Source organism: Rahnella sp. Larv3_ips (assembly GCF_003697865.1).
Lineage (GTDB): Bacteria > Pseudomonadota > Gammaproteobacteria > Enterobacterales > Enterobacteriaceae > Rahnella > Rahnella rivi.
The window spans coordinates 79,622-123,012 of sequence record NZ_MJIB01000021.1 but is presented as its reverse complement, the minus strand read 5'-3'; the positions used below and the strand labels follow the sequence as shown (position 1 = coordinate 123,012).

Below are 43,391 nucleotides of genomic sequence, written 5' to 3'. Positions count from 1 at the left end.
ACGTTGAGTGATCCGCACTACAAAACAAAGGAGCCAAAAGGCTCCTTTGTTACATCAGGACATTGTTCAGGCTTTCCGGCAGCGCAACCAATATCCTGTCGCTGAACGGTGCGCAGGGCGTGATGGCTAACAACATCACCGGCAGCGGCGATCTGCATAAAAACGGCGCGGGTCTGGTGGCGCTGACCAGGGCTTCTGCGCAGTACACCGGCCACACGGACATCACCGGCGGCGGCCTGCAACTGGGCGACAGCGCGACGAACGTCCTGCTCGCCTCGGATACCGTCAATGTGGCGCAGGGTGCCGCCTTCGGTGGCTTCGGCGGTACCGCCGGGGATGTGAACAACGCGGGCGCCTTCAGCCTGGGCGATCTCTCTTCCCCGCTGACAGGCGATCCTCAGACCTTCACGGTCGGCAACAACCTGACCAACAGCGGTTTCATCACTCTCAGCCAGCCGGGCACATCGACTGCGGGCAATATCCTGCAGGTGAAAGGCGACTACACCGGCAACGGCGGCACGCTGCGCCTCAACACTCAGCTGGGCGATGACGATTCTCTGACCGACAAAATGGTGATAGAGGGAAGCACGCGCGGAACAACAGCGGTGTCAGTGAGCAATGCGGGCGGCCACGGGGCCTCTGCGATTAACGGCATCGAAATCATCTCCGTGGGCGGCAGTTCTGACGGTGAGTTCACCAAACAGGGCCGCATTGTGGCGGGCGCTTACGACTACGATCTGGTGAAAAAAGGCGGTAACTGGTATCTGACCAACAACGGGGAAGTGCCGGATAACGCTGACAATGCCGCAGGCGGCGATACCCCGTTCAGCGGGGGCGACGCGGCAGATAACGCAGCAAGCCTTCAGCCGGCCGCGAATATCCGCCCGGAAGCCAAAGCCTACGCCAGCAATCTGGCCGCCGCCAACAACATGTTCAGCATGACGCTGCACGATCGTCTTGGCGAAACCCATTACGTCGATCCTTTCACCGGAGAGGAAAAAGTCACCAGCCTGTGGCTGCGCCAGGTCGGTGGGCATCAGCGATCCCACGACGACAGTGGCCAGAACAACACCCAGGCAAACCGTTATGTCGCGCAACTGGGCGGGGATATCGCTCAGTGGAGCCGCAGCGGCGAAGATCGTTATCACTTTGGGGTGATGGGCGGCTATGCCAGCCAGCACAGTAACACCCGAAACCATCGCACCGGTTACAGCGCGGATGGCTCGGTTCACGGCTACAGCGCGGGTATCTACGGCACCTGGTTTGAAAACAACGACGAGAAGACCGGTGGCTATGTCGACAGCTGGGCGTTGTACAACCGGTTTGATAATGGCGTATCGACGAAAGACGTCGGTTCGGAAAGCTACCGCTCCGGCGGTGTTACGGCGTCCGTCGAGAGCGGTTACACCTGGAAAACCGGTGAAAAGAACGACCACGAAAGCTACTACTTACAGCCGCAGGCACAACTGACGTGGATGGGAGTGAAAGCAGACGATCATCAGGAAGCCAACGGCACCCACGTGCAATCAACCGGCGACGGTAATCTCCAGCTTCGTCTGGGTATGCGTGCCTTTATCAAAAGCATGGATGCAAAGAGTCAGGACGGAAAGGATCGGGTCTTCGAGCCTTTTGTGGAAGTGAACTGGCTGCATAACACCCATGATTTTGGCGCAAGCCTCGACGGCGTGAACGTGAAAGAGGCGGGCGCGCGTAACGTCGGTGAGCTCAAAACCGGTGTGGAAGCAAAACTGAACGACACCGTGAATTTGTGGGTGGATGTGGCCCAGCAGATCGGTGACGAAGGCTACAGCGACACGCGGGCCATCGTCGGTGTTAAAGCCAACTTTAAATAATGTGTGCCCTTCAATTTCAGCGAAGGGTGAATCTGAGAATACAAAAATGAAACAACAAACGTTACTGATTATCGCTGCCACCCTCGCGGTCAGCAGCCTGGCGGGATGCGATCAAAAAGAGGCACCTGCCAACGATATTGCCGTGGTGAATATTGCGCAGGTCCTGAGGGATTCCCAGGCAGGCAAACAGGAAGCCGAACATGATAAGCAGGTGCAGGCATTGCTGCTTAACGTGTATGACGATGCCAGTTCAAAATATGCGCGCCTTCCCGCTGCCGGGCAGCAAAAAAGTCGGGATGCCGATGCCGATACGCTGAACAACCAGTGGCGGGCTGAAAAGAATGCGGCACGACAGGTCAGCCTGAACGCCATAACCAAGGTGGTCGATGCCTACAGACAGGAGAAAAAACTGCGGCTGGTGATTGACAGCCAGACGGTGATCTCCCGGGATGATAACGCGGACATCACGGCAGAGATCATTTCCCGCCTTGATCAAACCGAAGTGGATTACGGGCCGTTGCCGGTCATCTCGGTGAAAACCCCGGCGCAAGCACCGGTGAAACCGGAGACACCGAAAACACGCAAAACGCACAAATAACGGCCATTATCCTTTTCAGATAATTATCACGGGCACTGTTATAAATGCCGGAAAATTAACGCGTTCTTTTATTATTAAAAATAATCATCGTCTAAATGAATAACGAATTATTGAGTGGTCAGGATTATTATATATAATTCAGGCCATTTCTTTCGCAACGTGCCAATTAATTTGTATGAATATCAAATTATATATTCATCAAGTGTATTGTTGTTTTTCACAGGCGTGAATAACAGGCACGGCAGATAAACTTTCATTATGGTGAAACTTATAGCGGAGGATTATTAATAGTAAAAGGATTGAGTTGAAATGGATAAGAAGTTTGAAAAGGCGTTAATGCCTCATTTATTAGCCGCTGTGAAGTATGCACGTTCAAGATTACCCCTTAAGGCCACCAATAAAATTTACACCGATAAACGGATGGTGAGCCAGATGATGCCTAAAGATCCTAAGCGCTGGAGTTTGCATACGGCAGAAGCGGATGAAATAAGAAAGAAGAATATTAATGCCTTGCGCGCGCTGAAATTAGCGCCAAGGGAAACCGCGAACAAGCTTGAGCATGATTACATCAACAGAATCCCCCATGCCGGTAACTGCGGTGAAAACGCCATCCTTGCTTATTATTATCTGTTAGACAGGGTCCAGCGCCTGGACAGCGCTGCCAAAACAGAAGTGCAAATCATGAGGGTTTTCCTGGAACCGCCAGTCGATCATGCCTTCGTGCTGATTGGTACCCGGCCAGCAGGGCACTCCAGGCTGATACTGGAAAATACGCTGATCTGCGACCCCTGGACTAAAATTGTCTGCCGGCTGGAGGATTTCGACAAACTCTGGCGATTAAAAATGGAAAAGTGGTCATCCAGGGGATTAGCGGGACTTTGTCCTGGAGGATATTACAGTCACCACGGAGACAGTTGTTCTCTTAATACGGTAAGGGTAGGGAAATTACAGGTAGATCAGGAGCGGAATCAATCAAGATATTCCGCGGGGCAGCATTCACTGGTCGATGGTCAGTCTTTCCGCTAAATACATTATTATTATTTATCAGTTTATGGCTGTTTGAAAAATACCGGGCGATGGAATGGCATTAATAGATATTCACCCTGTGAATAATAATGGGGGCTGTTTTATTACTGTGCCGTGTTAATGCCCCCAGAGGTCCGTTATCCGCAATGGAAGCGCCGTGCTTCCATTGCGGGATATTTTTTCACAGCGGCAAGACATCCAGCGGTTTCACTTCCCTTAACACGAAGGATGTCTGCATTTCTTTAATCCCCGGTAAGCGCCGCACCACTTCCATCGCGAAAGTGGAAAAACTGTCGAGATCTTTTGCGACCACCTGCAACAGAAAATCGGCATCTCCGGCAATCGCATAGCAGGCAATCACCGACGGCAGCGCGCCGACCTGTTGCTCGAACCGCTGCGCATCTTCCTCACTGTGGCTGTCGATTTTTACCCGGATAAAGGCCAGCAGCCCGAGGCCGACGGCTTTACGGTCAATCTTTGCCTGATAACCGGCGATCACGCCGCTTTCTTCCAGTTGCTTCACGCGTCGCCAGCAGGGTGACGCGGCCATGCCGACTTTTTCTGCCAGCTCCTGATTGGTCATCCTCCCGCTTTGCTGAAGTTGTTTAAGAATGCGAAGGTCTGCCGGTAAAATTTCAAAGAGTGACATAATCTGCCTGTTATACGGTTATTCGGGAAAAAGTTAACCAGATTAGGGCATTTTCTGCCGATAAAAGAAAGCACCTTTCAGCGCCAGATCGTTATGCTTTGTGTTAACGCTGAAAACGAAAAGGGCTCAAAAATGACAGACACCATCCGGCTGGCGATTATCCTCAATCCTGAACTTCCGCCGGGATTACTGGCGAACACGGCGGGGGCAATCGGTATAGGGCTGGCTGCGAAATTCCCGATGCTGGCGGGCAATGCCCTGACGGATGCCAAGGGCGCGACCATCGATGTCAGCTCAAAATACCCGGTGCCGGTATTGCAGGGAACGCCGGATCACATTAAAGCGCTGATGTTTAAGGCGCTGGATGCGCAGGGTGAGCGCGGGGTGGTGGCCTTCCCGGCTTTTGCCAGGGCGCTGCATACCTTTGCCGACTACGAGAACCTTTTCCCGCTGCGCGATTTGCATGATGAAATCATCGACGGTTTAGGGCTGGTGGGGCCGGAAAAATGGATTAAATCCCTGACCGGAAATCTGAAACTGCTGCGCTAAACGGCGCGCCGCGAAAACCACTCCCCTCTGCTGACCCGTTATCGCGCGGGTCAGTCACATCAAAAATTCTTCCTTAAATTAAATCCTCTGCCTTTTACATGACACTTTCTCACCTGTTGCACTTTATATAGTTACATAAGGTGATATTTCTCCTAATCATTATAACGATCATTAATTAATTCTCCTTTCCTGCCGATAACGCAAAGGCATTGCGTAACACCTGCATATTTAAACAATAATGGAGAGTCATTTGTTATGAAAAGGTTACTAATTAGTTTTGAAAACGTCCGGGTAGGGAAGAAACTCGCACTGGGTTTCGGGCTGGTTTTGTTGCTCAGCGTCGCGGTCGCGGTGTGTGGCATTAAAAACCTTAATGATATCTCCGTTCGTGCGGAGAAAATCAGCCAGCTGAAAGCCATTACCGATCAGTTTGCTCTGGCAAGAGATGCGCGGATGCAGTACGTCAAAACGCATGACGAAAAGTTTATCGCCGCCAATGAAGAGAGCTTAAAACAGGTAGACGAAAAGATCGCCAGTTTGCAGACCTACCCGTGGCGTGGCGAACAGTTGCAGATGCTGCAAACGTTGCCGGGCGCGATGCAGGGTTATCGCGAAAAGCGTGCGGAAACGGTCAGCGAAACCCGCAAGCGTGAAAGCATTGTCGGGGCGCTGGTGCTGACCCGAGAAGAAGCTGACGTCACGCGTCTGGCGCAGTCTTACACTCAGGATCCTGCCACCGTGGGCACCGCCAATGCGCTGAATGAAATCAGTAAACACCTCACCGGGGTGGCCGTACGCGTCAAACTGCTTGAGTTGCAAAATACCGAAGAGGCCCAGCAGGCATTAGTCGGGTTCATCGCTGAATCGATTCAACTGATGGATGCCATCAAACCGCAACTCAGCGCGGCAGACGTGAATGCACTGACCGAGGTTGAGCGTTCAGTGACCGGTAAACAGGAAAGCGCGCAGGCGTATCTGGCGTCGTATCTTGCGGAAGAGCAGGCGACCAAAGAGCTGGCGAAATCGGGCGCGGTGCTGACGACGGCGAGCAGTTCGCTGTTTCAGGAAGAGCTGAAAGCCACGCATTCAGATATCAATCAGGCAATTTTATGGATGTCGCTGATCACTGTGGCTGCCATTTTGCTGAGCATGGCTACCGCGTTCATCATCACCCGTCAGATCACCACGCCGTTGTCCGCGACATTACGCGTGGCTCAGCAGATTGCCCGTGGCGATCTCAGAGCGGATCTGCATACATCGCGCCGCGATGAGCTGGGTGAGCTGATGCAGGCGGTGGGCGAGATGAACGACGATCTTCGCCGCATTATCGGGGATATTCGCAGCGGTGTGTCGCAGGTCAGCCATGCTTCGGCTGAAATCGCGGCGGGAAACAATGATTTGTCTGCGCGTACCGAAGAGCAGGCTGCGGCGCTGGAAGAAACGGCGGCCAGCATGGAGCAGTTAACCGCCACGGTGAAGCAGAACGTCGACAACATTCATCACTCCAGCCAGCTGGCGCGCGCCACGTCTGAAACGGCGAACAAGGGTGGCAAACTGGTTAATCATGTGGTGAAAACCATGAATGAGATCACCGCCAGTTCCGGCAAGATTGCGGAGATCACCACGGTTATCAACAGCATTGCCTTCCAGACCAACATTCTGGCGCTGAACGCCGCGGTAGAAGCGGCGCGTGCCGGTGAACAGGGGCGGGGTTTTGCGGTGGTTGCCAGCGAAGTGAGAAGCCTCGCGCAGCGCAGCGCACAGGCGGCGAAAGAGATTGATGAACTGATTGGCGAATCCGTCGAGCGCATCAGCGCCGGGTCTGAGCTGGTCGAGCAGGCCGGTGCCACCATGCATGACATCGTGACGTCTGTCGGCAATGTCACTGAAATCCTGAATGAAATTGCTCAGGCGTCGGATGAACAGAACCGGGGTATTTCGCAGGTGGGGGAAGCGATTGTCGAAATGGACAACGTGACTCAGCAAAACGCCGCGCTGGTGGAAGAGTCTTCTGCCGCAGCCAATGCCTTACGCGATCAGGCACAAAGCCTGGCGGGTTCCGTTTCACGTTTTGTCACTGAGTAATCACTGTGATGCTCACTGCGCCAGGGCGGCACAGTGAGCATTTTTACTTCAACGGCGGGCGATCAGCTGGTCGTTTTTAACTGCGGATAGCGCCGGAAAATCGTCAGGCACCAGACAAACGCGATACATCCCAGCACGCCACCGGCGTAACCGACGTTGCTCATTTCCAGATGCAAACTCACCTGATTGCCTAACAGCGCTCCCGCGCCGATGCCGATATTGTAGATACCCGACAGCAGGGACATCGACACGTCGGTGGCGTCGGACGCCAGCGCCAGTACGCGCACCTGCAAGGCCAGGCCGATAATCATCATGGCCAGCCCCCACACCACGCACAGCACAGAAATGCTGATCGGGTTCATCACCGCCACAAACAGCAGCAACATACTGAGCGTTACCATCAGGATCGGGCCGCTGAGCATCGCTGCCGGGAAGCGGTTGCCGAACATGCTGAAAATGATGCTGCCAAAGATACCCGCGCCACCAAAAATCAGCAGCAGGAAGGTGGTGAAGTTTTCACCCATATTGGCGACGGTCTGAATAAACGGCTCGATGTAGCTGTAGGCCGTGTAGTGAGCGGTCACTATCAATGCAGTCAGAACATACATGCCGACCAGCGCCGGGCGGCGGAACAGCATCGGCACACTTTTCAGTGAACCGGTATGTTCGCTTGGCAGCGGTGGCAGCAGTTTGATCAGGCAAATCAGCGTCAGCAACGCAACCACGCCGATGCTCATAAAGGTGGTACGCCAGCCGAGATACTGACCAATGATGCGCCCGAGCGGCAAGCCCAGCACCATCGCCAGCGCCGTACCGGTGGCTAACATACTGAGCGCCTGCGTTTTTTTACCCGGAGGGGCGACGCGAATGGCCAGCGAGGCGGTAATCGACCAGAAAATCGCGTGGGAAAGGGCGATACCGACGCGGGAGGCGACGAGGCTCCAGAAATCCCAGGCCACAACCGATAACACGTGGCTGACGATAAACAGGCTAAATATAAAGATCAGCAAGCGTTTACGCTCAACCTGCCGGGTCAGCAGCATCAGCGGCAGCGACATCAGCGCCACCACCCAGGCGTAGATAGTGAGCATCAGGCCGACCTGCGCCGTCTTCATATTGAAACTGGCGGCGATGTCGGAAAGTAATCCGACCGGCACAAATTCGGTGGTATTGAAGATAAAGGCGGCGATCGCCAGCATCACAACGCGAAGCCATGCTGTCCTGCGCGAAACGGTATCTGATTGCATTGAAATTGATAACTTATTAGAAGGTGTAAAGACCAGGCTCTCTGCAACAGGAAGCCTTTTGAACGCATAGTGTGTTTTATTTGTTCTAAAAATGGAACAGAAAACTGGCCTAACAGATAAATGTTTGAGTGACAATTTTCATGGCGGAAAGTGAGAGGCAGATCACCTGACGACGTAAAACAGCGCCATCAGGGGTGCCAGCACCAGTGCCAGGGTTCGCAGATGAATCCCCACGGATTATTCAGCGGGAAGGACATCACAAAACCGAAGCGGGCGGCATTGGCCTGTAACCAAACAAACGCGCCGGTTTCGCCAAACACGCCGGTCACTTCGTCGCAGCCGGGCGTATTGATGTCCACGGCGCGGCCGGTGTGATGCTCGCTGCATCCGGGCGGTGCCAGAGAAGTGAAGAAATCTTGCGGGGTAATGCCGGCTTGCTGTTTGGCGCGGATAAGCTCTGCCTGATACGCCAGGCTGCGGTACGCCGAGACCAGATAAATGCCCACGCCGTCAGCGGCTGCCTGCTGTTGCATGGCGCGCCATGCCTGAGCTGCGGGGGCGATCAGGCGGTAAACCTTACCGGTGTCCGCATTCATTTCTGCGTCCACCAGTAAGTGCTCACTTACCTCTTCGAAGTAGGGCAGCGTGCGGTGCGCGATCACCTGCGGGTCAATATTCAGGTCACGCAGCCTCTGCAGAGTCTGCGCTTTGAGCACCGCCTGATTCATGCCTCTTCTTTACCTTTGCGCGTCATGGCGTCGGTCATTGCCCGTGCAGAACTGCGCATGGAGTGTTTGTAGCGCGAGGCCGCCGACACCAGCGCCTTCAGCAATTGTGTATCCTGCTGATGTTGCTGATATTCAGGGTGCCACTGCACGCCGAGACAGAAATCATAGCCTTCGCATTCAATGCCTTCGATCACCCCGTCCGGCGCGTACGCGTTGACGATGCAGCCTGGCCCGACGGATTTCACGGCCTGATGATGCGAGCTGTTGACCTCATAATGTGTGCTTTCAACACAGCGGCTCAGCAGCGACCCTTCGGCGATCTGCACCGGATGACGGGCGCGTTTTTTGCCACCGGCATTTTCGGTGTCCACGGTGGTGCTGTGTTCAAGGGCGTCGGGGAGTGCGTCGGGAATGTGCTGATGCAGCGTACCGCCGGTTAATACGGCCAGCAGTTGCTGACCGCCGCAGATGCCCAGAAGGGGCAGATTGCGCTGCATGGCGCCTTTCACGATAGCTTGTTCGAACCGGGTGCGGGCCGGTTTCAGGCGCACCTGATCGCTGGTTTGCTGTTCGTTGAACAGCTCAGGGGGAACATCAAACGCGCCGCCGGTGACGACAATCCCGTCGCACAGCGCGAGATATTCATCCGCCAGATCGGCGTGATGTGGCAAGGCCAGCGGCACTGCGCCCAGCGCTGCCAGACTCTCCATGTAGTTCTGGCGCAGGGCGTACCACGGGAAATCGGCGTAACCACCGGCTTCCTCGCTGTCGAGTGTGACACCGATAACCGGTCTGGATTGAAATTTAGTATGCATGAGCTCCAGCCATGAGTATGAAGATGAATAACAACCAGAAAATTAACCATATCAAGGGGGGCGTAGCTCAAACAATATAAATTATCAATAGATGCAATTTTCAGGATTTAGCTCTGGTTTTTTAAACCCTTCGGGGGATATGAGGAGGTGTTTTTTGGGCCAAACCGGCGTTTTCCTGACAAAATTCCGGCCTTCGCTGACAGTTCCTGAAAATTTTCTGTCGTCTTCTTCAACATTCATTCTCATTTAGTCCTTAACATTACCTGCCTCAAAAGGATAAATTAGCAGGTATGATTCATCCGGTTGATTGAAATACTCATTCTTAATTACTCACAAAATCTTTACGTTGTCCTAAAAACAGCCAACCGCGTTTTTCAGGGATAATGGCTTTTTGACGAATAATAAAAAACTCTGGTTGAAGGTCATTTTTCAGCTGTTTTCTCCTCATCAATACTGCGAAATCAAGAAATTTATGCTGCCGACTGCCTCATCTCGTTCCAAAAAACGCACATTTGTGTGGGTTATCATTGCCATCATCGTTGCGGCGATCCTGGTCTGGTTCTTTGCTTTCCATCAGGGCTCCTCTGACCCGGCCGGGAAAAAAGGCGCGGGGCGTGGCGGTATGCGCGCCATGCGCGGCCAGATGATGATGGGCATGGACACGCCGGTGCAGGCGGGAAAAGCCACCCAGGCGGATGTGCCGGTCTATTTACGTGCGCTGGGTACGGTGGTGGCGAACGCCACGGTGACGGTCACCAGCCGGGTTGATGGTCAACTGATGAAGGTGTATTTCACCGAAGGGCAAAAAGTGGAGCAGGGGCAGTTGCTGGCGCAGATTGATCCGCGCAGCTATCAGGCGACCCTCGAGCAGTATCAGGGCTCGCTGGCGCAAAATCAGGCGCTGTCGAGAAGTGCCGAGCTGACGCTGGCGCGTTACCGCAAACTCTATGCGCAGGACTCCTTAGCCCGTCAGGATCTGGAAAGCCAGATTGCCACCGCCGGGCAGTACGCCGGGGCGATGAAAGCCGATCAGGCGCAAATTGACGCCGCCAAACTGAACCTCGAATTTGCCAAAATCACCGCGCCGGTCAGCGGCCACGTGGGCTTGCGTCTGGTCGATCCGGGCAACATGGTCACCAGCAGTTCCACCACCGGCATTGTGACGATCACCCAGACTCAGCCGATTGCCGTCACGTTCAGCGTGCCGCAGAGCAATCTGCAAACCCTGCTCAAAGCCTTACGCGGCGGCAATCAGTTGCCGACCACGGCCTTCAATCAGGACGGCAGCGAGGTGCTGGATCAGGGCAAACTGCAATTTATCAGTAACGAAATTGATTCCAGCACCGGCAGCATTAAGCTGAAAGCGCTGTTTAACAATGCGGATGAAAAACTGTATCCGAACCAGTTTGTGAACGCCCGCCTGCAGGTGTCCACGCTCAAAGACGCCACGGTGGTTCCTGCGGCGGCGGTGCAACTGAGCAGCGACGGCGATTTCGTTTACGTGATCAAAGCAGATAACACCATCGAACGGCGCGCTGTGAAATCCGGCCCGGACTTTGGTGACAATCAGGTCGCCATTTTATCTGGCGTGAAGCCGGGCGAGCAGGTGGTCACCACCGGGATTGACCGCCTGACCAACGGCGCGAAAGTGCAAATTGTGACCGCCAATACCGAAGACGCCGCCGCCGCCGGTTCGTCGAAAGCGCGCGAACAGGGCGCAGGCGTTGATAAAGCCACGACCGGTAAAGACAGCGGGCCGAAATGAATCCTTCACGCCTCTTTATCCAGCGGCCTGTTGCCACTATTCTGCTGATGGTCGCCGTGCTGTTGTCGGGCATTTTTGCCTACAACATGCTCTCGACCTCCGCGCTGCCGCAGGTTGATTACCCGACCATTCAGGTCACCACGCTTTATCCGGGCGCCAGCCCGGATGTGATGGCGTCCGGCATTACCGCGCCGCTGGAGCGTCAGCTCGGGCAGATGGCCGGGTTAAGCCAGATGTATTCCACCAGCGCCAGCGGCTCGTCGATCATCACGCTGAAGTTCTCGCTGGATCTGTCGCTCGACGTCGCCGAGCAGGAAGTGCAGGCCGCGATCAACGCCGCCGACAGCCTGCTGCCGAATGATTTACCGAATCCGCCAACCTATAAAAAGGTTAACCCGGCGGATGCGGCCGTGCTGACGCTGGCCGTGACCTCCGAATCACTGCCGCTGACCAAAGTGCAGGATCTGGTGAACACCCGCGTGGCGCTGAAATTGTCGCAAATCTCCGGCGTCGGCATGGTGACGCTGGCGGGCGGACATCAGCCTGCGATCCGCGTTCAGGTCGATCCGCGCAAGCTGGCCGCGCACAATCTGACGCTCGAAACCATTAACACGCTGATCGGCAACAGTAACGTCAACGGATCGAAAGGCGGTTTCGACGGCCCGCATCACTCGATCACCATTGATGCCAACGATCAGCTGCGTACGGCGGCGGAATACGCCAACCTGATTGTCACTTACGAAAACGGCGCAGCGCTGCGGTTACGTGATATCGCCACGCTGTCCGAAGCCCCGGAAAACCAGTATTTGTCGGCGTGGGCCAATAAAGAACCGGCGATCATTATCAGCGTTCAGCGCCAGCCGGGTGCCAACGTGATCCAGGTCGTGGATGCCATTAAGACCCAGTTGCCGAAGTTGCAGGCCGCGCTGCCGGAATCGGTCAAAGTCAGTATTCTCTCAGACCGTACCCAGACCATTCGCGCCTCGATAAGTGACGTGCAGTTCGAGCTGCTGCTGTCGATCGCGCTGGTGGTGATGGTCACTTTCCTGTTCCTGCGCAACGTCGCGGCGACGCTTATCCCAAGCGTGGCGGTGCCGCTGTCGCTTATCGGCACGTTCGGCGTGATGTATCTGTGTGGTTTCAGTCTGAACAACCTTTCGCTGATGGCGCTGACCATCGCCACCGGCTTTGTTATTGATGACGCCATTGTGGTGGTGGAAAACATTTCGCGACGGCTGGAAGAGGGGGAAACCCCGATGCAGGCGGCGCTGAAAGGCTCGAAGCAAATCGGTTTCACCATTATTTCCCTGACGTTCTCCCTGATCGCGGTGCTTATCCCGCTGCTGTTTATGGGCGACGTGGTCGGGCGTTTATTCCGCGAGTTTGCCATTACTCTGGCGGTGTCGATATTGGTGTCGATGGTCGTCTCGCTGACGCTCACCCCGATGCTGTGCGCCTATTTGCTGCGCCACACGCCGGAAGAAAAACAGAGCAAGTTCTACCGTAAAGGCGGTGAGTTCTTCGACAAAATGATCGCCGGTTATGACCGGATGCTGATCGTGGTGCTCAATCACCAGCGGATCACGTTACTGGTCGCCGCCGCCACGTTGGTGTTCACCGCGCTGCTGTATGTGATTGTGCCGAAAGGCTTCTTCCCGTCGCAGGACACCGGGATGATCCAGGGCATCACCCAGGCGTCGCAGGATGTTTCCTTCAGTGAAATGGGGCGTCGTCAGCAACTGCTCGCTGCCGCCATTTTGAAAGATCCGGACGTGGAAAGCGTTGCATCCACCATCGGCGTGGACGGCAATAACACCAGCCTGAACAGTGGCCGTTTGCAGATCAGCCTGAAATCTTTTGACCAGCGCAGCGAACGTGCGCCAGCGATTATCGCGCGTCTGCGGCAGGAAACCGCCGGTGTGCCGGGCATCGATCTGTATCTGCAAGCCTCGCAGGATCTGACGGTTGACGATCAGGTGACGCCGAGCCAGTACCAGTTCACGCTGGATGATTCCGACAGCGAAAATCTGGTGGAATGGACGCCGAAACTGCTGAAAAAACTCAGTCAGCAACCGGAGTTCAGCGACGCGGTCAGCAACCTGCAAAATCAGGGGCAGATCGCCTACGTCGAGCTGGATCGCGATGCCGCCGCCCGTTACGGCATCACCGCGTCGGACGTCGATACCGCGTTGTACAACGCGTTCGGCCAGCGTCTGGTGTCTACCATCTTTACCCAGGCGAACCAGTACCGCGTGGTGCTGGAAGTGGCGCCGCAGTTCCAGCAGTCTCCGGCCTCGTTTGATGACATCTATCTGGCGAGCAACGTCAGCACCTCGGCGGGAAGCACGGCGACCACCAACAGCAACGCCGCGTCCTCAACGACTACGGCGTCCGGCAGTTCAACCACCTCCACCAGCACCAGCAGTTCAACCAACGGCATGGTCAAACTGACGTCGATCGCCAAAATCCACATGCGCACCGGCGCGCTGTTGCAGGCACGCCTGAATCAGTTCCCGGCGGTGACCGTGTCGTTTAACCTCAATGACGGCTATTCGCTGGAGCAGGCGCAACAGGCGATCAAAACCACCGTGGCGGATATCGCCATGCCAGACAGTATTACGTTGCGCTATCAGGGGGCGGCGGCCTCGTTTGAAAGCGCCACCGGCAATACGCTGTGGCTGATCCTCGCCGCGCTGATGACCATGTACGTGGTGCTCGGCATTCTGTATGAGAGTTTTATTCATCCGGTGACCATTCTCTCCACGCTGCCTTCAGCGGCGGTGGGCGCGCTGCTGTCACTGATCTTTGCCGGAACGGAGTTCAGCCTGATCGCCCTGATCGGGGTGATCCTGCTGATCGGCATCGTGAAAAAGAACGCCATTATGATGATCGACTTTGCGCTGGAAGCGGAGAACAAGCAGGGATTATCGCCGCGTGAGGCGATCCACCAGGCCTGTTTACTGCGTTTTCGACCGATCATGATGACCACCATGGCGGCGCTGCTCGGTGCATTGCCGCTGATGCTGGCGAGCGGATCCGGCGCTGAACTGCGCCAGCCGCTGGGGCTGGTGATCGTCGGGGGGCTTATCTTCAGCCAGATCCTGACGCTGTTCTCCACGCCGGTGATTTATCTGATGTTCGATAATCTGTCGCACCGCTTTAATCCGCGCCACCGTCGGGCTGCGCAGCGGACGGAGCACTGATGAACATCTCGCGTTTCTTCATTTTGCGTCCGGTGGCGACCCTGCTTCTGACGCTGGCTGTCCTGCTGCTCGGTTTGCTCGGTTACCGTTTGCTGCCGGTCGCACCGCTGCCGCAGGTGGATTTCCCGACCATTCTGGTCAGTGCCAGCCTGCCGGGGGCCAGCCCTGAAACCATGGCGGCAACCGTCGCCACGCCGCTGGAAAGGGCGCTCGGGCAAATCGCCGGGGTGAGCGAAATGACCTCGCGCAGCTCGCAAAGCTCCACCAGCGTTATTTTGCAATTCGATTTAGATCGCGACATCAACGGCGCGGCGCGCGACGTGCAGGCGGCGATCAACGCGTCCCGCGCGCTGCTGCCGAGCAGCATGCCGTCGCTGCCGACCTACCGTAAAGCTAACCCGTCGGATGCGCCGATCATCATGCTGGCGCTGACGTCTGCTACCCGCAGCAAAGGCGAACTCTACGACATCGCTTCCAGCCAGCTGCAACAGAAAATCGCGCAGGTAAACGGCGTCGGGCAGGTTTCTCTGGTCGGCTCGGCATTGCCGGGCGTGCGCATTGATTTACGCCCGGAAGCCGTCACCTCCTACGGCATTTCTCTCGACACCATCCGTTCGGCGATCGCCAACAGCACCAGCAACCTGCCGAAAGGCTTACTGCAAGGCTCGAACCAGTCGTGGATGATTGAAGGCAACGGCCAGCAAAGCACCGCGGCGCAGTATAAAACGCTGATCATCACCTACATCAACGGGGCGGCGATCCGTCTCAGCGACGTGGCCAACGTTTACGATTCGGTGGAAGACAAATACAACGTCGGCTATTACAACAGCACGCCGTCGGTGATGATTGGTGTGACCCGTCAGGCTGGCGCCAACATGCTGGAAACCATCGAGGCGATTAAAGCGGCACTGCCGCTGATGAAAGAAAGTCTGCCGGGCGATGTGCAGCTCAACCTGGCGCTCGACCGCTCGCCGAACGTGTCGGCCTCCCTGCGTGATACTGAAATGACCCTGCTGGAAGCCACGCTGCTGGTGATCGCGGTGGTGTTTGTGTTCCTGCGTAACTGGCGCGCGGTGCTGATCCCCGCGCTGGCGCTGCCGGTTTCGTTGATCGGCACCTGCGCGGTGATGTATTTGCTCGGCTACAGCCTGGATAACCTCTCGCTGATGGCGCTGATTATCGCCACCGGTTTTGTGGTCGATGACGCCATTGTGGTACTCGAAAACATCACGCGGCACATCGAAGAAGGCATGGGGCCGGTGCGTGCGGCGATCAAAGGCGCGCAGGAAGTCAGTTTCACCGTGCTGTCGATGACGCTGTCGCTTATCGCCGTCTTTATTCCGATCCTGCTGATGGGCAGCATCGTCGGGCGTCTGTTCCGCGAATTCGCGGTGACGCTCAGCGTGTCGCTGATTATCTCCATGCTGGTGTCACTCAGCCTGACGCCTATGCTGTGCGCACGTTTCCTGAAACGTAAACCGCCGGTGGAAAAACGTCAGCCACGTATTTACCGCATGATCGAACGCGGGCTGAATAATCTGCTGGCTGCCTATTCGGCAGCGCTCGGCTGGATAATGCGCCATCAGCTGATCACGCTGGTCGGGCTGTTCCTGACCGTGCTGCTCAACTTTTATCTCTACACCGTGGTGGAAAAGGGCTTCTTCCCGGATCAGGACACCGGCATGCTGATGGGGATGCTGCGTGCGGATCAGAACACGTCGTTCCAGTCGATCCAGCCGCAGGTGCTGAAATACAGCAAGATCATTCAGGATGATCCGGCGGTCGAGGCGGTGATGAGCTCGGCGGGCAGCGGCGGATTTGGATCGCGTAATACCGCGACCTTCTTCGTGCGCCTGAAGGATTTCGACAAGCGCACCGCCAACGCCAATCAGGTCGCCAACCGTCTGATGATGGCGACGGCCAAAGTGCCGGGCTCGCAGCTGTTCCTGATGGCTGCACAGGATTTGCATATCGGCGGGCGCAGCGCGAATGCCCAATATCAGTACAGCTTACAGGCGGACGATCTTTCCCTGTTGCGCGAATGGGCGCCGAAAGTGAAAGCCGCGCTGGCCGCTTTACCGGAGCTGACCGGCGTGGATTCCGATTCGCAGACCGGCGGGCAGGAAGTGATGCTTAACATCGATCGCGATCGCGCCACGCAGCTTGGCGTGAACGTTAAAATGATCGACACGCTGCTCAATAATGCCTTCAGCCAGCGGCAGATCGCGACGATCTACAAAACGCTGAACCAGTATCACGTGGTGATGAATCTGACCTCGGATTACACCGGCAATCCCGATGTGCTTAATCAGCTCTATGTGGTGACCGATGCCGGTAAGCAGATCCCGCTTTCGGCGTTTACCTCTTTCAGCGGTGCCAACGCGCCGCTGTCGGTGGCGCATCAGGGACAAACGGCGACCACCACCATCGCCTTCAATCTGGCCGATGGTTACGCGCTGGAACAGGCACAGGCCGCGCTGAAAACCGCGATGGCGAAAATCGGTCTACCGGACACCATTCAGGGCAGTTATGCCGGTACCGCGCAGGCATTTGAAGCCCTGAGTAAATCGATGCCGTGGCTGATCCTCGCCGCGCTGGCCGCCGTGTATATCGTGCTCGGCGTGCTCTATGAAAGCTATATTCACCCGCTGACCATTCTCTCCACGCTGCCGTCTGCCGGGCTGGGGGCGCTGCTGCTGATGCTGATGACCGGCACGCAGCTGACGGTGATCGCCCTGATCGGGATCCTGCTGTTGATCGGCATTGTGAAGAAGAATGCGATCATGATGATCGACTTTGCCCTCGACGCCGAACGACGGCTCGGCCTCACGCCGCAGCAGGCGATCACTCAGGCCTGTCTGATGCGTTTTCGCCCGATCCTGATGACCACGCTGGCCGCGTTCTTTGGTGCGCTGCCACTGGCGCTCGGCAGCGGCGGTGATGCCGATCTGCGCAGCCCGCTGGGGCTGGCGATCGCGGGCGGGCTGGCACTGAGCCAGATCCTGACGTTATTCACCACGCCGGTGGTCTATCTGTATATGGATCGCGCCAGCCGCGCCACGCACCGTTTATGGGCTCGCCTGCGCCCGCACACAACGCCGCCGGAGGCCCGTTCACATGACTGAACATCACTCCCTTAACGTTAAAACGAATAACCCTGAAGCGAATCTGATGACTCTGCAAAAACCACGTTCTATGGCGTTCCGTCTTGTTCCACTGGCGCTGGCGATACTTGTCAGCGCCTGTACCGTCGGGCCGGATTACCAGCGGCCAGACGTTGCGATGCCCACGGCGTTTAAAGAAGCGAAAGGCTGGACGGCGGCGATCCCGAAAGATAACCAGAGCAAAGGCGACTGGTGGACGGTCTATCAGGATCCTGAGCTGTCGTCATTACTGAGCCAGGTACAGATTTCCAACCAGAACGTGGCGCAGTACGCTGCGCAGTACCGTCAGGCGCAGGCGTTAGTCACCCAGGCGCGTTCAGATCTCTATCCGTCGGTAGACGCCAGCGCAGGCAGCACCCGCAGCGGAACCTCTTCGTCCGTCACCAAAAAACAGTCGGCAGAACTGAGCGCCAGCTGGGAACTGGATTTGTGGGGCAAGCTGCGCCGCTCAGCGGAAGAACAGGATGCCAGCGCGCAGGCCAGTAAGGCCGATCTGGCCGATGCCACGCTCAGCGCGCAGTCCGAACTGGCGCAGGATTACTTCCAGCTGCGCGTGATGGATCAGCAAATCGCGCTGTACCAGCGCAGCATCGACGCCTATCAGCGTTACCTGACGGTGATTCAGAATCAATATGCCGGTGGCAACACCTCACGGGCCACGCTGGCACAGGCGCAAACGCAACTGGAAAGCACCAAAGCCTCGGCGCTCGACCTGCAATGGCAACGTGCCCAGCTGGAACACGCCATCGCCGTGCTGATCGGAAAACCGCCTGCGCAGTTCAGCCTCGCCGCGCGCGACGTCAAACTGACGCTGCCGCAGGTGCCTGATGCGCTGCCTTCGCAACTGTTGCAACGCCGCCCGGATATTGCTGCCGCCGAGCGCACCATGGCCTCGTCCAATGCCGCGGTCGGTGTCGCCACCGCCGCGTATTACCCGGATCTGACGTTAAGCGCCAGCGGCGGGTTCGCCAGCTCCGCGTTCCACAACCTGTTCTCCCTGCCAAACCGCGTCTGGTCTTTGGGCCCTGAACTGAGCCAGACCGTACTGGATTTCGGTTCCACCCGTGGCAAAGTTGCCCAGGCCGAAGCCGCGTATGACGCCGACGTGGCCGGTTATCGCCAGAGTGTGTTATCCGCGATGCAGGAAGTGGAAGATTATCTGGTGGAACTGCATACGCTGGATAACGAACTGATTGCCCGCCAGAACGCCGCCGATTCCGCCAAAGAATCCGCCCGCGTCACCTACAACCAGTATGAAGCCGGGATGATCGATTATCTCGACGTCGCCAGCACCGAAAACACCAGCCTGACTCAGCAGCAAAGCGTTTTATCGCTGGTCAGCACACAGATGGTCACCAGCGTGAAGCTGATCGCCGCCCTGGGCGGTGGATGGAACGGAGATGTGGGGAAATAGGAGAGGTTGAATTATCTCTGCATCACAGGCTGATTTATCAGGTTTCTGAGCAGAGACGTTCTCTTATTAAAGACACGGAAAACTGTGATGTGGGCGGGACAATGAATAAGCGAAACCTGTGTGGATGAAAAACAGATAGACGAATGCGCTAAAAAGCTCCTTCCTTCAGAAGGAGCTTTTCCAGTTACTTCCCAGCTTTACGCGCCTTAGCCACATCACCGGCGGTCACTTCGCTGGCCTGATTTCCCCAGCTGGCGCGCAGGGTGTTGGTTAACTCTGCGGTCTGCTGGTCGGTCAGCGTCCAGCCGTAGCCTGGCATGGTGTTGGACATGTGCGCGGCGGTAACCGGTGTCTGGCCGCCGTTCAAAATCACACGCAACAGGGTTTGCGGATTATCCGCGTTTACCGTCAGATTGCCCGCCAGCGCCGGAATCGCAGAGGCATTCCCGTCGCCCTTCACGCCGTGACAGGTCGAGCAATAACGCATAAACGTCTGCTGCCCGCCGGAAGTGACTGCCGCCAGTTTCCCCGGTTTCTCCTGTGCATCGGGCTTCAGGCTCAGCAAATACACCGCCATGCTGTTGAGATCTTCCTCCGTCATAAACTGTGTGCTGTTGGTGATCACCTCGCCCATCGGCCCGCTGACGGCGTCATGCGCGTTGCGACCGGTTTTCAGCAAGGTCACCAGCTCCGGCTGGCTGACCTTCAGGCCGCGCAATGAAGGGGCGGACCAGCCATCCAGTTCGCCGCCGCTGAGAAAAGCGGTGCTTTGCTGATCGACGGCTTTTTCCTGCTGCGCCCAGCCGCGCGGCGTGTGGCAGGCTCCGCAGTGTCCGGCGCCCTGTACCAGATAGGCGCCCCGGTTCCATTGCGCGCTCTGATCGGCCTGAGGTTTATATTCGCCTTCTTCCAGAAAAATGCTGTTCCATACGTGTAGCGGCCAGCGGATCGACATCGGCCAGCTGATGTCGTTATCGCGATTGGCAACCGCCTGCGGCTTCACCTCTTTCATCAGGTAGTCATACAGCGCGCGCATATCCTTGTCGCTCATTTTGACGTAAGAGGTGTATGGCATTGCCGGGTACAGCGGGTGACCGTCTTTGGCAATCCCCTCGCGCATCGCTTTGTCGAACGCTTCAAAGCTGTAGCCGCCGATGCCATTTTTCACATCCGGGGTGATATTGGTTGAGTAAATCTCTCCCAGCGGCGTCGCGAAACGCACGCCACCGGCGAGATCCGCGCCCTGCGACGAGGTGTGGCAGGCCGCACAATCGGCTGATTTAGCAACATATTCTCCCTCGGACATCGCCATGGCAGAGCCCGCCGTTGCCATCAGTGTGGCGAAAATCATCAGCTGTTTCATGCATTCACCTTTTTCATCGCCGTCAGTTCGTTCACTGCGCGCCACGCCTGGTCTACCGCCGAGTTGGCGTACGGGCTCCAGTCGGAATCTGAGTTGGCAATGGTGATACGCCCGACCGGCTGACGGGCGAGCTGGATGGTTTTCTGCGACTGTTCTTCGTCATCGAACATTCCGCTGAGGAAGTAGGAATAGCCGTGCGACCAGCGGTTCACGGTGATCGCCATGATATCGCGCTGATGGTCAAAACCGGCTTCACCCAACATGCCCTGTAACTGATCGCGGATCATTTTTTCGTGCGCGTCGAAGGAGGTGCCGAGTAACAGCGCACGACCTTTGCGTGACTGCTCGCGCGGGCTGAGGCCGCTGCCGGGCAGCGTGGGCACATACACCATGTGCAGGCCAATGGGCTGATTCGGGTCGCGCGGATGCTGATAACCGCCCATGTCCACCGGGTAATCGAGCTTCACGCGGCTGTATGGCGCACCGGGGGAGTAAATTTCGTGGACGCCCAGTTTGATAAACGGCTGCCAGTTGCGGATCACCACTTTGGTGTACACCAGCGGCGCTTTAACATTCTCTTTCAGCGCGGCTTTTTGCGCGTCGGCAATTTCCGGGACCAGATACGGGATCATCATATTGTACCCGGCCATCACCGCCTGACCGGCACGGACACGGTGCAGCTGCGAGCCGGTCATGTAGGTCACGTCCACCGCCGGTTTGCCTTCATGCTCAACGTTGGCGACGTGCATACCTGTGCTGTTCAGCCGCAGGCGCACCGGTTGCCCGTCGCGATCCAGCTGGCTGTAATCGAATTTCGCCAGCACGATATCTTCCATGGTATTGCCCGGCGCGACCTGTGGGATCAGGTGACGCACCATCAGGCGCGCTAACCCGGCGTTGCCGTCCGGGAAGTGGAAAATGTACGGCTGATCGAGATCTTCCAGCGATTCGGCATCCAGCGGCGGCAATCCCATACTTTCCAGCCCCGGCAGGGCGCAGATGCGGGCATCACTGCACGAGGTGGCATCAATGCCCACCGCCTGAAAATCATTAGTGCGCTGTTGAAAATAGCGGATCGCCATTTCGCTCAGCCCGACTTTCTCGCGCAGGAACTGCGTGTAGCTGTGGCCGTCCACCCACGCGACTTTCTCTTCCTGACTCATCCCCTGCAGATAATCTTTGGGTTCGGTATGCAGGGCGATCAGGGCCGCACGGTCGGATTCGGGCAGCGGAAAATCGCTGATGAAATCGCGGATATCGCGCCCGTTGAGGCGATCTGGCGGAATGTCATCGGCCACCGCCCGGCCAGGGTCACCGCTGACAATTTTATCGACGCCGAAGTTTTTGCGGTCAAAGTACACGCCACGGCTGAGATGCAGATCCGGGTAAAACGTGGTGTCGAAGTCTTTCGCCATGGTTTCAATATCGACATTGAGCGTTTTCAGCAGACCCATCGCCACCGGGCTGAAGTTGGTGCGTGGCGACTGGAAGGATTCACTGCCGCCATAGCCGAGCAGGGTTTTGTCTTCGACATGGAATTCATTACGCTTGGCGTGCCCGCCAAAATCATCATGGTTATCCAGCAACAAAATGCGCTGCTGCTTTCCGTGTTTTTCCTGCCAGAAACACGCGGCCGCCAGACCGCTGATCCCGGCACCGACGATGACCAGATCGAATTCATCTTCCACCGGTAAACTTGAGGGATCGACCTTTTTGCCTTCGCGCCCGAGAATGTGCGCCGCCTCGTAAGAACCCTGATGATTCCCGCGTAACCCGGTCAGGGAAGGCGGGTAATACAACGTCTGAGCCGCCGTTTGCGGCGACGCCTTCAGCGCCTCAAACGGAGTCATTCCGGCAGTGACTGTGATCGCCACACCGTTTAAAAAATCACGACGAGTGATACCCATATTGTTTCCTTAAAATGTACTTCATCAACCCGCACGGAAGCCGCGCGGCAAAGGTCATGCGCTTAAAAATGTCTCAATGTTTTAACAATTTTAACATAAAGAGCGACTTACGAAGAGTGATGGCGGGCGCAAAATAATCAGGATGAGATTTTGACGAGCACAAAGGCAGACGGGGGACCAATAAGAGCAGCTCCGGCGAGCCTTCTTAATTAACAAACAGATTTACAACCGTTGTCCTCTCCCCGTAAAACTGTGATCCCTTTCATAAAGCTGGCCTCTATGTCTATACAACTATACATTCTATGACTTAACTCAATGAAAGCGCATTTTTTCGCCAGTGAACAGAGGGGATACAGATGATGAAACTTGGCAGCAAGATCCACGATCTGGGTAAAGCCCTGATGACGCCTATCTCGGTGATCGCCGCCGCCGGGATTTTTCTCGGGCTGGCCGCGGCGTTGCAGAACCCGTCGGTGACCGGTGAAACCTTCACCCAGATGAAAACATTGCAGCTGGTGATCGGGTTTATCCGGCAGGTATCGGGGGCGCTGTTTGCAAACCTGCCGCTGTTCTTTGCCGTCGCAACCGCGATGGGACTGGCCAATGCAGAGAAGGCCACGGCGGCCTTTTCCGCAGTGATCGGCTTTGTCGGGCTGCACGTGGGGGTTAATTACAGTCTGCTGGCGCAAAATATCACACCGGAAACTATCAGCATCGCGAAGCTGACCGCCAGAGGAATGACCGAAACCGATGCGATGATCTATGCCGCCGAATTCACCAACACGCTGGGGATCTTTACCTACAACATGAGCGTGCTGGGCGGGGTGCTGGTCGGCTTAATCACCATGTGGCTGCATAACCGCTTTTATACCATCGTGTTGCCGACGGCGATCGCCTTCTTCGGCGGACGACGTTTTGTGCCGATCGTCACTATTCTGGTGCTGCCGATCGTCGGTGTGCTGATGTCGCTTATCTGGCCGACGATAGCGCAAGGGATCCAGTGGGTGGGGGAGCTCATCGGGCGTACCGGCGAAGCCGGCACCTTTATCTATGCCACCTCTGAACGCTTGCTGATCCCGACCGGGCTCCATCACATCATCAACGAAACCGTGCGCTTTACGCCGATCGGCGGGGTGACCACGGTGGATAATCAAAGCATCGTCGGTGCGCTGAATATCTTCAACGCCGCGCTGGCAAATCCGGGGATGATTTCTGACGCTGTCACGCAGCAGGCGACGCGATTCCTGGCGCAGGGCAAAATCCCGGTGATGATGTTCGGGTTACCGGCAGCAGCGCTGGCGATGTATCACTGCGCCCGCCCGGAACATAAAGGCCGGGTGAAAGCGCTGATGCTGGCAGGCGGACTGGCCTCGTTTACCACCGGCATCACCGAACCGCTGGAGTTCTGTTTTATTTTCGTCTCGCCGGTGCTGTATATCCTGCACGCGGTGCTGACCGGCCTGTCATTCGTGCTGATGCAAATGCTGCATGTGATGATTGGTAACGTACAGGGCGGGGCGATCGATTTTCTGATCTTCGGCGTGCTCGGCGGCAGCCGGACCCACTGGTGGTATCCGCTGATCCTCGGGATGATCTACGCGCCGGTTTATTACTTCAGCTTCCGTTGGGTCATCTTACGGATGCAGGTGAAAACGCCGGGGCGTGAAGATGAAAACGACGCTGAGGAACGGGCGAAACCGGCTCAGGGCACAGGTGAAAAAACCAAAAACATTATTATCGGGCTGGGCGGTGAAGGGAATATTACCGCGGTCGATTGCTGTTTCACCCGTTTGCGGGTGAAAGTGAAGGATATGTCGCAGGTACAGGATGGCACATTGATGAAAACCGGTGCGGCAGGGGTGAAGCGGATCACCGATACCGACATACATGTGATTTACGGGCCGCAGGTTGAACAGGTCGCGAATCTGGTGAAAGCCGAGCTGTCCGGCATCGCTTAAATTTTGACTTTGGCATGGACGCTGAAGCTGTAGTTTTTCTGGTTGTAGTACACGTCGGAGACTTCAAACAGTGAGCCGTCGGTGAAGGAGACCACGGCGTGCGAGTGCAGGACGGGCTGATCCCGTGACAGGTTCAGCGCGAGGCGGATCTCGTTGGAGGGCAATTCGGCGGAAATATGCTTGGTGCTGCCTGAAGGCTGAAAGCCTTTCGAGCGGATATAGGCATATTTCGACGAGGTCATGGCGGCACGGGTGATGTCCGGGAAGCGGTCGCACAGCATCCAGCACTGCTCATACACAAAGGGTTCGTCCCCCAGCAGGCGCAGACGGATCATGAAATACACGTCGGTGCCTGAAGGCACGTTCAGCTCGCGGGCCACCTCTTCGCTTGCGGGAATGCGGCGAAATTCCAGCACCTGATTTTCAATCTGTTGGTTATTTTCCTGTGCCACTTCGCTGGCGGTGAGATGCCGGTCGAGGGGCAGAATGATTTTCTGCTGTTGTGGCGGCTCGACCACAAAGGTACCGCGCCCGCGAAAACGCGCCACTCTTCCCTGACGCACCAGATAATCCACCGCTTTACGCGCCGTCATTCGCGACACGCCGTAGATCTCACACAGCGCGGCTTCCGTCGGGATCGGGTCACCAGGTTTGATATCGCCTGCGCTGATTTTTTCGGTCAGTTGCTGCTCAATTTGCAAATAAAGCGGCGTGAACGAATTCTTATCAATTTTCATCAAACCCCCGGACACGTAAGAAAAGTTGGTAATAATAATTGTATAGCGGGGTATACATTTGAACAAACCGCGTTGCTGGTTTTGTGCGCTAAACGGGGTTATGAAAGCAAAAAAAGGTTGCTGTTATCAGCAACCTTTATGCGTTCAGATACCTTGAGACGTCAGGCGTGACGGATCAATTATTCAGGTAACAGGGCGCTGGACGTGAATCCGCACGGACCGTTTTCCTGTTTTTTAAACCGCCAGCAGTGCTGATGATATTTCGCGACCGTATTGCGGTGCGCGACGCTGACCACCGAGGTTTCCGGCAGTTCGCTCAGCAGCAAGGCGTAAACCTGATGTTCGGTTTCTTCATCCATCGCGCTGGTGGCTTCATCAAGGAACAGCGTATCTGGTTTGATCAGCAGGGCGCGGGCAAACGAAAGACGCTGTTGCTCACCCGGCGACAGGCGCTGGCTCCAGTTAGCATAATCATCAAGATGATCGACCGTGGCCAGATGCGGCAGGCGGCACTGCGTGAGGACCTGTTGCAGACGCTCATCCGAATATTCGCGGCTGGCATCCGGATAACTCAGCGCATCCCTCAGCGTCCCAATCGGAATGTAGCTGCGCTGCGGCAGGAACAGATAACGCTTGCCTTGCGCCAGCGCAATATTGCCGGAACCGTAAGGCCAGATACCGGCGATGGCGCGAAGCAGCGTCGATTTACCGCAGCCGGACGGCCCGGCAATCAGCACGCGTTCACCGGGTTGCATTGCGGCAGAAACGTTGCAGAACAGCGAATTGCCATCCGGCAGATTCAGCGTCAGATTGTCGAGTTGCAGCGCATGTTGCGTGCTTTCACCGACCTTGATCCCGCGCGGCTGGGCATTCACCTGATCAATCGCTGCGTTGAAACCGGCAAGACGGTTCACCGTGGCTTTCCAGCTCGCCAAATTGTCAAAGGCGTTGATGAACCAGGATAAGGCGTCCTGAACCTGGCCGAACGCGGAGGCAATCTGCATCAGCGCACCCATCTGGATCGCACCGGAGAAATAGCGCGGCGATGCCACCAGAATCGGGAAGATGTTGGCAAACTGGGCATAGAAATTGGAGGCAATGTTCAGGCGGCGGGTTACGCGCATAATCGACCACCAGTTGGTTTTGATCGAATCAAATTTGCCGGTGAGCTGATCGTGTTCATTTTTTTCGCCGTGATACAGCGCGATAGCGTCACTGTTTTCGCGAATACGGATCAGCCCGAAACGGAAGTTTGCCTCAAACCATTCCTGATTAAAGCCCAAACGCACCAAAGGTTTACCCACATACCAGATGAGGGCGGAACCGACGGCTGCATACAAAATCGCAAACCAGACCATGTAGCCAGGAATGGTGAATTCATGCGAGGCGATGGCAAAGTGGAGCGGGCCACTGATGGACCACAGAATAAAGACGAAAGAGAACAGCGTCACAACGCTCGACAACAACCCGAGGACCAGAGAAAGGGTGCCGCTGGTCAGGGCATTCAGATCATCTGAAATACGCTGATCGGGGTTATCCACCTGATGCTGGTACTCCGTGTAATAATAGGCGTGATTGGCCAGCCACTTATCCATATACTCTTCGGTCATCCAGCGCCGCCAGTTCATTTGCAGGCCTTGCGTCAGATAAATCCGGTAGACCGCAATGACGATACTGAGTAACGCAAGCCAGGTGAATTTAAACAGCTGGGCTTTGAAAACCGGATAGTTTCTGTTTTGCAGGGCGTCATAAAACACGCGGTTCCATTCGTTGAACTGAACGCTGATGTAAACGCCTGCAAGTGAAAGAATGATGATAGTGGTTAACATGCCCCAGGCACGCCACTTTTCTTCTGAGCGCCAGTACGGCTTAATCAACTGCCAGACGGCGCCCCATTGCGCCGATTTCCCAGGTTTTTTAGTCATAATTGCCATGTGTGTTCGATATGTTGTGAAGCCTAATCATCCCAGAATGAGTGCCTTAGCGCGATAGGGCAATAAAGCACTTGTAAGGATGTTTTTCCAGCACGAAGCTCTGTAGACCACAAAAGTAGAAGGATGTTTGATGAAAGTCGCAGTGAATTTTCTGCTGGTGGCAGGATGTTTTACCAGCGTTCAGGCGCTTGCTCAGATTGATGAACCGGACATTAATGCTGATTGCGTGAAGGCGGGGATTTACGCCTCTGCCGGGAAAGTCGCGTATCAGCAGGGTGAATTCGCGAAAGCGCGGGACATTTTCCGCAATCAGGTCGCCTGGAGCGAGTTCTGCCAGAAGCCGCAGGATCAGATTGCGACGGCGTATAACAATATTGCGCTGACCTATATCCGGCAGGGGAATTATCGCAAAGCCAAAGCCTGGCTGATGCTGGCGCCCGCTGACAAAAAATCACAGTACAACCTCAGTCAGATTCAGCCCAAACTGGATGCGCTGCCGCAACCTGAAAGCGCGGCGGGCGAATACTGGCAATATGCCGGTTATGGCAGCTGGAATCTGGTGGACGTAAAAGCGGAAGAAGCACAGTTCAGAATCGATTTCTCCGGCCAGTACATGGGGCAGATGTCGTTGTACTACGGCCCGAATATCGGTGAATTCTCCGTGGTCACTGCCATTAAGGATAATCACGCGGTTTATCATGAAACCGACGATGCGGCCGCCGGCGACGGCAATTGCGATGTCGATATGGCGTTCGGGCAGGAAAACGTCAAACTGCATACCGCCGGGGATTGCGGTTTCGGCCACAACGTCCGTGCCGAAGGAGAGTTTGTGCGGGTGACGCCGTAGATCTGAGAAGGTGTACGGGCAGATCTGAGGCGCTTTTTTAACGCCTCCCCTTTGCAGGGGAGGAGCAAATCGCCTCTTTGCTATGCCTGAGGGTCCACCACACAGGGACCGAAGCGGTTATCTTCAGGATCGCTTTTGAAGAACAGGGGATATTAATTATTCAATGTTTACATTTATTAAGGCCACTTCATTTCACCTTTCAATACTTTCGCACTCAGCTGTAATGACGAATCATCTTTCAGCTGTGGATAATGTTTTTTCATCGCAGCGATAAGCGCGGCAGAATCTTTGGCTTTAGGTAATTCCTTTTCCAGCGTCAGCAGGTAATCGCGGGTAAATTTCACGGCTTCCACGGTGTGCGCTGCGCCTGGCAGGAAATGCCCCGGCACGACGATTTGCGGCTTCAGGGCGGCGATTTCATCGAGGGCTTCCACCCACTGCTTACGGGATTTCGCCGTCTGGGTATCCGCCGTCCAGATGTGCATGTTGTCACCATTCACCAGTACGCCGCCAACCACTGCTTTCAGCGAAGGGATCCAGACAAACGTCCGTTCTTTGTCCACGCCCTGAACTTCAAATTTATGGCCTTCCAGTTCAAACGTAGTGCCTTTCAGCGGCTCGGGCACCACGACAGATTTTGGCGCGTTTTCTTTAAGCTGTGGCCCCCAGAAAGCGACTTTGCCGTCTTTGCTGGCGTTGATCTGGTCGATGGTCGCCTGCGTGGCGATGATTTTGGCCTGCGGGAACGCCGCATGGATCACGTCCAGCCCGAAGTAGAAATCCGGATCCGACTGGCTGATGTACACGGTGGTCAGTGTTTTGCCGGTGGCTTTGATCATCTCTACCAGCTTCTCTGCGTCATTGCGCTGGAACTGGGCGTCGATCAGCACCGCGTCTTTTTCGCCGGTGATGATTTCAGAGGACACCGGGAAAATACTTTTTTCACCAGGGTTGTACACGTCCATTTTCAGCGCGCTGGCGGCGTGAGCGGAAAGGGAGCTGCCGATAAGGGCGGCGATCAGCGTCAGATGTTTCAGTTGCATAGGTTTTCCTCAGAGACGTAAATAATCACATTCAGTAAGTATCTACTGTACGTTGCATAATCCGCGGGAAAAACCGGATAATGTGCAACTGTTTGTTGCATAAACCGGACGAATCATGGACAGAATTACCGCTGCACAAGTGTTTGTTGCCATCGTTGAACGCGGGAGCATGGTCAGTGCTGCCGAATCGCTGAATATGTCGCGGGCGATGGTGACCCGCTATCTTTCGGAGATGGAGAAGTGGTCGGGGGCGCGCCTGCTGCACCGTTCCACCCGAAAACTCAGCCTGACCGATGCAGGGGAAAACACGCTGGCGCGCTGCCGGAAGATGCTGTCAGTCGCGGCGGAAATGGGCAGCGTGGCAGACACCGGCAATGAAGCGCTGCGCGGTTTGCTACGCCTGAGTTGTTCGCAGTCTTTCGGGCAGGGCGCGGTGGTGATTGCGGTCAGCGAATTTTTACGCCGGCATCCGCAGGTGAGCATCGATCTTCAGCTGGAAAGCCGGGCGATCAATCTGGTCGAAGATCGTATCGATCTGGCACTGCGTATCACCAACGATCTCGATCCGAATCTGATCGCCCGGCCACTGGCGCTCTGTCCGTCGGTGGTGTGCGCGTCTCCGGCGTATCTGGCCGCGCAGGGCACACCGCAGCATCCGCAGGATCTGGCGGTTCACAATTGCCTGACGTACACCTGGTTTGGCAAAAGTCTGTGGCAGTTTGAGCATCAGGGGGAAAAAATCTCGGTGCCGGTCAGCGGCAATCTGAGCGCCAATGAATCGCTGGTGCTGCTGACCGGCGCGGTGGAAGGGGCGGGCATCGTGATGCAGCCTTATTACTCGGCGGCACCGCTGATCGCCGCGGGCCAGCTGGTGTTACTGCTACCGGAATGGCAGCCGCAGGAAATGGGGATTTATGCCATTTACACCTCACGCAGACAAATGCCCTCCGCGTTGCGTGCGCTGCTCGATTTTCTGGTGGAGTGGTTTAAAGGCCATCCGCGCTGGCTGTCGTTGACCGATGAAAAACACGGAGCCAGCCGGAGAAGATAAATGCTGGAATCGGTTCCTTTTTCGCTGCCAGCGCATTATCTTCAATGTATTGTTATGTAAAGATTAATCAGGGTTCCGGCCATTTTTCAGGCAGTAAGGGCACAGACTGCGTCTGGTCAAAAGTGTGATCAACGTGGTATTTAAGCCAGTCCGGTGTCATACCGGCGCCTTTACTCATCACTAAAAAATTTCCGGAGTTTTTATGCCTGTCGCACTCCTGGCACTGGCGCTCAGCGCGTTTGCCATCGGTACCACTGAATTCGTCATTATGGGGCTGCTTCCCAATGTGGCGGGTGATCTGCATGTCAGTATTCCTTCTGCCGGTTGGCTGATCAGTGGATATGCGCTGGGCGTTGCCATAGGCGCGCCAATCATGGCCGTGCTGACGGCAAAACTGCCGCGTAAGAACACCCTGCTGCTGCTGATGAGCATCTTTATTATTGGCAACGTGATGTGCGCGCTGTCCTACAGCTACGGTTTCCTGATGCTGGCGCGTGTGATCACGGCGCTGTGTCATGGCGCATTCTTCGGGATTGGTGCCGTGGTGGCAGCCAGTCTGGTCGCGCCGAACCGCCGTGCTTCGGCCGTTGCGCTGATGTTCACCGGCCTGACGCTGGCTAACGTGCTGGGCGTTCCGCTCGGTACCGCCCTCGGACAAGTGTTCGGCTGGCGCTCAACGTTCTGGGTCGTCGCGGTGATTGGTGTGGCGTCCCTGTTCGCGCTGTATAAAAATCTGCCGGATAAGAAAGAAGAAGAACCGACCGATCTGCGTAAGGAAATCCGTGCGCTGGGCAGCCTGGGGTTATGGCTGTCGCTGTCGATCACCATTTTCTTTGCGGCGGCAATGTTCGCGCTGTTTACCTATATCGCGCCGATCCTCACCGAAATTACCGGTGTCTCTGAGCACGGCGTCAGCTGGACGCTGCTGCTGATCGGCCTCGGTCTGACCATCGGTAACGTCGTGGGCGGGCGCCTGGCGGACTGGCGTCTGGGTGTGTCGCTGACCACCACTTTCCTGCTGATCGCGGTGTTTTCCGTGCTGTTCAGCTTCACCAGCGTTCATCTGGTGGCGGCGGAAATCACGCTGTTTATCTGGGCGATGGTGAACTTTGCTGCGGTGCCCGCGTTGCAGGTTAACGTGGTGACGTACGGCAAAAACGCGCCGAATCTGGTTTCCACGCTGAACATTGCGGCGTTTAACGTCGGAAACGCGCTGGGGGCGTGGGTTGGTGGTGCGGTCATTGAACGCGGAATGGGGCTGAGCACCGTGCCTCTGGCGGCGGGCGGACTGGGCGCAATCGGCTTCGTGTTGTGCGTGATCACTTTCCGTCGTGCAGCGAAGAAAACGGTGAAAGCAGCGGCGTAATTCAGCAAACGAATATCAGCCAATGACGAATGGAAAGGCCACGCACAATGACGCCTGCGTGGCCTTTTTTATTTCTGCTTTGACCGGTCAGTGGCTTATCAGAAACGGACTTCGCCGCCCACCAGATAAGTTCTGCCGCGCGCCGTATTCACCGCCGTGCCCGGATCGTTCTGGCCATACATCGAATTCAGTTTATTCAGTGCTTCTGAATAATCCTTATCCATCAGGTTCTGCACGGAGAATTTCAGCATCAGATTACGGTTAAATTCGTACGTGCTGTAAAGGTCGATAATGGTCGGAATGTTGGGCATCTCTTCATTTTCCAGCGCACCGGTCGTCTCATTGAAATTCTGATCCGGCGAGGTGCGGCGGGTTTTGCCGGTGTATTTCACCAGTGTTCCGACGGTCAGGCTTTCATCAAGGAAGCGCACGCCGGTATCGACGGTGAAAAACATCTCCGGCAATTCATTGATGTTGCCGACGCCAAACGAACCGGTGGCAATCGACGTGGGCTGATTGGTGTGTTCCTTGCTGAAAGAGAGCCGGGTGAAGGCCCAACCGGTATCATATTCCGCCTCTATTTCCACGCCGTGCGTGCGCACCGGTGACAGGGAATTGACGTAAATGTACATGTTGTCGGAATAGTCTTCGCTCTGATCTTCCCAGTCGTTTTGCAGGTTCTCGCCGATGCTGCATTTCCGCCCGTTGCGGCACACCATAAAGGAATCACTGTAGATGTAATTCTTGATTTTGCTGGTGTAATACAGGGCTTTCAGGCGGAAGGAATCCTCTTCAAACAACAGGTTACCCGCCGTGGAGTTAAAACCGATCTGATACGTTTCCGCACGCTCGCCTTTGAGGAACGGGTTCATCGAGGCGCCGCCGGAGTTAGAGAAAAATACTTCCTGCACGTTCGGGCCGCGCATGGATTTGCTGTAACTGACGAAGGGTTCGAACCACGGCCGGATTTCCGCCGAGAGCATCACCGACGGGTTAAAGCCGTCTTCGGTCAGGCTGATATTCTGACCGCCCTGCGGGAAGCAGGTGACGCGCGGGTCGCACGCCGGTTTGTAACCGCTGAGATCGTAATAGCTGTAGTTGAGATCAACGTTACCTTTCCAGATGCCTTTTTTCAGCTCCAGCCCGGTGTACAGGCTGTAAACGTCCTGCTTGCCGGAAGGCTGGAACGTATTGTTCTCAATCGACTGCTGGCCGGCGTCGGGGTTATCTTCAGACCAGGCATTGCTGTTGATATTTTTATCGTACTTATTGCGCATGATTTTACTGCCGTAACTCCAGGCGGTATCGACTCCGGCAAACGCAAAGCGCGAGGTATTATTGATATCGACAGCATCTGACTGATTGCTGGCATCTGTATTATAAAACGTATACAAGGTGTTGTTATTGTATTTCTGATTTCCGCGGCTGGTGCTGAGCATTAAATTAAAATCAATCAGCTCGGAGAACGGCGCGTAATGATATTTCACATAGAAGTCATCGCTGGTGATATCACGCTGGGTAAATTTATTCCCGTAATGTCTGCCGGATAATTCGACGCTGTTAAATTCATCGGGCTTAATATCCACTTTAACTAACTGGGATTTCGGATTCTGGCGATAACTTTTTTCGTAGCCGAAATCGCTGCTGCTCTGGCCGTCGCCATTTTTAAACTGGGCGTCGATGGAGCTGCCGCTGATGGCCGTCATAATCCCGAAACTGCCGGTGTCAGTGAACGCATCGGTTTTACCGGCGACGGCGACCATGCCGCTTTCGCCAATGCCGTTATTGCCCGCCGAGAAACGGGTGCGGATGCCAAACGGATTGCCGGAAAAAATCACATCGTCCACGCCGATAGTGCGCAGGTTAGCGCTGCCCGCCAGGGCGTTGACGCCCGCCGAACCGGCGCTGGTGCCGCGCGAGACATCAATGCCCACCAGGAAGTTCGGATCGATTAACGCGCCCGATGCGCTGCTGGTGGAGCCATGCGAAATACCGCCCGGCACCGAAGAACCGTAGAAGTTTTGCGTCACGCCGTCGATCATGGTGTTGACGCGACCAAAGCCGGACATGCCACGAATATTGACGTCTACCGTGCCCTGGCTGGGGTCAATTTGCGTGAACGTGCCCGGCATACTGCGTAATACGGAATCGGTGGATTGCAGATTGGTATTTTCCCCGCGTGAGCTGAATGCGCCGGGTTTCGCCATCGCTTCATGTTCACTGCTGAGTTTATCCGCCGAGACTTTCAGCGGACTGAAAGTGACCGATTCTTTATTACTTTCTGTTTCTGTGGTGTCAGCAAATGCCAGCGGTGCAGCCAGCACTAAACCGGCACTGAGCATGCCGGTTAAAATGTTATTTTTCATATTCCCTCAGGAGGCTTTATTTTCTAATTTTTATTGCTCAGCGTTGCTTTCTAATTAATTACCAATGGGTGTTACGGTTATTATTATTTTGGTCCATCTGAATAATGAAACTGTATTCCTGCGCGGTATTTTTAAGCCGGTTAAGGCGACCTGATTTTCCGCCATGACCGGCCGCCATCTCGGTGGTCAGTAAAATCACTGACGATCCCTGATTCATGGTACGTAAACGCGCGACCCATTTGGCCGGTTCCCAGTACGGCACCTGCGAATCGAATAATCCGCCGGTGACCAGCAGGTTGGGATACGCCGCCGCATGCACGTTGTCATACGGGCTGTAAGATTTAATGCGCTGATACGCGGCAGGCTCAGCCGGATTTCCCCATTCCTCATATTCGCCTTCGGTCAGCGGCAGCGTCGGATCTGACATTGTGGTCAGCACATCGACAAACGGCACCTGCGCGACCACGGCGTGAAACAAGCCCGGTTGCTGATTGATGACCGCACCCATCAGCAGGCCGCCCGCGCTGCCGCCCATGGCATATAAATGTCCCGGCTGGCCGAAACCTTGTTGCGCCAGCGCGCGAGTTGCGTCGATAAAATCATTGAAAGTATTGGCTTTATTCTCCAGTTTTCCCTGCTGATACCATTGCTGACCCAGTTCACCGCCGCCGCGCACGTGGATCAGGGCAAAGACAAATCCGCGGTCTAACAGGCTGATGCGGCTGGCGCCAAACGCCGGATCCATACTCATGCCGTACGCGCCATAGCCGTAAGCCAGCAGCGGATTCTGGCCTTTGCGGAACAGCGATTTTCGGTACACCAGCGAAACCGGCACCTGTACGCCGTCGCGCGCGGTGATCATCACCCGCTGGCTGGCGTATTGTGCCGGATCCACGCCCTCCACCGGTTTCTGCTGCAACAGCGTGCGGGTGCCGGTGGACATGTCCCATTCATAAATCCGCGTCGGAGTGGTCATGGAGGAATAGCCGTAGCGCAGTTTGTCGGTGTCCGGCGTGGGATTTGAACCGAGCCACGCCATGTAACTGTCTTCGTCAAACGTCACGTTGCGCGTTTGTCCGGTTTTCCAGCCGATCATTTCCAGCTGAACGCGTCCCTGACTGCGGACTTGCAGCACCAGCTGATGGCGGAACAGGGCAAAGTTTTCCAGATCCCGCTGATCATCCGGCGCGACCAGTGTCTGCCAGGGCGAGCCTGCTGACGGCGTTTCGTACAATCCAAAATGTGGACTGTGCAGACTGGAGCGGATGTAAAACTGACCGCAATAATGGTCCAGATAATATTCCACGCCCGGACGACGGGCTGCGAATAGCTGCGGCGCAGCCAGCGGCTCACCGGCCGGGATCAGCCGCACGTCGGAAGACGTATTACCGCTGCTGACGATCATCAGATAATCGTCTGAGGCCGTGCGCGAAAGGCCGAGGTAAAAACCGCCGTCCTTTTCTTCATACACCAGCGCATCCTGAGAAACCGGCGTGCCCGTCTTGTGACGGAAAACCTGATACGGCATCAGCGTTTGCGGATGATTGCGGATATAAAACAGATACTGGCCGTCCGCCGACCACTGCATATTTCCCGAGGTGTTTTGCAGCACGTCATTTTGCCAGACGCCGGTATTAAGATTGCGCAGACTGATGCTGTACTGGCGGCGTCCCTGGGTGTCTTCGGCGACGGACATCTGCTGATTGTCGGTGCTGATTTCCAGCCCGCCAAACTGATAATACCTGTGCCCGGCGGCGCGCTGGCTGGCGTCCACCAGCGTCTGCCAGACCGCATTGCCGCTGACCGGCTGACGCAGATATTGCGCATAATCTTTGCCGGGCAGATAACGCTGCTGATAACGATAACCGCGCAGTTCATACGGCACAGATTCGGTGTGCTCCCCCTGACGGGCGCGCATTTCCTGATACAAGGTTTCCGTTAATGCTGCCCAGCCGGACATCATCCGGGCGCTGTACTGATTTTCGGCACGCAGATAATTCAAGACTTTCGGGTTCTGACGGCTGTCATCGCGCAGCCAGTAATAATCGTCCGTCCGGCTTTCACCGGCCATCTGCAAAATATGCGGATGTTTTTCGGCAACCGGCGGCACGGGCTGCGCTGAGGGGGTGGTACAGACAAAGAGCATTCCCGCTGTCAGCAGCGTCATCAATCGTGAAAGAGTCATCGTATTCCGTTAAGACTTGCGGCTGTTTGCGCCGCTCAGGGTAAATTCCAGTGGCATCGTCACCGGCACCTGACCGGCTTTCAGCATCTCGCCCGGCGGTTGCGGCAGCGGGCTGGCGCGTTGTAGAACCGCCAGCGCTTCGGCGTCCATCGACATCGTGCCGGATGATTTCACTAACCGGCTGCTGATCACTTCGCCGCGTTGATCGACGACAAAAGCCACCAGCGCGACGCCGGTGCGGTGGCGCGAAATGGCGTCCGGCGGATATTTTTTCAGGAGGTTAAGCTGCACTTTCACCCGTGTTTCCCAGGTCACTTTGGCGTCGCGGGTCTGTGAGGAATCGCTGTTCATCGGTGCGGAAATTTTATCGGAAACCGCCGCCGTGACCGGCGGGGCAGCCGCGCTGGCGGCGGAAGCGCGGGTAGGATCCTGCTGGCGTTCCTGCGTTTTTTGAACCGGTTTGCGGCGTTTGGGCTGTTCTTGCGGTTTTTTACGTTGCTGAACCAGTTTGATTTCCGCGCTTTCATTTACCGGCGGCGTGATGCTTTTCTGCAACTGCGGCGTTGTTTCCTGCTTGCTGGACGCAGCCGAATCCACCGCCTGCTGAAGGCCGACGGGCAGCGGTTTGGTGGTTTGATTATTTTCGATGCTGGCAGAAAGCGTCACCATCACGGCGGGTGGCGGCAGCTCGTAAGGCGGCGGCACGGGCGCTGACCACAATAACCAGGCGGCCAGCGCGCCGTGTGCTGTCAGGGACAATATCAGCCCGATAATGCGGCGCTGAGGGCGCAAAACAAACGCCGCAGCGACCGGTGTACCGGTAAGAAAGTGAGTGGTCATTTAGTCCATTAAAATGATAATGAGATTCAATATTATTTGATAATAGTAATCATTTGTAATGGCTCTTTACAAGAAACTTTCACAGTCTCCACATTTTTAATTCAGTGAGCACAATAACTTAAGGGTCATTTCGCGGCGGGTTTAGCGGCTGCTGCCGGGGTTATCCACACGAAATCGGCCTGAGATTTATCGACCGTCACGCCCGTTTCCGCCAGAAGAAGTACAGTGACGGACGCCGTCGCATCGAGATCTTTCACATGCACCGGCACGCCGATACTTTTGCCTGCGTGATAACCGCCAGCGATCAGCAAAGCCGGGGCGGGCGCGGTCAGAAGACGCTCGGCCATGCGACGGTCGCGCTGCTGCTGGATCGCCAGCATGGCGTGCAGCTGTTCTGCGCCGATATTTTGCTGATGAGAGGTACGGATGGTGTCGCTGATGGCGTTTCGTACCGCAGGATCCGCCGAACGGGTACCGGCCGGGAACTGCGGATTTTCATAGAACGCCATGATTTCACTGCGATCCAGATTGGCAGAAAGCAGCGGATACGGCGCTTTCATGGCGCTCATCACCACATCGCCGTACATCGACCAGTCCCAGCTTTTTTGCCAGTTAATCAGTTCTGCGACATGCGCAGGGCGGGCGTCCGGCCCGGTTTGCAACCAGGCTTTCACCTGATCCACTTTCGGCTGCTGATCCGGCGTCAGCATTTCCATCAGCACGCTGCCTTGCGGACGCACTGCCGGCAGGCTCTGTACCAGCCAGTTTTCAATCTGATGATGTGAGGGGTTGTCGTGCTTTTCACCGACGATAACGCGGGGTTGGGCAGCCAGTTTGCTGAGCAACTCAGACGGAGAAAGGGTTGCGCCGGTGTGCAAATCAGTGATGGTGCCGCCCGGCGCCGTCAGCGGTTTGGCGGTATTGCGCGGGCCGGTGGAGCAGGCGGTCAGAGCCAGAATGGCCAGAAGTAAAAACTTGTTCATGGTGATCCTCATTTTCCATAGCGGGATGCTGCCCGCATGTTATGGATAATGATTATCATTTACAAGTCAGCGCATCAGCGCGGCCTCAAGGCGTCCGGCAAAACGTTGTGCCTGCTGATGGCAGTGTTCAATAAACGTGGTGACCAGCGCGGAAGCGGGGCGGTGCAGCGGGCGGATCAGGCTGACGGTGAACGGCACGGCGATGCTGAATTCCCGTAATACCACGCCGTTTTCGCTGTTTTTAGCAGAATAGTCCAGCGCAGTCAGCGGGTTAACGATGGAAACGCCCGCGCCTTCACGCACCATGCTGCACACTGACGCGGCGCTGTGAGTTTCCATCACCAGCCGCCGCGAAACCTGCTGTTCCGTAAATAAAGTGTCGAGCAGATGGCGGTAACTGTCGGTGGCCGACAGGCTGATAAAATTCAGGCCGCTGAAATCCTGGGGTGTCAGACGTGATTTTTCCGCCAGCGGATGCCCGGCCGGCAGTACGCACACTTCGTTCAGCGTGAGCAGCGTCTGGCGCTCGGTTCCGGCGGGCGTCTGGATGTTTTCGGTCAGTCCTAAATCATGACGCTGCGCCGACAGCCACTCTTCCAGCAGCGGCGATTCCTGCGGCACGATGTTGAAACTCACGTCGGGGTAGCGATCCAGAAACGGCTTACACACCGCAGGCAGCAGCGACTGGCTGAACACCGGCAGGCAGGCGATAGAGAGTTGCGCCTGCTCAAACTGACGGATGCCTTCCGCCGCGCTGACGATCCTGTCCAGCCCGTAATACGATCGCTGCACTTCCTCAAACAGCCGCAACCCTTGCACCGTCGGGTATAAACGCCCGCGCAACCGTTCGAACAATTGCAAATTCAGCAGCTTTTCGCAGCGCGCGAGTTCGCGGCTGACCGTTGGCTGCGAGGTATTGAGCAACGCGGCGGCTTCGGTCAGATTGCCGGTGGTCATGACCGCATGAAAAATTTCGATATGGCGCAGGGAAATCGCAGGCATGGATTTATCCGGTGAGCGAAGGAACAGCCCATATCATAAATGAATAGACTGGCCTGAAATAGATATTTTATCGCCGGTCAGTCACGCGGCATACTGAGGGAAATATGACTGAATTCACCTGACGGAAAATCTTATGCCACGCGCCCTGAACGACCTGTCTACCGCGCTTAATGCCGCGAATTTACTGGCTCTGCCGCAACAATTTGGCTGCCCTGTGTGGGCGTATGACGCTGAGATCATCAAAGCGCGCATCGCGCAGTTGCGTCAGTTCGACGTCATCCGTTTTGCACAAAAAGCCTGTTCCAATATCCATATTTTGCGTCTGATGCGCGAGCAGGGCGTGAAAGTCGATTCCGTTTCACTGGGTGAAATTGAACGTGCGCTGGTGGCCGGTTTTATTCCGGGCCGTGAAGACAGTGAGATTGTCTTTACCGCCGACGTACTGGACCAGCCGACGCTGGAACGCGTGACGGCGCTGGATATTCCGGTGAACGCCGGTTCCATCGACATGCTCAGCCAGATTGGTCAGCACAAAGCCGGGCATCCGGTGTGGCTGCGCGTGAATCCGGGCTTCGGTCACGGCCACAGCCAGAAAACCAATACCGGCGGCGAAAACAGCAAACACGGGATCTGGTATGCCGATTTGCCACAGGCAATGGCAGAAATCAGCCGGTACGGCCTGAAACTGGTGGGTATTCATATGCATATCGGTTCCGGTGTGGATTACGGTCATCTGGAACAGGTGTGCGATGCGATGGTCAGTCAGGTGATTGAAACCGGACAAGATATTGAAGCGATTTCAGCCGGTGGCGGTCTGTCGATCCCGTATCATTTTGAAGAAGAATCCATTGATACCGGCCACTACTATGGCCTGTGGAACCGTGCACGTGAGCAAATCGCCGCGCATCTGGGGCATGACGTTAAACTGGAAATCGAGCCGGGGCGTTTCCTGGTGGCGGAATCCGGCGTGCTGGTGGCGCAAATCCGCGCAGTGAAAGACATGGGCAGCCGTCACTTTGTGCTGTGCGACGCAGGCTTTAACGATCTGATGCGCCCGGCGATGTACGGCAGCTATCACCATATTTCGCTGTTACCGGCAGATGGTCGCGATGTGAGCGGACAGCCGCTGACTGATGCTGTGATCGCCGGGCCGTTGTGTGAATCCGGCGACGTGTTCACCCAGCAGGCAGGCGGCGGAGTCGAAACCTTCCCGCTGCCGCCGGTGCAAATCGGTGATTATCTGGTGTTCCACGACACCGGGGCGTACGGCGCATCCATGTCATCCAACTACAACACCCGCCCGCTGCTGCCGGAAGTGTTGTTTGAGCATGGTGTACCGCGGTTGATTCGTCGTCGTCAGACGGTAGAAGAGCTGATCGCCTTAGAACTGTAATCCCCGTCATCCCTCGCGCTGACTCTGCGTTGGCTTCCTTTCGTGAACCCCGGTCACATTCTTGTGTATGTGACCGGGGTTTCATTGCGTTGCCGCCCTGATGCCACTAAAAGGATTCAGGGGAATTCCTGAGTGATAAACTCATTACTTATCAAACATCTCTTTTCGCAGTAACACGATCTCTTCGGCCAGTTCACGGCACAGCATGGCGGTCATCAGGTGATCCTGCGAATGCACCATGATCAGGTTCACCGGAATTTTGCCCACGCCTTCATCCAGACCAATCAGCTGCGTCTGCACTTTGTGCGCGATACGCGCCGCATCGTCTGAGGCTTTCAGCATGGCATCAGCCTGTTCCCACTCTTTATTACGTGCGTGCTGAATCGCCATCATCGCGTTAGATCGTGCTTCTCCGGCGTTGATCAATAACTCCATCACCGTTTGTTCCAGATCGAATTCCATCGAAAACTCCAAATTGGTATACCAGAAAAGGGTGAATTCATCATATTGGAATTCCAATATTCACATGTGAGAACAATGTCACAGAAATTAATTCTCATTCAGCTATTTTTTGGCATGCCACATTTCGCATTATTGATGAAATAACGCCGACATGTGGCCGACAGGATCACTCTCAGAAACGGAATCTGGCTCTACTTCGCGCGACACCTTTTCTTTCAGATGCATAAAAGGTCAATGCGAAACAAACACCTGCAAAGCGTGAAACAAAATTAAAAGAGGTGGTGTCATGTCATTTAAAGACCGTTTTATCGATTCTCTCGGGGGATTCGCCAATACCTTTAATAGCTACAGATACATTATGGCTATCAAAGCTGCTTTTATCACATTAATGCCCGTTATTATTGTAGGGGCATTCTCGGTATTAATTTCTAACATGGTGATGGATCCGAAAAACGGATTGGCTCACTTTGAAATGTTGTCATGGCTGGCGACGCTCAAACCGATTATGAGCAGCATTAACTACGCTACGCTGAGTTTCCTGACCATTGGTGCCGTCTTCCTGATCGGTATTGAATTAGGAAGAATTAACGGCTCGCGATCATTATTTCCCGGCCTGCTGGCGGTCATTTGTTTTATTGCCGTGACGCCGACCACAGTCGATATGATGGTCAATGGTCAGATGCAGGAAGTGAAAGATGTGCTGGCCAAACAATTCTCCGATACGAAAAGTCTGTTCCTCGGCATGTTTATTGCCATCCTCTCAGTAGAAATTTATTCCAAGCTCGAAAGCTACAACGGCCTGCGAATTAAGATGCCGGAAAGCGTGCCGCCGAATGTCTCGGCGTCATTCTCCGCATTAATCCCCGCCATTATTACCGTGGTGATCATTGCCACCTTCGGTTTTGTGTTCCATCAGGTCACCGGCATGTATTTGTACGATGCGGTGTATCAGGTGATCCAGCGTCCGCTGGAGTCGGTGATGCAAAGCCTGCCGGGCATTCTGCTGCTGATGTTTGTGGCGCAACTGTTCTGGGTGATCGGTATTCACGGCAATCAGATGATCAAGCCTATCCGCGAACCTCTGCTGCTGGGCGCGATCATGGTCAACATGACGGCCTTCGAGCAGGGTCATGAAGTGCCGAACATCATCACCATGCCGTTCTGGGATGTGTACATGAGCATCGGGGGTTCCGGTTGCACCATCGGTTTGTTGCTGGCCGTCATGCTCGCCACGCGTCGTAAAGAGATGCGCGAAATCTCCAAACTGTCACTCGGGCCAAGCGTCTTTAACATCAATGAACCGGTGATTTTCGGTATGCCTATCATGCTTAACCCGATTCTGGCGATCCCGTTCATCATCACGCCGCTCATCACCGGGACCATCGGTTATTTTGCCACCAGCCTCGGTTTTGCCGGACGCGCGGTTGTCATGGTGCCGTGGACCACGCCGCCTATCATCAACGCCTGGCTTTCTACCGCCGGTTCGATGGGGGCTGTGATCACGCAGGCCGGCTGCATTGTGGTGTCGGTGCTGATTTATCTGCCGTTCGTGAAAGTGGCTTCCCGCCGCGCCGAACAGGCACAGCTTGAAGCGATGCAGCAAAAACAGGCGGCGACGGCCTGAGTCAATTCATCCGGACAAAGAGGACTGTTATGAGCAAGGTTACCATCGCCATTCCTGAAGGATTTATCCTCGGCGCCGCGGCTTCCGCGTGGCAGACCGAGGGCTGGAGCGGCAAGAAAGACGGGCAGGATTCGTATCTGGATCTCTGGTACAAAAACAGCCGTCACGTCTGGCACAACGGCTACGGCCCGGCGAAAGCCACGGATTTCATCAACCGTTATAAAGAAGACGTGGCGCTGATGAAAGCCAGCGGGCTGAGCCACTACCGCACCTCGATCAACTGGTCGCGCTTTCTCACCGACTATGAGCTGGGCACCGTCGATGAAGCGTACGCCGCTTACATTGACGACCTGCTCGATGAGATGAAACGCAACGGTATCGAGCCCATGCTGTGCCTCGAACACTACGAACTTCCGGCGTATCTGATTGAAAAATATGACGGATGGAGCTCAAAGAAAGTTGTCGAACTGTTTGTGTTGTATGCGGAAAAGGTGTTTGAGCGTTACGCCCATAAAGTCAGCCGCTGGTTTACGTTTAACGAACCGGTGGTGGTGCAGACCCGCGTGTATCTGGACGCAATCCGCTGGCCGTTCGAGCAAAACACCGCAAAATGGATGCAGTGGAATCACCACAAAGTGCTGGCGACCGCCAAAGTGGTCGAGCTGTTTTACCGCAAAGGGTATAACGCCTCAGGCACCGTCGGGGTGATTTTAAATCCGGAAGTGACTTACGCCCGTTCAACCGTGGCGCACGACCAGCAGGCGGCACGCATATACGATTTATTTTATAACCGCGTATTTTTAGATCCGATGATTAAAGGGGAATACCCGCAGGAACTGCTGGCATTACTGGAAAAGCACGGCGTGCATTTTGATTATTCACAAGCTGAGCTGACGGTAATTCGCAATAACACCGTCGATGAAGTGGGGATTAATTTGTATTACCCGCACCGGGTAAAAGCCCCCTCCCGCGAATGGAATAAAGAGACGCCATTCCATCCGGCGTATTATTACGAGCATTTTGAATTGCCGGGCCGGAGGATGAATAAATCCCGTGGCTGGGAAATTTATCCGCGCGTGGTGTATGACATGGCGATGCGCATTAAAACCGAATACGGCAATATTTCCTGGTTTGTGGCTGAAAACGGCATGGGTATCGAAAACGAAGGGCAGTTCCGCGACGCAATTTCCGGCGAAATTCAGGACGATTATCGGATCGAATTTATCGCCGAGCA

The 43,391-nt window shown here is 55.6% G+C and carries 32 protein-coding genes; 16 read left to right on the top strand and 16 right to left on the bottom strand.

Features of this window, described 5'->3' with window-relative positions:
• Positions 1 to 62: 62 nt before the first annotated feature.
• From ED901_RS20060 to ED901_RS20050, 3 genes are all read left to right on the top strand, one after another.
• Entirely contained in the window at positions 63 to 1,853 is a 1,791-nt protein-coding gene (locus ED901_RS20060; RefSeq protein WP_240993992.1) for an autotransporter outer membrane beta-barrel domain-containing protein, read from the top strand.
• 46 nt (positions 1,854 to 1,899) lie between these two features.
• The gene (locus tag ED901_RS20055) at positions 1,900 to 2,451 is read left to right on the top strand and encodes a hypothetical protein (protein WP_162997917.1); all 552 of its coding nucleotides are present in this window, start codon (positions 1,900 to 1,902) and stop codon (positions 2,449 to 2,451) included.
• A gap of 309 nt (positions 2,452 to 2,760) precedes the next feature.
• Positions 2,761 to 3,477, top strand: a complete 717-nt coding sequence (locus tag ED901_RS20050) for a hypothetical protein (protein ID WP_122097031.1) — start codon at positions 2,761 to 2,763, stop codon at positions 3,475 to 3,477.
• A gap of 181 nt (positions 3,478 to 3,658) precedes the next feature.
• Here the strand turns inward: ED901_RS20050 and ED901_RS20045 are convergent, their stop codons facing one another.
• The gene (locus ED901_RS20045; RefSeq protein ID WP_122097030.1) at positions 3,659 to 4,126 is read right to left on the bottom strand and encodes an Lrp/AsnC family transcriptional regulator; all 468 of its coding nucleotides are present in this window, start codon (positions 4,124 to 4,126) and stop codon (positions 3,659 to 3,661) included.
• Between the two features lie 132 nt (positions 4,127 to 4,258).
• Here ED901_RS20045 and ED901_RS20040 point away from each other — a divergent pair, with 132 nt between their 5' ends.
• On the top strand, positions 4,259 to 4,675 hold the full coding sequence (locus ED901_RS20040; protein ID WP_056782041.1) for a DUF2000 domain-containing protein: 417 nt from the start codon (positions 4,259 to 4,261) through the stop codon (positions 4,673 to 4,675).
• Between the two features lie 255 nt (positions 4,676 to 4,930).
• Positions 4,931 to 6,760, top strand: coding sequence for a methyl-accepting chemotaxis protein (locus tag ED901_RS20035; protein ID WP_122097029.1), 1,830 nt, complete (start codon positions 4,931 to 4,933; stop codon positions 6,758 to 6,760).
• Between the two features lie 62 nt (positions 6,761 to 6,822).
• Here ED901_RS20035 and ED901_RS20030 read toward each other — a convergent pair whose 3' ends face one another.
• From ED901_RS20030 to ED901_RS25165, 4 genes are all read right to left on the bottom strand, one after another.
• On the bottom strand, positions 6,823 to 8,007 hold the full coding sequence (locus tag ED901_RS20030; protein ID WP_056781892.1) for a sugar transporter: 1,185 nt from the start codon (positions 8,005 to 8,007) through the stop codon (positions 6,823 to 6,825).
• A 188-nt stretch (positions 8,008 to 8,195) separates the two neighbouring features.
• Positions 8,196 to 8,735: a D-alanyl-D-alanine carboxypeptidase family protein gene (locus ED901_RS20025; RefSeq protein ID WP_122097028.1), complete on the bottom strand. Its 540-nt coding sequence runs from the start codon at positions 8,733 to 8,735 to the stop codon at positions 8,196 to 8,198.
• Positions 8,732 to 9,550, bottom strand: a complete 819-nt coding sequence (locus ED901_RS20020) for a gamma-glutamyl-gamma-aminobutyrate hydrolase family protein (RefSeq protein ID WP_122097027.1) — start codon at positions 9,548 to 9,550, stop codon at positions 8,732 to 8,734. Before ED901_RS20020 ends, ED901_RS20025 begins: the two co-directional genes overlap by 4 nt.
• 84 nt (positions 9,551 to 9,634) lie before the next feature.
• The gene (locus ED901_RS25165) at positions 9,635 to 9,790 is read right to left on the bottom strand and encodes a hypothetical protein (protein ID WP_162997916.1); all 156 of its coding nucleotides are present in this window, start codon (positions 9,788 to 9,790) and stop codon (positions 9,635 to 9,637) included.
• A gap of 232 nt (positions 9,791 to 10,022) precedes the next feature.
• Here ED901_RS25165 and ED901_RS20015 point away from each other — a divergent pair, with 232 nt between their 5' ends.
• From ED901_RS20015 to ED901_RS20000, 4 genes are all read left to right on the top strand, one after another.
• Positions 10,023 to 11,315, top strand: a complete 1,293-nt coding sequence (locus ED901_RS20015; RefSeq protein ID WP_056782040.1) for an MdtA/MuxA family multidrug efflux RND transporter periplasmic adaptor subunit — start codon at positions 10,023 to 10,025, stop codon at positions 11,313 to 11,315.
• Complete coding sequence (locus tag ED901_RS20010) at positions 11,312 to 14,518, top strand: efflux RND transporter permease subunit (protein WP_122097026.1); 3,207 nt, start codon at positions 11,312 to 11,314, stop codon at positions 14,516 to 14,518. Before ED901_RS20015 ends, ED901_RS20010 begins: the two co-directional genes overlap by 4 nt.
• A complete protein-coding gene (locus tag ED901_RS20005) occupies positions 14,518 to 17,643 on the top strand; it encodes an efflux RND transporter permease subunit (RefSeq protein ID WP_056781883.1) in 3,126 nt (1,041 codons plus the stop codon). The genes ED901_RS20010 and ED901_RS20005 overlap by 1 nt, the downstream gene beginning before the upstream one ends.
• Before the next feature lie 70 nt (positions 17,644 to 17,713).
• On the top strand, positions 17,714 to 19,096 hold the full coding sequence (locus ED901_RS20000; protein WP_205965136.1) for an efflux transporter outer membrane subunit: 1,383 nt from the start codon (positions 17,714 to 17,716) through the stop codon (positions 19,094 to 19,096).
• Positions 19,097 to 19,280: 184 nt separating this feature from the next.
• On the opposite strand, the gene ED901_RS19995 is transcribed toward ED901_RS20000, so the two are convergent.
• Positions 19,281 to 20,459 carry a cytochrome c gene (locus ED901_RS19995; protein ID WP_162997915.1) on the bottom strand — a complete coding sequence of 393 codons (1,179 nt, stop codon included), beginning with the start codon at positions 20,457 to 20,459 and terminating at the stop codon, positions 19,281 to 19,283.
• A complete protein-coding gene (locus tag ED901_RS19990; protein WP_056781873.1) occupies positions 20,456 to 22,366 on the bottom strand; it encodes an FAD/NAD(P)-binding protein in 1,911 nt (636 codons plus the stop codon). The genes ED901_RS19995 and ED901_RS19990 overlap by 4 nt, the downstream gene beginning before the upstream one ends.
• Positions 22,367 to 22,722: 356 nt before the next feature.
• On the opposite strand from ED901_RS19990, the gene ED901_RS19985 reads away from it, so the two are divergent.
• On the top strand, positions 22,723 to 24,324 hold the full coding sequence (locus ED901_RS19985; RefSeq protein ID WP_122097024.1) for a PTS transporter subunit EIIC: 1,602 nt from the start codon (positions 22,723 to 22,725) through the stop codon (positions 24,322 to 24,324).
• Here the strand turns inward: ED901_RS19985 and ED901_RS19980 are convergent.
• On the bottom strand, positions 24,321 to 25,061 hold the full coding sequence (locus ED901_RS19980; RefSeq protein ID WP_056781868.1) for a GntR family transcriptional regulator: 741 nt from the start codon (positions 25,059 to 25,061) through the stop codon (positions 24,321 to 24,323). The two genes, ED901_RS19985 and ED901_RS19980, sit on opposite strands and share 4 nt — an antisense overlap.
• A 179-nt stretch (positions 25,062 to 25,240) precedes the next feature.
• Positions 25,241 to 26,995 (bottom strand): ABC transporter ATP-binding protein/permease, encoded by a 1,755-nt coding sequence (locus ED901_RS19975; RefSeq protein ID WP_122097023.1) that lies wholly within the window; start codon positions 26,993 to 26,995, stop codon positions 25,241 to 25,243.
• 130 nt (positions 26,996 to 27,125) lie between these two features.
• Here ED901_RS19975 and ED901_RS19970 point away from each other — a divergent pair, with 130 nt between their 5' ends.
• A complete protein-coding gene (locus ED901_RS19970; protein ID WP_122097022.1) occupies positions 27,126 to 27,842 on the top strand; it encodes a tetratricopeptide repeat protein in 717 nt (238 codons plus the stop codon).
• A gap of 176 nt (positions 27,843 to 28,018) precedes the next feature.
• Here the strand turns inward: ED901_RS19970 and ED901_RS19965 are convergent, their stop codons facing one another.
• On the bottom strand, positions 28,019 to 28,885 hold the full coding sequence (locus tag ED901_RS19965; RefSeq protein ID WP_122097021.1) for an MBL fold metallo-hydrolase: 867 nt from the start codon (positions 28,883 to 28,885) through the stop codon (positions 28,019 to 28,021).
• A 115-nt stretch (positions 28,886 to 29,000) separates the two neighbouring features.
• On the opposite strand from ED901_RS19965, the gene ED901_RS19960 reads away from it, so the two are divergent.
• Positions 29,001 to 29,936: a LysR family transcriptional regulator gene (locus ED901_RS19960; protein WP_122097020.1), complete on the top strand. Its 936-nt coding sequence runs from the start codon at positions 29,001 to 29,003 to the stop codon at positions 29,934 to 29,936.
• 202 nt (positions 29,937 to 30,138) lie between these two features.
• The gene (locus ED901_RS19955) at positions 30,139 to 31,302 is read left to right on the top strand and encodes an MFS transporter (protein ID WP_122097019.1); all 1,164 of its coding nucleotides are present in this window, start codon (positions 30,139 to 30,141) and stop codon (positions 31,300 to 31,302) included.
• A 98-nt stretch (positions 31,303 to 31,400) separates the two neighbouring features.
• Here the strand turns inward: ED901_RS19955 and ED901_RS19950 are convergent, their stop codons facing one another.
• From ED901_RS19950 to ED901_RS19930, 5 genes are all read right to left on the bottom strand, one after another.
• Positions 31,401 to 33,668 (bottom strand): TonB-dependent receptor domain-containing protein, encoded by a 2,268-nt coding sequence (locus ED901_RS19950; protein ID WP_122097018.1) that lies wholly within the window; start codon positions 33,666 to 33,668, stop codon positions 31,401 to 31,403.
• Between the two features lie 58 nt (positions 33,669 to 33,726).
• The gene (locus ED901_RS19945) at positions 33,727 to 35,835 is read right to left on the bottom strand and encodes a S9 family peptidase (protein WP_240994013.1); all 2,109 of its coding nucleotides are present in this window, start codon (positions 35,833 to 35,835) and stop codon (positions 33,727 to 33,729) included.
• A gap of 27 nt (positions 35,836 to 35,862) precedes the next feature.
• The gene (locus ED901_RS19940; RefSeq protein ID WP_122097016.1) at positions 35,863 to 36,693 is read right to left on the bottom strand and encodes a TonB family protein; all 831 of its coding nucleotides are present in this window, start codon (positions 36,691 to 36,693) and stop codon (positions 35,863 to 35,865) included.
• 125 nt (positions 36,694 to 36,818) lie between these two features.
• Positions 36,819 to 37,676: a ChaN family lipoprotein gene (locus ED901_RS19935; protein WP_122097015.1), complete on the bottom strand. Its 858-nt coding sequence runs from the start codon at positions 37,674 to 37,676 to the stop codon at positions 36,819 to 36,821.
• A 66-nt stretch (positions 37,677 to 37,742) separates the two neighbouring features.
• Complete coding sequence (locus ED901_RS19930; RefSeq protein WP_122097014.1) at positions 37,743 to 38,678, bottom strand: LysR family transcriptional regulator; 936 nt, start codon at positions 38,676 to 38,678, stop codon at positions 37,743 to 37,745.
• Positions 38,679 to 38,811: 133 nt separating this feature from the next.
• Here ED901_RS19930 and lysA point away from each other — a divergent pair, with 133 nt between their 5' ends.
• Positions 38,812 to 40,071, top strand: a complete 1,260-nt coding sequence (gene lysA, locus ED901_RS19925) for a diaminopimelate decarboxylase (protein WP_122097013.1) — start codon at positions 38,812 to 38,814, stop codon at positions 40,069 to 40,071.
• Positions 40,072 to 40,215: 144 nt separating this feature from the next.
• On the opposite strand, the gene ED901_RS19920 is transcribed toward lysA, so the two are convergent.
• On the bottom strand, positions 40,216 to 40,533 hold the full coding sequence (locus ED901_RS19920; protein WP_122097012.1) for a PTS lactose/cellobiose transporter subunit IIA: 318 nt from the start codon (positions 40,531 to 40,533) through the stop codon (positions 40,216 to 40,218).
• Positions 40,534 to 40,819: 286 nt separating this feature from the next.
• Between ED901_RS19920 and ED901_RS19915 the strand changes: the two genes are divergently transcribed.
• Positions 40,820 to 42,157 (top strand): PTS sugar transporter subunit IIC, encoded by a 1,338-nt coding sequence (locus ED901_RS19915; RefSeq protein WP_122097011.1) that lies wholly within the window; start codon positions 40,820 to 40,822, stop codon positions 42,155 to 42,157.
• A gap of 29 nt (positions 42,158 to 42,186) precedes the next feature.
• Positions 42,187 to 43,391, top strand: a 1,205-nt coding sequence (locus tag ED901_RS19910) for a glycoside hydrolase family 1 protein (protein WP_162997914.1), incomplete at its 3' end; no start/stop codon positions are given.

Excerpts from the sequence above, each read along its gene's own strand:
- ED901_RS20055 (WP_162997917.1), top strand. The coding sequence starts at position 1,900 with ATGAAACAACAAACGTTACTGATTATCGCTGCCACCCTCGCGGTCAGC.
- ED901_RS20050 (WP_122097031.1), top strand. The coding sequence starts at position 2,761 with ATGGATAAGAAGTTTGAAAAGGCGTTAATGCCTCATTTATTAGCCGCT.
- ED901_RS20045 (WP_122097030.1), bottom strand. The coding sequence starts at position 4,126 with ATGTCACTCTTTGAAATTTTACCGGCAGACCTTCGCATTCTTAAACAA.
- ED901_RS20040 (WP_056782041.1), top strand. The coding sequence starts at position 4,259 with ATGACAGACACCATCCGGCTGGCGATTATCCTCAATCCTGAACTTCCG.
- ED901_RS20035 (WP_122097029.1), top strand. The coding sequence starts at position 4,931 with ATGAAAAGGTTACTAATTAGTTTTGAAAACGTCCGGGTAGGGAAGAAA.
- ED901_RS20030 (WP_056781892.1), bottom strand. The coding sequence starts at position 8,007 with ATGCAATCAGATACCGTTTCGCGCAGGACAGCATGGCTTCGCGTTGTG.
- ED901_RS20025 (WP_122097028.1), bottom strand. The coding sequence starts at position 8,735 with ATGAATCAGGCGGTGCTCAAAGCGCAGACTCTGCAGAGGCTGCGTGAC.
- ED901_RS20020 (WP_122097027.1), bottom strand. The coding sequence starts at position 9,550 with ATGCATACTAAATTTCAATCCAGACCGGTTATCGGTGTCACACTCGAC.
- ED901_RS25165 (WP_162997916.1), bottom strand. The coding sequence starts at position 9,790 with ATGAATGTTGAAGAAGACGACAGAAAATTTTCAGGAACTGTCAGCGAA.
- ED901_RS20015 (WP_056782040.1), top strand. The coding sequence starts at position 10,023 with ATGCTGCCGACTGCCTCATCTCGTTCCAAAAAACGCACATTTGTGTGG.
- ED901_RS20010 (WP_122097026.1), top strand. The coding sequence starts at position 11,312 with ATGAATCCTTCACGCCTCTTTATCCAGCGGCCTGTTGCCACTATTCTG.
- ED901_RS20005 (WP_056781883.1), top strand. The coding sequence starts at position 14,518 with ATGAACATCTCGCGTTTCTTCATTTTGCGTCCGGTGGCGACCCTGCTT.
- ED901_RS20000 (WP_205965136.1), top strand. The coding sequence starts at position 17,714 with ATGGCGTTCCGTCTTGTTCCACTGGCGCTGGCGATACTTGTCAGCGCC.
- ED901_RS19995 (WP_162997915.1), bottom strand. The coding sequence starts at position 20,459 with ATGAAACAGCTGATGATTTTCGCCACACTGATGGCAACGGCGGGCTCT.
- ED901_RS19990 (WP_056781873.1), bottom strand. The coding sequence starts at position 22,366 with ATGGGTATCACTCGTCGTGATTTTTTAAACGGTGTGGCGATCACAGTC.
- ED901_RS19985 (WP_122097024.1), top strand. The coding sequence starts at position 22,723 with ATGATGAAACTTGGCAGCAAGATCCACGATCTGGGTAAAGCCCTGATG.
- ED901_RS19980 (WP_056781868.1), bottom strand. The coding sequence starts at position 25,061 with ATGAAAATTGATAAGAATTCGTTCACGCCGCTTTATTTGCAAATTGAG.
- ED901_RS19975 (WP_122097023.1), bottom strand. The coding sequence starts at position 26,995 with ATGGCAATTATGACTAAAAAACCTGGGAAATCGGCGCAATGGGGCGCC.
- ED901_RS19970 (WP_122097022.1), top strand. The coding sequence starts at position 27,126 with ATGAAAGTCGCAGTGAATTTTCTGCTGGTGGCAGGATGTTTTACCAGC.
- ED901_RS19965 (WP_122097021.1), bottom strand. The coding sequence starts at position 28,885 with ATGCAACTGAAACATCTGACGCTGATCGCCGCCCTTATCGGCAGCTCC.
- ED901_RS19960 (WP_122097020.1), top strand. The coding sequence starts at position 29,001 with ATGGACAGAATTACCGCTGCACAAGTGTTTGTTGCCATCGTTGAACGC.
- ED901_RS19955 (WP_122097019.1), top strand. The coding sequence starts at position 30,139 with ATGCCTGTCGCACTCCTGGCACTGGCGCTCAGCGCGTTTGCCATCGGT.
- ED901_RS19950 (WP_122097018.1), bottom strand. The coding sequence starts at position 33,668 with ATGAAAAATAACATTTTAACCGGCATGCTCAGTGCCGGTTTAGTGCTG.
- ED901_RS19945 (WP_240994013.1), bottom strand. The coding sequence starts at position 35,835 with ATGACGCTGCTGACAGCGGGAATGCTCTTTGTCTGTACCACCCCCTCA.
- ED901_RS19940 (WP_122097016.1), bottom strand. The coding sequence starts at position 36,693 with ATGACCACTCACTTTCTTACCGGTACACCGGTCGCTGCGGCGTTTGTT.
- ED901_RS19935 (WP_122097015.1), bottom strand. The coding sequence starts at position 37,676 with ATGAACAAGTTTTTACTTCTGGCCATTCTGGCTCTGACCGCCTGCTCC.
- ED901_RS19930 (WP_122097014.1), bottom strand. The coding sequence starts at position 38,678 with ATGCCTGCGATTTCCCTGCGCCATATCGAAATTTTTCATGCGGTCATG.
- lysA (WP_122097013.1), top strand. The coding sequence starts at position 38,812 with ATGCCACGCGCCCTGAACGACCTGTCTACCGCGCTTAATGCCGCGAAT.
- ED901_RS19920 (WP_122097012.1), bottom strand. The coding sequence starts at position 40,533 with ATGGAATTCGATCTGGAACAAACGGTGATGGAGTTATTGATCAACGCC.
- ED901_RS19915 (WP_122097011.1), top strand. The coding sequence starts at position 40,820 with ATGTCATTTAAAGACCGTTTTATCGATTCTCTCGGGGGATTCGCCAAT.